Raw genomic sequence first — 57671 nt, forward strand, 5'->3', positions numbered from 1 at the left:
CCGAACTGGTTGCCCTGGGCGTCCTCGCGCGTGACGAGCTTGTCGCCGCGCAGGGTCATCGCGCCGCGGGTCAGGACCACGTTGCCGGTGAAGGTGCTGACCTTGTTGACGTCGTCGTAGTGCAGGGTGTCGGACAGGATCACCGTGTCGGGTTCTTCCGCGGCGGGCGCGGGCGTGTTCTGCGCGCCGGCGGCCTGGGCGGCCAGGAAAAGGGCGCAGGCGGCGACCGATGCGATCAGGGCGGGAGACGGGATTTTCATGGGTGTGCGTTCTTTTTGGGTGCGGCGTTGCGGGCAGCCTGGTCTTCGCCCGAAATCTTGACGTCGCTGGCCGCCGTGACGGTGAGCTGGCGGGTGCGATTATCGTAGCGCATGCCCGTGCCCCGCAACGTGGAATGGCCGTTGACGACCAGCGCCGGCCGGTCGGTGTGGACCAGGTCGCGGCTGGGTTCGATGATGAGCTGGGTGCTGCGCACGTCGAGCAGCTGGTGGTCGGCGTCGGGCAGGCGTTTCACGTGGGCGTTGCCGTTGAGCACGATGCGGTCGCCGTGCTCGTCGACCGTGCCGTGGTCGGCGGTGCCTTCGGTGATGGGCGTGTCGGGCTGGTGGCCGACCGCGCGCGGCGCGGTGATCTCGTAGGCGCCGGTGTCCGGGAAGTGCTCCATGGCCTTGCCTTCGAGGCGGTTGATGGCGCGCCCGGCCGCGTCGGTGCGCACCATCACGAACCGGTCCGACCAGGAATCGCGCTCGTGCGTCACGCGCCGGGGCGGGTCCACCTCGATCGAGCGCAGGGCGTAGTCGGACGCCCACCAGGTGCCCAGCACCAGCAGGCCGAGCAGCAGCACGGCCACGAGGCTGGGCAGGCGGTCCTTCACTGGATGGCTCCGCCCAGCGTGGACAGCGAGGCGGTGAAGCAGGCGCCCAGGCGGCCCTGGGCCGCCAGGATCAGGTCGCAGCATTCGCGCACGGCGCCCGCGCCGCCGCGCAGGGTGCTGGTCCAGTGGGCCGCCTGGCCGACGTAGAAGGGAGCGTTGGGCACGCTGGCGGCGAAGCCCACGCACTGCAGCACGGGCAGATCGATGATGTCGTCGCCCATGTAGCCCACGGCCTGCAGGGACAGGCCGGCCTCGCGCGCGAGTTCCTCGACCGTGGTGATCTTGTCGCGCACGCCCTGGAGCGCGGGGGAGATGCCCAGCTCGGCGGCGCGGCGGGCCGTGATGGCGCTCTTGCGGCCGCTGACCCAGGCGACGCGGATGCCCTGCTCGCGCAGCAGGCGCAGGCCGTGGCCGTCGAGCGCGTTGAAGGGCTTGACGGCCTCGCCGTGCTCGCCGTACCAGAGGCTGCCGTCGGTCAGGATGCCGTCCACGTCGAACACCATCAGGCGCACGGCGCGCGCGCGGTCGCGGACCGTTTCCGGGACGCGGGCCAGGATCTGGGCTTCGGCGGGGTGGGAGAAACCGGGCTGTTCGTTCATCAGATGACCTTTGCGGCGAGGAGGTCGTGCATGTGCAGAGCCCCCAATAATAGCCCGTCGTCGTCCAGCACCAGCATCTGGTTGAGCTTGTGCGCGTCCATGATGGAGGCGGCCTCGATGGCCGGCGCGTCGGCCGGGATCGAGCGCGGGTGGCGGCTCATGCCGGCCGAGACCGGCAGGGCGCGGATGTCGCCGTGCTGGGCGATCATGCGGCGCAGGTCGCCGTCGGTGAACAGGCCCACGGGGCGTTCGCCCTCCAGGACGATGGTCATGCCCATGCCCTTGGCGGACATTTCGGTCAGGGCGTCGGGGATCAGGGTGTCGGGGGCGACGCGCGGCAGGGCCGTGCCGCTGCGCATGACGTCGGCCACGGAGGTCAGCAGCCGCCGGCCCAGGGCGCCGCCGGGGTGCGAACGGGCGAAGTCCTCGCGGTTGAAGCCGCGCGCCTCCAGGCAGGCGACGGCGATGGCGTCGCCCAGCACCAGGGCGGCCGTGGTGCTGGCAGTGGGCGCCAGGTTCAGCGGGCAGGCTTCCTGGCCCACGGCGGCGTCCAGCGTCAGGTCGGCGCTGCGGGCGAGTTCGGAGCCGGCGTGGCCGGTCAGGGCGATGATGCGCGTGCCCATGCGCTTGGCCACGGAAATGATGGTGATCAGTTCCTGCGCCGAGCCGGAATACGAGATGGCCAGCAGGATGTCCTGGCCGGTGAGCATGCCCAGGTCGCCGTGGATGGCCTCGGCCGCGTGCATGAAGAAGGCGGGCGTGCCGGTGGACGCCAGCGTGGCGGCGATCTTGCGGGCGACGTGGCCGGACTTGCCGAGGCCGGTGACGACGACGCGGCCGGGGCAGTCCAGGATCAGGCCGACGGCCTGCGCGAAGCGCGCGTCGATGCGGCTGCGCAGGGCCTGCAGGGCCTGGATTTCGATGCCGAAGGTGCGGTCGGCGCTGGCGCGGATCGCCTCGGGACTGGGTTGGGGATGGGCATGCATCTTGCGATTTTAAGCGTAACGGGCTCCCCGGTGAGGGAGGCGGCTTGTTAAACTGTGCGCGCCTCCATGCCCCCCGCCCCCGCCCAGCCTCACAGGACGCCCGCCATGCAAACCGATCCGGCCCAGTACATCCGCGACACGATCCGCACCGTGCCCGATTGGCCGAAGCCCGGCGTGCAGTTCCGCGACATCACGCCGGTCCTGCAGGACCCGCGCTCGTTCCGCGTGCTGATCGACCTGTTCGTCTACCGCTACATGCGCCAGCGCCTGGACCTGGTGGCGGGCATCGATGCGCGCGGCTTCATCGTGGGCTCGGTGCTGGCCTACGAGCTGAACCTGGGTTTCGTGCCGGTGCGCAAGCAGGGCAAGTTGCCATTCCGCACGGTGGCCGAGGAATACGCCCTGGAATACGGCAACGCGACGGTGGAGATGCACACGGATTCGGTGCGGCCGGGCCAGCGCGTGCTGCTGATCGACGACCTGATCGCCACCGGCGGCACGATGATGGCGGCATCCCGCCTGCTGCAGCGCCTGGGGGCCAACGTGGCCGAGGCCGCCGCCATCATCGACCTGCCCGACCTGGGCGGCTCCAAGGCCGTCCGGGAATCGGGCCTGCCGGTGTATACGGTCTGTGCGTTTGAAACAGGGCCGGAGGCCTGAGCCTGACCGCCGGCTGGCCGGCCTGCGGCTCCAGGCATGCCGCCGCAGGCCCGGCGGGGCGCGCCGCCCGGGGCCGGTCCTCTACACCAGCACCCGCTCGATGCCCCCCGCGTTGGCGGCCTTCACGTAGTCCGGCATCCAGTTCTCGCCCAGCAGGTGCCGGGCCATCTCGACCACGATGTAGTCGGCCGACAGGCCGGTGTCCTGTTCGTAGCGCGCCAGGCCCTGCAGGCAGGACGGACAGGACGTCACCATCTTCACTTCGCCCTGGAAGCCGTCGGCGCGGATGGCGGCGGTGTTCTTCGCCAGTTCTTCCTGCTTGCGGAAGCGGATCTGGGTGGAGACGTCGGGCCGCGAGACCGCCAGCGTGCCGGATTCGCCGCAGCAGCGGTCGGTCTTGATGGCGTTGCCCGCGCCCAGCAGGGATTTCACCGTCTTCATCGGATCCTGCTGCTTCATGGGCGTGTGGCAGGGGTCGTGGTAGATGTAGCGCACGCCCTGCACGCCGGCGATGTCCACGCCCTTTTCCAGCAGGTACTCGTGGATGTCGATCAGCCGGCAGCCGGGGAATATCTTGTCGAACTGGTAGCTTTCGAGCTGGTCGTAGCAGGTGCCGCAGCTCACCACCACCGTCTTGATGTCCAGGTAGTTCAGCGTCGTGGCCATGCGGTGGAACAGCACGCGGTTGTCCGTGACCATCTGCTCGGCCTTGTCGGCCAGGCCGTTGCCGCGCTGCGGGTAGCCGCAGCACAGGTAGCCGGGCGGCAGCACGGTCTGCACGCCCACGTGCCACAGCATGGCCTGGGTCGCCAGGCCCACCTGCGAGAACAGGCGCTCGGAGCCGCAGCCCGGGAAATAGAATACGGCCTCGCTGTCCGGCGCCGTGGCGGCCGGGTTGCGGATGATCGGGATGATGTGCGGGTCCTCGATGTCCAGCAGCTTGCGGGCGGTCTGCTTGGGCAGGCCGCCGGGCATCTTCTTGTTGACGAAGTGGATCACCTGCTCGCGCACCGGGGCCTTGCCCACGGTGGCCGGGGGATGGGCCACCTGGCGCCTGGCCACCGGCGCCAGCAGGTCGTGGGCCAGGCGCTGGGCCTTGTAGCCCATGCCGATCATGGCGGCGCGGGTGGCCTTGATGACGCGCGGGTCCTTCGCGTTGAGGAAGAACATCGACGCGGCCGTGCCCGGATTGAAGGACTTCTTGCCCATGCGGCGCAGCAGGGCGCGCATGTCCATGGACACGTTGCCGAAGTCGATGTCCACCGGACAGGGGTTGAAGCACTTGTGGCACAGCGTGCAGTGGTCGCCGACGTCCTCGAATTCCTCCCAGTGGCGGATGCTGACGCCGCGCCGGGTCTGTTCCTCGTACAGGAAGGCCTCGATCAGCAGCGAGGTCGCCAGGATCTTGTTGCGCGGGGAATAGAGCAGGTTGGCGCGCGGCACGTGGGTGGCGCAGACGGGCTTGCACTTGCCGCAGCGCAGGCAGTCCTTGATGGCGTTGGAGATGGCGCCGATCTCGGTGCGCTGCATGATGAGCGACTCGTAGCCCAGCAGGTTGAAGCTGGGCGTCCAGGCGCGCGTCAGGTCGGCGCCGGGCATCAGCTTGCCGGCGTTGAAGCGGCCTTCCGGGTCGATGCGGCGCTTGTAGTCCTGGAAGGGCGCCAGTTCGGCCTCGCTGAGGAACTCGTATTTCGTCAGGCCGATGCCGTGCTCGCCCGAGATCACGCCGTCCAGGTCGCGGGCGATGCCCATGATGCGGGCGACGGCGTCGTTGGCCTCGCGCAGCATCTCGTAGTCGTCGGAGTTGACGGGGATGTTGGTGTGGACGTTGCCGTCGCCGGCGTGCATGTGCAGGGCGACGAAGACGCGGCTTTTCAGGATGCGGTCGTGGGTGGCCTGCAGGCCGGCCAGGATCGCGGCGCATTCGGCGCCGGCGAAATGGCGCTCCATGGCGGCGCGGATGTCGGTCTTCCAGGAAATGCGCAGGGTGTGGTCCTGCACCAGGTCGACGATGCGCGCGTCCGGCTGGGCGGCCAGGCGCTCTTCCAGTTCGGGCCGGCGCTCGCCCAGGCCGAGGCCGGCCAGGGTGTCCAGGCTGCCGGCCAGCGGGGCGTCCAGGTGATCCAGCAGCCAGGCCCAGCGGCGGCGCACGGCGGCCAGGGTGTCCAGGGCGTCGCGGCGGCGGGCGGACAGGATGGTGTCGCGCGTGTGCTCGGCGTCGTCGGGGTCCTCGGCCTTGCCGGTCGGCAGGTCGCCGTCCAGGTAGTCCTGCAGGGCGTCGGCCAGGCGCAGCTTGTTGCGCGTGGACAGCTCGATGTTGATGCGCTCGATGGCGTCGGTGTATTCGCCCATGCGCGCCAGCGGGATCACCACGTCCTCGTTGATCTTGAAGGCGTTGGTGTGGCGCGCGATGGCGGCGGTGCGGGCGCGGTCCAGCCAGAATTTCTTGCGCGCCTCGGGACTGGCGGCGATGAAGCCTTCGCCGTGGCGCGAGTTGGCGATGCGCACGACCTCGCTGGCGGCCAGGGCCACGGCGTGCTCGTCGTCGCCCACGATGTCGCCGATCAGGACCATCTTGGGCAGGGTGCCGCGCTTGCTCTTGGTGGCGTAGCCGACGGCGCGCAGGTAGCGCTCGTCCAGGTGCTCCAGGCCGGCCAGCAGCACGCCCTGGGCCCGGCCCCGGGTGTCCAGGTAGTCCTTGACCTCGACGATGGACGGCACGGCCTGGCGCGCCTGGCCGAAGAATTCCATGCAGACGGTGCGCGTGTGCGTCGGCATGCGGTGCAGGATCCAGCGCGCGGCCGTGATCAGGCCGTCGCAGCCTTCCTTCTGCACGCCGGGCAGGCCGGCGAGGAATTTGTCGGTGACGTCCTTGCCCAGCCCGGCCTTGCGGAAGCGCCGGCCTTCGATGACGAGGATCTCGGTCTTGAGCAGGGCCTGTCCGGGGCGCCTGGCGCCGTCGAACCATTTCAGCTCGAAGCGGGCCTCGTCCACCTCGTGGATCTTGCCCAGGTTGTGGTCCAGGCGGGTGACTTCCAGCCAGTGGCCCTGGGGGTCCACCATGCGCCACCAGGCGAGGTTGTCCAGCGCCGTGCCCCAGAGCACGGCCTTCTTGCCGCCGGCGTTCATGGCGACGTTGCCGCCCACACAGGAGGCGTCGGCCGAGGTCGGGTCCACGGCGAAGACGCGCCCGGCGGCCTCGGCGGCCTCCGCCACGCGGCGCGTCACCACGCCGGCGCCGGTCAGGACGGTGTGGACGGGGGCCTCGACCCCCGGCAGGGCGACGGCCTCGACCGGCCCGATGGCGTCGAGTTTTTCGGTGTTGATGACCACCGAGCGCCAGGTCAACGGGATGGCGCCGCCGGTGTAGCCGGTGCCGCCGCCGCGCGGGATGATGGTCAGGCCCAGGCGGATACAGGCGCGCACCAGAGCGGCGATCTCGTCCTCGGTGTCGGGCATCAGCACGACGAAGGGGTATTCCACGCGCCAGTCGGTGGCGTCGGTGACGTGCGAGACGCGCGACAGGCCATCGAAGCGGATGTTGTCGCGGCGGGTCAGGCGGGACAGTTTCTTCAGGGCCGCGTGGCGCAGTTCGGCCGTTTCGACGAAGCGGGCCTCGAAGTCGGCGACGGCGGTGCGGGCGGCCGCCAGCAGCTTCTGCACCTGGGCGTCGCGCGGGCCGTGGTCGTCGTCGCGCCGGTGGTCGATCTCGGCCAGGCGATGGTTCAGGGCCTCGATCAGCAGGTGGCGGCGCTTGGGGTCGTCCAGCAGGTCGTCCTGCAGGTAGGGGTTGCGCAGCACCACCCAGATGTCGCCCAGCACCTCGAACAGCATCCGGGCCGAGCGGCCGGTGCGCCGCTGCGAGCGCAGTTCGGACAGCAGCCGCCAGGATTCCTCGCCCAGCAGCCGGCAGACGATTTCGCGGTCCGACCAGGAAGTGTAGTTGTAGGGGATTTCACGCAGGCGCGGCGCCTGGGGGGATGCGAGCAGTTCGCGGGCGACAGGGGCGTTCATGAAGATGTCGAGGAGTCTGTGCCCCTGATGGCCGGAGGGGCAATCGCTTAGTGTAAAGGCAAAACGTCCTCGATTCGGGATGAGCTTATATCGGGAGGTGATGAGGGGGAGGGGGTGGGTGCTCAAAGCCACCCGCTCACCCGCGGCCAGGCGTGCAGCAGGGCGATCGTCATGACGGCGTAGCGCAGGAACTTGCCGATGGCCATGTAGGCGACGCAGGGCCAGAAGGGCAGGCGCAGCCAGCCGGCCACGGCGCACAGCGGGTCGCCGACGACGGGCAGCCAGGACAACAGCAGCGCGGGCGGGCCGAAGCGGTGGAACCAGCGGGTGGTCAGGGCGTGCCAGCGGCCGCCGGGCGAGGGGGGGCTGGCCGGGCGCGTCGCATCCGTGCGGGGCGGGATGCCGGAATTCGTCGCCGCGCCGGCCGGGGCGGTGGCTCCGGCCGGCGATGCCGGCGGGTCATCGTGGCTGGCGGCCTGCCGGGCGCGCCAGCGGTGCCAGGCGGCCTCCGCGCCCGCGCCCATGGCGTAGCTGATCGCGCCGCCCGTCGTGTTCCCGGCGGTGGCGACCAGGACGGCGGGCCAGAACATGGCGGGCGCGATCTGCACGTAGGCGAAGACGGCCGGTTCCGATCCCAGCGGCAGCAGCGTGGCCGACACCAGGCTGATGACGAAGATCGCGGGCAGCCCGATCCTGGGCAGCGCGAACAGGACCAGCAGGGTATGGATCGAGGATTGCAGCCAGGCTTCCATGGTGGGGGAAGTGTAGCCCGGTGTGGAAGGTCGGGAAGTGTGGACCGGCCAGGGAGCCGGGGAGTGTTGCCCGGCGCGGGGACTCGGGAAGGGCCATCTGATGCGGGCTGAAAGTGCCGCCCGGCGCGGACGGTCGGGATGTATCGCCCGGTGCGGGGGACCGGTTACGACCGGGGCGCCGCGGCGCCCCGCTGCACGGGCGCGTTGGGCAGGGGTTCCCAGCGGAACCGGTTCTTGCCGGAATGCTTGGCCGCGTACATGGCGGCGTCGGCGTGGGCCACCAGGGCGTCCGGGTCCTGGCCGTGCCGGGGGTAGATCGCCGCGCCGATGCTGGCCGAAATCCGCACCTGGACGTCGTCGGCGAGGTCGAAGGGGCGGGCCAGCGCCTCCAGGATCGTGCGGGCGACGCGTTCGCAGCCTTCCAGGTCGTCCAGGCCCGCCAGGACGATGCCGAACTCGTCGCCGCCGAAGCGGGACGCGGTGTCCTCGGAGCCGGCGCGCACGCAGTGTTCCAGGCGGCGGGCCACCTGCTGCAGCAGGATGTCGCCCATCGCGTGGCCGTGGCTGTCGTTGACCTCCTTGAAGCCGTCCAGGTCCAGATACAGCACGGCTGCCAGGCCGTTGTGGCGGTTGGCCGCCTCCAGGGCGCGGGCGCAGCGGTCCTGGAACATGACGCGGTTGGGCAGCCCAGTCAGCGCGTCGTGCAGGGCGTCGTGCGACAGGCGGGTCTCCAGGTTCTTGCGGGCCGTGATGTCCTGCACGACGGCCACCAGGAAATCGGGCAGGCCGGCCGCGTCGCGCACGACGCTGAGGGCCTCGCAGACCCAGAGCAGGCTGCCGTCGCGGCGCCGGTAGGGTTTCTCGACTTCGGGCGGGGGGCCCAGGAAATGCGCCGTCAGGCGGCCGTTCAGGAAGGCGCGGGCGCCGTCCCGGTCGCCCGGATCGACCAGGTCGAACAGGGTGCGCTTGAGCAGTTCGTCCGCCTCGTAGCCCAGCATGCGGCAGAACTTTTCGTTGACCTCCAGGAGGCGGCCGTCGGGCGCGACACGGGCGATGCCCATGGCCGCCTGGTGGAAGGTGGCGCGGAACAGCGCCTCGTTGGCCTCCAGGACCTCGGTGGCCGTGCGCTGGCGCAGCGACAGGAAGAGGAACAGGACGGCGAGTCCGGCCAGGGCGGCCGTCGCGCCGCCGGCGAGGAGCAGGTAGGTCTCGCGGCGCTGCCGGGCGGGGGCCAGGACCTCGGCATAGTCCGTGCCGACGGTGATCATCAGCGGGTAGCTGCTCATCGTGCGGTAGCTGATGATGCGGGTGACGCCGTCGATGGAATCGCCGTCGTCCACGAACGAGCCCTCGGGCTGGGTGGCCTGGCGCAGGTTCCAGGGGTGCCTGCCGGAATCCAGGCCGTACGTGGGGCGCGCGCCGATCAGGCGGCTGCGCAGGGCGCCGTCCAGGCCGGCGATCTCCAGCATGTCGGAGGGGCCCGGGCGGATTCCGCCGTAGAGCGTGGCGAAGTTGGCGGGGTCCACCGACAGTACGACCACGCCGCCGAAGCCGCCGTCCGGCCGCTGGATGCGCAGGGACATGGGGATGCGCCATTCGCCGGAGATCCGGCCCAGGACGGGCCGGTCCAGGTAGAGCGTGTCTTCGCGGTTGTCGCGCTGCCGCGTGAAGAAATCGCGGTCGGCGTAGTTGACGCGGCTGGCGCCCTGCGTGCTGGTGACGACGGCGCCGGTTTCGTCGACGATGCTGAGGATGGTGAAGGCCTTGTCCCGGATGGTGCGCTGCTCGGCCCAGCGCGCCAGATCCAGCCTGGGGCCGTCGCGCAGGTACGTCTGGCGGGCGAAGACGGCGATCTGCTCGGCTTCCTTCAGGGTGCGGGCCACCTGCTGCTCCAGGGCGATGGCCAGGTTGGCGTTGGAGCGCATGGCGGCGGCCACGGCCTGGGCGCGCTCGAAGGTGGTGCGCTGCAGGGTGGCGAGCCAGATCACGCCGATGGCCGCGGCGCAGAACAGCAGGACCAGCATCTGCAGGAGGGACAGGCCAGGCAGCCGGAATCCGGTCTTGCCGGAAGCCGGAGAGGTACGGCTGCTGCCCGGCCTGGCGGACAGTGTCATCGAAAGGCTCTCCCGTCTGTGTCCGGCGCGATCCGCGCCTGAATTCGGCCTGTCATGGGTGACAGAACTTTACGGCGCCCCATCCGGTTTGTCGAGCGCGGGCGGAGTACGGACATGATATTCTTTTCGATTCCGTATCCAATTGCTGCCATTCGCGCCATGTCCGTCGATTATCTGAAACGCATCCTGACGTCCAAAGTCTATGACGTCGCCCACGAAACCGCACTGGACCTGGCGCCCCGGATTTCCAAGCGGATCGGCAACACCGTGCTGCTCAAGCGCGAGGACACCCAGCCCGTGTTCAGCTTCAAGCTGCGCGGCGCCTACAACAAGATGGCGCACCTGAGCGAGGACGAGCTGCGGCGCGGCGTCATCGCCGCGTCGGCCGGCAACCACGCCCAGGGGGTGGCCCTGGCCGCTAGCCGCCTGAAGTGCCGGGCGGTGATCGTCATGCCCGTGACCACGCCCCAGGTCAAGATCGACGCCGTGCGCGCCCTGGGCGGCGAGGTCGTGCTGTTCGGCGACAGTTTCACCGATGCCGCCGAGCATGCCGCCGAACTGCAGGCGCGCGACGGGCTGACCTTCGTGCACCCCTTCGACGACCCCGACGTGATCGCGGGCCAGGGCACCGTGGGCATGGAGATCCTGCGCCAGCACCCCGGCCCCATCGACGCGATCTTCGTGGCCATCGGCGGCGGCGGCCTGATTTCCGGCGTGGCGGCCTACGTCAAGCAGCTGCGTCCGGAAATCAAGATCATCGGCGTGCAGATGGTGGATTCCGACGCCATGGTGCGCAGCATCCAGGCCGGGCGCCGGGTGCGGCTCGCCGACGTGGGGCTGTTCTCCGACGGCACGGCGGTCAAGCAGGTGGGCCAGGAGACCTTCCGCCTGGCCCGCGAATACGTCGATGATTACGTCACCGTCGATACCGACGCCGTCTGTGCCGGGATCAAGGACGTGTTCCAGGACACGCGCAGCGTGCTGGAGCCCGCCGGCGCGCTGGCGCTGGCCGGGGCCAAGCGCTACGCCGCGCAGCACAAATGGAAGGGCAAGACCCTGGTGGCCATCACCTGCGGCGCCAACATGAATTTCGACCGCCTGCGCTTCGTGGCCGAGCGCGCCGACGTCGGCGAGGCGCGCGAGGCCCTGTTCGCCATCACCCTGCCGGAAAAGCGCGGCAGCTTCCTGCGCCTGTGCGAGGCCGTGGGCGACCGCGCCGTGACGGAATTCAACTACCGGATTTCCGACGCCGAGCAGGCGCACGTCTACGTCGGCCTGCAGATCCGCTCCGAAGCCGAAATCGAGAAACTGGCGGCGCATTTCCGCAAGCGGGACTTTCCCACCCTGGACCTGACCAGCAACGAGATGGCCAAGACCCACCTGCGCTACATGGTGGGGGGGCGCTCGGCCCTGGCCGAAAACGAAGTGCTGTACCGCTTCGAGTTCCCCGAGCGGCCCGGCGCCCTGATGAAGTTCCTGGGGGCCATGAATCCGAACTGGAACATCAGCCTGTTCCATTACCGCAACCAGGGCGACGACTACGGCCGCATCCTGGTCGGCATCCAGGTGCCGCCTGCCGACAAGAAGGCCTTCAAGGAATTCCTGTCCTCGCTGGGCTATCCGTACTGGAACGAAACCGACAATCCGGCCTACCGCCTGTTCCTGTAGCCTGCGGCTGCGCCCCGCAGCCGGCAACCCGAAGCCCGCCACCCGCAGCCGGCCACCCGCAGCCGGCCACCCGCAGCCCGCCACCCGCAGCCCGCCACCCGAAGCCCGCCACCCGCAGCCGGCCGCGGCGCGCGGCCCGCCGCGGCCGCGGTCAGGCCGCCCGCGCCGCCGGGCCCGCCGCATCCCGCGCTGGCGCGGCGGGGCCCGCGGGCGGGCAGACGCGCGCCGCAGGAAAAAGGATGCTGAAGACGCTGCCTTCGCCCGGCGTGCTGCGGATGTCCAGCGTGGCGTCGTGGCGCATGACGACGTGCTTGGCGATGGCCAGGCCCAGGCCGGTGCCGCCGGTGGCGCGCGAGCGGCCCCGGTCGGCCCGGAAGAAGCGCTCCGTCAGGCGCGGGATGTCGGCGGGATCGATGCCGATGCCGGTGTCCCGCACGCGGCAGGCGGCGCCCCCATCGGGGGCCGGCTCCCACAGGACCGTGATGGACCCGCCCGGCGGGGTGTAGCGCACGGCGTTGGTCAGCAGATTGCCGATCGCCGAGGCCAGCTCGGTGTCCTGGCCGCGGATGCGCAGGGTCTCGTCCAGCCGCGCGTCGAAGGTGTGGCGCCCGCCGGACAGGGCCTGCGCCTGCGCCAGGGCGGTGCGCACCAGGGCCGCGACGGGCACGGGGCCGCCTTCCTGGTTGGGGGTCGATTCCAGCGAGGACAGGGTGAGCAGGTCGGACACCAGGGCCTGCATGTTGCGGGTCTGCTGCGCCATCAGGTCCAGGTAGTGGCGGCGCTGTTCGCCGGTCAGGGCATCGCCGGGCAGGTCCTGCAGGGTCTCGACGAAGCCCGACAGCACGGTGAGCGGCGTGCGCAGTTCGTGGGAGACGTTGGCGACGAAGTCCTTGCGGGTGTTCTCCAGCCGCTCGATCTGGGTGATGTCGCGCGTGACCATCAGGAACTGGCCGACGCCGTAGGGCGCCAGGTGCAGCGACAGGGTGCGGGCCGCGCCGCCGTGCCCCAGGTGCAGGATCAGCGGGCGGTCCCAGGTCTCCTGGCCGGCGTAGCGGGCGAATTCGGGCGCGCGCACGATGTTGAGGATGCTGTGCCCGCGGTCCCGTTCCAGGTCCAGCCCCAGGTGGCTGGCCGCGGTCTGGTTGCACCATTGCAGGGCCTTGTGGGGATCCAGCGTCAGGGCGCCGTCGGGCAGGGCCTCGGCGGCCAGCAGGGCGCGGTGGAAGCTGCGCGTGCGGTCCTGCAGGTCCAGGCGGTTCTGCTTCAGCTTGCGGTAGATGGGCGCCAGGATCTCGTCCCACGGGCCGACCGAGGGCGGCGGCGGCTCGTCGATGGCGCGCACCCAGCGGGCGATGCGCGACAGCTGCAGGCCGCTGACGAGGATCATCAGCAGCAGGCCCAGGGCGAAAAAGGCCCAGCCGGTGGCGGCGCCCAGCCAGGCGCCCAGCAGCCAGCCGCCCAGCGCCCAGAGCGCGATGGAAACGAGAGTCTTGCTCATTGAGGATGCGTGATGCTGAAACGGTAGCCCGCCCCGCGCGAGGTCTGGATGGCGCCTTCCAGGCCGGCGGGCGACAGGGCTTTGCGCAGGCGGCGGATGTGGACGTCCACCGTGCGTTCTTCGACGAAGACGTGGTCGCCCCAGACCTGATCCAGCAGCTGGCTCCGGCTGTACACGCGCTCCGCATGCGTCATGAGGAAGTGTAGCAGGCGGAATTCCGTGGGCCCCATGGGTAGCGGCAGGCCGTTGCCCGACACGCGCCGCGAATCCGGCTCCAGCCGCAGTCCGCCGGCCTCGATGGGGTCGGGGGTGTGCTGCGGCGCGCGGCGGCGTAGCAAGGACTTGATGCGCGCCAGCAGCTCGCGCGGGGAGAAGGGTTTGGTGATGTAGTCGTCGGCGCCGGCCTCCAGGCCGTCCACCTTGTCCTGTTCGGCGCCGCGCGCGGTCAGCATGATGAGCGGGATGTCGCGGGTGCGGGCGTCGCCGCGCAACTGGCGGGCCAGGCGGATGCCGGGCTGGTCGGGCAGCATCCAGTCCAGCAGGATCAGGTCGGGCAGGACCTGCTGGATCTGCTCCTGCGCCTGGCGCGCATCCAGCGCGCTGCGCACGCCGTAGCCGGCGTGTTGCAGGTTGACGGACAGCAGTTCCTGGATGGCGGGTTCGTCTTCGATGAGCAGGATGGTGGCGGGCATGGGGAAGTCTCGCATGGCGGCGGGACCGGAATGCGGGCCCCGCCGTTCCGGGCGCGGGCGGCGCATTCCGGCACGGGTGTCATCATACGGTCGCATTATTTCACTGATGTGACGTCGTCATATAGGTCGCAGCCTGCGCAGCGTGGGGGCCTTTTACGGTGGTACGAGTGGTACGATACGCGGATCATGAGCACACCCGCACCAGACGCCGGCCAGGGGCCGCAGACCCATTTCGGTTTCGAGACCGTCCAGGAATCGGAGAAGGCCCGCCGCGTGGCCGAGGTCTTCCATTCGGTGGCCTCGCGTTACGACGTGATGAACGACCTGATGTCGGCCGGGCTGCACCGCATCTGGAAGGCCTTCACCATCGGCCGCGCCCAGGTGCGCCCGGGCATGCGGGTGCTGGACATCGCCGGGGGCACCGGCGATCTGGCGCGCGCCTTCGCGCGCCGCGCCGGCCCCGAAGGCGAGGTCTGGCTGACCGACATCAACGACTCCATGCTGCGCGTGGGCCGCGACCGCCTGCTGGATCGCGGCGTGGTCGCGCCGGCGGCGGTCTGCGACGCCGAATGCCTGCCGTTCCCGGACCGGTATTTCGACCGCGTGTCGGTGGCGTTCGGCCTGCGCAACATGACGCACAAGGACCGCGCCCTGGCGGAAATGCGCCGCGTGCTGAAGCCGGGCGGCAAGCTGCTGGTGCTGGAATTTTCCCGCGTGGCGCCGGCGCTGGCGCCCGCGTACGACTGGTATTCCTTCAACATTCTGCCGAAAATGGGCCAGCTGGTGGCCGGCGACGAGGCCAGCTACCGCTACCTGGCCGAATCCATCCGCATGCATCCGGACCAGGAGACCCTGGCCGGCATGATGCGCGAGGCCGGCCTGGGCCGGGTGCAGTACTTCAACATGACGGCCGGCGTGGTCGCCCTGCACGAAGGCATCCGGCTCGACTGAGCGCGCGTCCCGGGCGCGGGCTGTCCGCGCCCTTCCTTCCGCACCCGTGCGCATTTTTCGCCGGGCCGCCCGCGGGCGGCCTGTGCAGGCCCGCGTGCGCCCGGCCTGCGTGCGCCCGGCCTGCGTTTGTCCGGCCTGCGTTCGCCCAGCCGCCTCCGTTCTGTTGCAAGCGGATGTTTCTCGGGATATTTCCCCGCTGCGGTCCGGCCTGATCTGTGTTAACTTTCATGTTCATTCAGCTTTCTGTCAGGTTGCCGGAATCCGCAGGATTCTCCGGCCCTGCCATCCCAGGAGACTCCATGAACCTTCGTCTACCCCGCTGGGCCGCCGCCACCCTGTTGCTGATGGCGGCCTTGTCCCTGCTGGCCGTGACCCAGGATGCGCATGCCCGCCGCATGGGCGGCGGCATGAGCTTCGGCCGCCAGTCCACCAACGTCGTCAAGCAGCGCCAGGCCGTGACGCCGCCGGCCGCCCAGACCACGCAGCGCGCCGCCGCGCCGGCCGCCGGGGCCGCTGCGGGCACGGCGGCCGCGGGCGCCGCCGCCAAGTCGGGCATGTCCCGCTGGCTGGGCCCCATCGCCGGCATCGCCGCCGGCCTGGGCATCGCCGCCCTGCTGTCCAGCCTGGGGCTGTCCGGCGCCTTCCTGGAATTCCTCTCCAGCGCCCTGCTGATCGGCCTGGTGGTCTTCGCGGTGATGTTCCTGGTGCGCCGCCTGCGCGGGGCCCAGCGTCCGCTGGCCGGTGCCGCCGCCGGCGCCGCGCAGGGGCCCAACAGCTACCGCCAGTCGGCGTCCTCCGGCCAGGGCTTCGGCATGCCCGGCCGCCCGGCGTCCGAGCCGGCCGCGGGGGCGTCCGCCGCGCCGGTGATCGAGGCCGCGCCGTCCGTCCAGGAGCAGGATCCGTCCTGGTTCATCCCGGCCGGGTTCGACGTGCCGGCCTTCCTGGACCAGGCCAAGCAGCAGTTCACGCGCGTCCAGTCCCTCTGGGATGCGGGCAACCGCGACAGCCTGCGCGAATTCCTCACCGACGACCTGCTGGCGGAGATCACCCCGCGCCTGCCCGGTCCCGAGGAAGGCAACCGCACCGAGGTCGTGCTGCTGAACGCCGAGCTGCTGGGCATCGAGGCGGTGGCCGGCGGCCACCTGGCCAGCGTGCGCTATTCCGGCATGCTGCGCGAATCGGCCGGGGCCGAGGCCTTCCACTTCGAGGAAGTCTGGAACCTGTACAAGGCCGATGGCGCCGGCTGGCTGCTCGCCGGCATCCAGCAGACCAACGCGCGCTGATTCCACGCGCCGGATCGGCCTTCGCGGCCGCCCGACCCCGGATGCCGGGCGGGCGGCCGTTTGCGTTCCGGCTCGCGTGAAAGGCCGTGGGCGAGGCCCGGACGACGGCCCGGAACGCGCGCTCCGGCCCGCGTGCGCGGCGCTCAAAACCGGTAAACTGGGGCCTGCGCCCGCTCCTGCCCGGCGCGCCCGGCCCCGTCGTTCATGATCATGCCTCTTCCCTTTCCCTTCCCGTCCCCCTCCGATGTCCTGCTCCGGGGGCTGAACGCGCTGCTGCGCCGCGAACCCTGGGCGCGCGAGCGGCTGGCGGTCCACGCCGGCAAGTCGCTGCGCCTGACGGCGGGCGAGCCCTGGACGCTGCAGTGCGCGATCGCCTCCGACGGCGCCCTGCAGCACTGCCCACGGGCCGTGGTGCCCAACGTGGTGCTGTCCATCCCGCCCGAGCGCCGCCGCGACCTGCCCGGCGCCTGGCGCGGCGAGGGTCTGGCGGGGATCACGGGCCTGGCCCGCATCCAGGGGGACGCCGGCCTGGCCCACCTGGTGTCCGACCTGGCGCGCGGCCTGCGCTGGGACGTGGAAGACGATCTGGCGCGCGTCGTGGGCGACGTGGCGGCGGTGCGCCTCACCCGGGGCGCGCGCGCGCTGGCCGGCGGCCTGCGCCAGGCCGCAAGCCGGGCGCAGGACAACGTGGCGGAATACCTGGGCGAGGAATCCGGCCTGGGCGTCCCGGCGGCGGACTTCCGCGTCTGGGCGGCGGAGCGCCAGGCGCTCGAATCCCGGCTCGAACGGCTCGATGTCCGCCTGCGCCGGCTGGAGGGCGGGGCATGCTGACCTTCCTGCGCCTGGCCTACATCCTGTGGATCGGCCTGCGCTACCGGCTCGACGAGCTGGTCCTGTCGGGCATCCAGCATCCCTGGGCGCACACGCTGCTGAAGATCGTCTGCCTGGGCCGCCGGCCGCGCCGCCCGCGCGGCGAGCGCTTGCGCCTGGCCCTGGAAACCCTGGGACCGATCTACGTCAAGTTCGGCCAGGTCCTGTCCACGCGCCGCGACCTGGTGCCCCAGGACATCGCCGACGAGCTGGCCCGGCTCCAGGACCGCGTGCCACCGTTCCCGTCCGACCAGGCGGCCGCCATCATCCGCGAATCCCTGGGCGACGCGCCGCAGAACCTGTTCGCCCGGTTCGAGCGCGATCCCGTGGCCTCGGCCTCGATCGCCCAGGTGCACTTCGCCGTGCTGCACGACGGCCGCGAGGTCGCGGTCAAGGTGCTGCGTCCCGGGATGCGCGAGGCCATCGAGCGCGACCTGACGCTGCTGCGCGCGCTGGCCGGGCTGGTCGAACGGCTGGCGCCCGACGGGCGGCGGCTCAAACCGCGCGAAGTCGTGGCCGAATTCGACAAATACCTGCACGACGAGCTGGACCTGATCCGCGAGGCCGCGAACTGCAGCCAGCTGCGGCGCAATTTCGGCCCCGACACCGGCCGCGCCCATCTGCTGCGGGTGCCCGAGGTCGTCTGGGAATACTGCGCCAGCCAGGTCTTCACCATGGAACGCATGCGCGGCGTGCCGGTCAGCCAGGTCGAACGCCTGCGCGCGCTGGGCGTGGACATCCCGCTGCTGGCCCGCCAGGGGGTCGAGATCTTCTTCATGCAGGTGTTCACGGACGGCTTCTTCCACGCCGACATGCACCCGGGCAACATCTACGTGTCCGACGATCCGGACACCCTGGGGCGCTACATCGCCCTGGATTTCGGCATCGTCGGTTCCCTGTCGGAATTCGACAAGAACTACCTGGCGCAGAATTTCCTCGCCTTCTTCCGGCGCGACTACCGCCGGGTGGCCCAGCTGCACATCGAGTCCGGCTGGGTGCCGCCCTCCACCCGCGAAGAAGAGCTGGAGGGCGCCGTGCGCGCCGTCTGCGAGCCCTATTTCGACCGGCCATTGGCGGAAATCTCCCTGGGGCAGGTGCTGCTGCGCCTGTTCCAGACCTCGCGCCGCTTCAACGTCGAGATCCAGCCCCAGCTGGTGCTACTGCAGAAGACGCTGCTCAACGTGGAAGGCATGGGGCGCGAGCTGGATCCGAACCTGGACCTCTGGCAGACCGCCAAGCCCTTCCTGGAAAAATGGATGCACCAGCGCGTCGGCCTGCGCGGCCTGCGCCAGCGCCTGGACCAGGAAGCCAGCCAGTGGGCGCAGATCCTGCCGCAGATTCCCCGCCTGGTCTACGCCCGCCTGAACCATCCCGATGCGGGGCCGGCGATGCGGGCCGAACTCGAACGGCTGCGCCAGGCCCAGGACCGCTCCAACCGCCTGCTGGCGGTGCTGTGCGGCATCCTGGCGGCCGGGCTGGGCGTGGCGATCTGGGCGCTGACGCGCGGCGGCGGCTTCTGATGGCGGCGCCTCCCGCCTTCGAGTCCAAGATCCTCGACCGCGCGGCCTGCGTGCGGGCGGTGCGCGAGGGACGCCTGGCGCGCCCGCTGATCTTCACCAACGGCGTGTTCGACATCCTGCACCGCGGGCACGTCACCTACCTGGACCGGGCCGCCCGCCTGGGCGCCTCGCTGATCGTGGGGGTGAACACGGACGAGTCCGTGCGCCGCCTGGGCAAGGGCGAGGACCGTCCCCTGAACGGCCAGGACGATCGCGCCGCGCTGCTGGCCGCGCTGGCCTGCGTGGACGGGGTGGTGCTGTTTCCCGAGGACACGCCGCTGGAACTGATCCAGGCCCTGCGGCCCGACGTGATCGTCAAGGGCGGCGACTACGACATGGACGCGCTACCCGAGACCGCCGTGGTGCGCGGCTGGGGCGGGCGGGCCGTGGCCATCCCGTTCGAGCACCAGCGCTCGACCACGGCGCTGCTGCGCAAGATCCGGACCTGAAACGCACGAGCCCCGCATGCGGGGCTCGCTGGAAACGGAACGCGGCGCGCGTCAGAATTTGAAGCGCGACCGCGCCGTGCCGCGCAGGGGCTTCACGTAGGTGTCGAAGATCGAGTCGGTCTCGAAGTTGGCGGCGCTGGTGCGCGTGATGCGGCACACCGTCATGATCGGGCTGTGGCCGACGATGGCCACCATGCGGCCGCCCACGGCCAGCTGGTATTTCAGCGCGTCGGGCACCGAGGGGACCGAGCCGGTGATCAGGATGGCGTCGTATTCGGCCGTGCCCCAGCCGGCATGCGCGTCGCCCGTTTCCACGGTGACGTTGGCGACCTGGCTGCGTGCGAGGTTCGCCTGCGCGAAGGCCGACAGGCGGCTTTCGAGCTCGATGCTGGTGACCTGCTGGCACAGCCGCGACAGCAGGGCGGCCTGGTAGCCCGAGCCCGTGCCGATTTCCAGCACGCAGTCCGTGGGCTGGAGCCGCAGTTCCTCGGCCAGCCTGGCCTCGACCTTGGGGGACAGCATGGTCTCGCGGGTGTCGACGCCGTCGATCACCAGCGGCAGTTCCGTGTCCGTGAAGGCCAGGGCGCGCATCTGCGGCGGGACGAAGCGTTCGCGGGGCATGTCGAAGACGGCCTGCAGCACCCGTTCGTCCTGGACGTTCCAGGGACGGATCTGCTGTTCGACCATGTTGAAGCGGGCACGATCGGCGTCGGCGATGTCGTTGACGTTCATGTCGCGGGAGTACCTGAGGTTGATTCGACTGAGGTTGATTCGAGTCCGATTATAGGCCAGCGACCCGGCCGATGGCTTTGAGGCGGGTCAGTCTTGCAGCTTGGGCCACAGGGCGTGGAAGTGATGCACCGGCCCGTGGCCCGAGCCGACCTGGAGCTGGCCGGAGGCGGCGATGGCGCGTTCCAGCCAGGCCTTGGCATGCCGCGCGGCCTCGGGCACGCCCGGGGCGCGCGGCAGCAGGGCGGCCATCGCCGCCGACAGCGTGCAGCCGGTGCCGTGGGTGTTGGGTGTGTCGATGCGCCGGCCCGGCAGCTCGATCAGCCGGTCGCCGTCGTGCAGCAGGTCGATGGTGTCGTCGCCCGGCAGGTGTCCGCCTTTCAGGAAGACCCAGCGCTCGCCGTCGTCGGCCAGCAGCCGGCGCAGGCGCTCGGCGACGCGGCGCATGTCCTTGAGGTTGTCGGCGGGGCTCTGGCCCAGCAGCACGCCGGCTTCGGGCAGGTTGGGGGTGATGACGGTGGCCAGCGGGATCAGGCCTTCGCGCAGGGCGTCCACGGCCTGGCGTTCCAGCAGGTGGTCGCCGCTCTTGGCGACCATCACCGGGTCCAGCACCAGGTGCGCCGGCTTCCAGTGCGCCAGCCGGTCGGCCACGACGCGGGTGACGCCGGCCTGGCCCAGCATGCCGATCTTCACGGCGTCCACGCGCACGTCGGCGAACAGCGTGTCGATCTGGGTTGCGACGAATTCCGGCGGCACCGGGAAAATGCCGGTGACCGCCTGCGTGTTCTGCGCGGTCAGCGCGGCGATCACGGCCATGCCGTAGGCGCCCAGGGCGCTCATGGTCTTGACGTCGGCCAGGACGCCGGCCCCGCCCGAGGGGTCCACGCCGGCAATCGACAGGGTATTGGGGATCATCGCAGGCTCCGTGCGGATGGGGCCGGGGCTGGCGCTGGCGCGCCCCGGCGTGCGCGGCCGAGGGCTCAGGCGGCCCGGGTCGAGGGCAGCAGGCCTTCGGTGGGCGAACTGGGATCGGCGTCGTAGTACTTGCGCTTGATGCGGCCTGCCAGGTAGGCCTCGCGTCCGGCCTCCACGCCCAGGCGCATGGCGCGCGCCATGCGGATCGGGTCGCGCGCGCCGGCGATGGCGGTGTTCATCAGGATCGCGTCGCAGCCCAGTTCCATGGCGATGGCGGCATCCGAGGCCGTGCCCACGCCGGCGTCCACCAGCACCGGGACGCGGGCCTGGTCGATGATCAGGCGCAGGTTCCAGGGGTTGACGATGCCCATGCCCGAGCCGATCAGCGAGGCCAGCGGCATCACCGCCGCCACGCCGATGTCTTCCAGCATGCGGCACTGGATCGGGTCGTCGCTGCAATACACCATGACCTGGAAGCCGTCGGCCACCAGCGTGCGCGCGGCGGCCAGGGTTTCGGGCATGTTGGGGAACAGGTTGCCGGAGTCGCCCAGGACTTCGAGCTTGACCAGGTTGTGGCCGTCCAGTAGCTCGCGCGCCAGGCGCAGCGTGCGCACGGCGTCCTCGGCGGTGTAGCAGCCAGCCGTGTTCGGCAGGATGGTGTAGCGGTCCGGCGACAGGAAATCCAGCAGGTTGGGCTCGCCCGGGTTCTGGCCGATGTTGGTGCGGCGGATGGCGACGGTGACGATCTCGGCGCCGCTGGCCTCGATGGCCTCGCGGGTCTGGCTGAAGTCGCGGTATTTGCCGGTGCCGACCAGCAGGCGGGAATGGAAGACGCGGTCGGCGATGGTGAGGGTGTCTGGGGAGGTCATGGGTGTGCGAAAACGGAAGCGCGGACTGCCGCCCAAGGTGGCGGTCTCGTACAAGGATAATCCATTTGCGGACCCCCTGTTTTGTAAAACCCGTCGCTGCGCAGGCCTATGTAAAAAAATATTCCCTTATCGTATAAACTGCGTCAAACGTAATAAAAAATATCTTACAGGAGGGGCATTCGATGATCCTTACGCTCTGGATGCGGCGGGCTTTGCTGGGCCTGTGCGCAACGGCCCTGGCGGGCTGCGCGGGCACGCGCACGGTCGGTCAGCAGGACGCGCCGGCCTTGCTGGCCGGATCTGATTACCGGGCCTACGCAGCCCTGTACCTGGATGACAGGGGACAGCCCAAATACGATCCCGAAAGCCTGCTCGACTCCCTGGAGGCTGGCAAGGCCTTCAATGACGCGGGCATGTGGGCGCTCAGCCGCGACGCCTTTGACGCGGCCGCGCGCAAGCTCAACTGGAAGGAAGACACGGTCGATACTCCCGAGGAAGTCGCCAACCTGCTCGGCACGACTCTCACCAGCGACGCTTTCGGCGCTTATCAGGGCAAGATCCACCAAGGGGCCCTGATCGATTATTACCAGGCCATCAACCATTTGATGCTGGGCAACGAGGCCAATGCGCGGGTCGACTTCAACCGCCTGCAGGTGCGCCAGGACAATTCGGTCACACAGTTGAAGGCCTTCGTCTCGACCGTGAACAAGTCGGTCAAGGAAGGCCTCGCCGACGAGAAAAGCGAGGGCGCGAAGCAGAGTCTGGGCGAAGTGGGCCCGAAGATCGCCGACGGGGTCAAGGACCTGCCCGGCGGGTTGGCCCAGTCCAAGATCCGGATGGCCGTCGGCGATGCGATGGGTGCCGTGTTCCGGGCGACTTCGTCGGTTGAGTCCGACAAGCGTCCGAACCTGTCGCGCGACATGCTCAAGCGTGCGGGTGCCGCCAGCGCGACGCGCGGGGGCGATGCCGTGATTGCCTACCTGGGCCGTGAAATTCGCCGTGGCAATGGAAGGCTCCGGAACAAGGCCATCATCCTGTACGAAGATGGCGTGGGGCCCAGCCTGAAGGAGTTCCGCATCGACCTGCCGCTGTTCATCGTCACGGGCAAGGTGACCTATGCCGGAATCGCTCTGCCGCAGTTCCAGCCGGGACAGGCCGCCTTTGGCGGGCTGAAGGTCGGTGCGGGCAAGACGCAGCAGGAAACCGCCGTCCTGACCGACGTCAACGAACTGGCGGCGCTGGAATTCGACGCCGCTTACAAGGGTGTCGTCGCCAAGGCCGTGATCTCGACCGTCATCAAGACCGCCGCCCAGGCCGTGATCAACCATCAGATCGATCAGCAGAAGCCCGATCCGCTGGTGGGCGCTTTGCTGAAGCTGGGCACGGGCGCGGCGCAGTACGCCCTGACCAAGGCCGACGTGCGAGCCTGGGCGAACCTGCCCAATACCATCCAGATGGTGGTGGTCGACCGCCCCGAGAGTGGCACGCTGGCCCTGGCCGGATCGCTCGGCCAGCCGATCGCGGAAGTTCCATTGCAGGAGGACGCGAATACCCTGGTCCTGGTCAAGGCATCCGGCACTTCGGGCAAGCCCGCCGTTTATGTCCAGGCGCTGCCCGCCGAAGCGCCGGTCGCGGCTTTGGGCGGGGCGGCATCCGGGCCCCCGGGCGAGTCCGCCGCTTCGGACGCGCCGCCCGCCGCGTCCACGAAGGCAGGCTGACATGAGCATCGGACGATGGCTCTTCGTTGCTCTCCTGCCGCTGGGCCTGGCAATGGCGGCGGTGTCCGCACAGACCGGGACGCCGCGGATCGTCACCTGCGACACCACGGTGGCGCCCCGGTCGGCTCTGCGCGTCCAGGACGAGGCCGGTGACAAGGGCGCCCGGGTCGAGGATGTGGCACTGATCACCTTGCCCAACGGCATGCGGTCGGTGCAGTTCTCCGTGCGCAACGTCCGGCAAGCCGCTCCTTTCGGCGCGATCCTGCGGATCCGCTATGCCGTCCAATGGACGGACGATTGCGGACGCCGCGTCGCCCTGGGGACCGAGGTTGTCGATGGCCTGGCGCTGGACCCGCAACGGCAGCAACTGGTCCAGTCGACCGCGATGGATCCGCACGCCACCCATGCCTTCCTGCGTATTTATGTCGAGAACTGATTCCTACGGAGATTCCATGAAGAAAATCGTTTTCGCCGCGACCGTGGCCCTGGCGCTGGCCGGTTGCCAGAACATGGCGGTCGTATCCAGCAACCCCAACGCCGAACTCAGCCGCACCGGCAAGCCGGGCCTGGTGTCTTTCGGCCTGCAAAGCACAGACTTTGAATATGCCGCCAAGAAGGCGGTGCAGGAATTCCTGGAGTCGCCGTATGCCAGGAAGCCGGGCGGTGGCCGCTGGGTGGTGCAGATGGGCGAAGTCGTCAACGACACGACGTTCCGGATCGATACGGCCAGCATGACTTCGCGCATGAAGATCGCCATGACCAAGACCGGGCAATTCATCTTCACCGGAGCAACGGGCGCCGAGCGCACCCGTTTCGTCCAGGATTCCCGCCAGCTGAGCAAGTCGAAGATGTTCGATCAGAAGACCGTCGCCCGCAATGGCACGGTGGTCGCCCCCGACCTGGAGATGTTGGGCGGGATCCGCCAGCGCACCGTGGTCGATGGCGCGCAGAAACAGCAGCAGCTGGAATACGAATTCGATTTCCGCGTGGTGGAGCGCGACACCGGCCTGGAAATCTTCCAGTCCTTCATCCCCATCGAGAAGCTGGGATCCAATCAGAACTTTGCGTGGTAGGGGGTGGGTGTCATGTTGAAACTCACCCCCATCGTGGCCGCTGTCGCCTTGCTGGCCGCGAGCGGCGCGTATGCGCAACAGGCCCCCGATCCGCAGGCGGCCCAGGCCGTGCAGGTGGCACAGGCTTCCGAAGCCCTTGTCGAGGCTGCCACGCCGGCCGATGCCATGCCGGCCGATTCCGTTCAGAGCTACGAGGACTGGCTCGCGGACTTCGAGCAGCGCTTCGGCCAGACCATCGGTTCGGCGGCTGATGGCCGCGTCTTTTATGCCGGCATGGCCGTGATTTCGGGTGACAATGCCGCCGATCCGCATTACGGCACCCAATTGGCGCTGGCCTACGAGCGCGCCATGTTCGATATGCAGGCCGACTTCATCCTGCAGAACTACGGCCGCCTGAAGGCCCGGACCGTGCGCAGCCTGTTTGACGACCTGTCCAGCGACAAGGACGCCTTTGATCCCGTCGAACTCCAGAAAGCGGCCGCCGACGGCGGCAGCCGCCTCGAGGCGCTGTTCGACAAGGCCTTGGTGCTGGTCGACAAGAAGCTCGACAGCGCGCTTGCCGAAGAAGGCGTGCCGCCCGACGAGATCCAGAAGATGTCGGTGGAACAGAAGAAGAATCTGTACAAGGACACTCTCAACAAGGAAATGATCAAGTCCGCGTACCAGAGCATGCAGGGCCTGGTGCCGGTGCAGACGCGCATTTTCCCGATCCAGGAAAACAACAAGTCCACGATGGCGGTGGCCGTCATCGCCGTGCAATCCGAAAAGACTCGTCAGTTCGCCAAGGACATCGCTCGCAAGCGCCCCTCGCTGGTCAAAGGCACGCCCAGAGCCATCCAGGACCTTCTGCCCGCCGACAAGAAAGGCTACCTGGACGAGATCGGCCTGCGTTTCGCCTATGACGCGGCAGGGCGGCCGATGCTGCTGGCCTACGGCCGCACCTCGGTGCCCATGGAGCCCGGCTGGAGCGCGTCGCGCGCCGTCCGGGCAAAGCAGAACGCCCAGAGCATCGCGCAGTCTCTGGCCGAAGCCAACATCGTCGAGTTCATGAACACCAATATCCAGGTGTCCGAAACGACGAACGTGGGCGACATCAATGAGGAGTGGGCCAAGCAGATCACCCAGATCGACAACGGCAAGCCTGGCGAGGTCCAGCAGATCAAGGAACGGATCAGCGAAACGACCCAGAAGATCGTCAAGTCGGGCAAGGCGCAGGCCGTGGGCGAATTGCGTGGATCTTCCGTCCTCAAGCGCTGGGATGTCAAGGATGGCAATGGCGTCACGCACGTGGGTGTGGTCGTTGGCTGGACCTACGACCAACTGGACAACGCCAATGCCATCGAGGCCCAGGCGCGCGGCAAGACCGGTGCGCAACTGTCCGGCGCCCAGGGCGCCGCCAGTGACCAATCGCGCGCGTCGAAGGTGATCAACAACAAGAACGACTTCTAGCGGCCGCGAGGCTCCGGATGCGTCGTGCCGAATTCGGCCGTGCCCGCCGGATGCCTCCCGCCCCGGGTCTGAATGACACAGGATCTTTCATGAAAGCGTTTCTTTCGTTTCTGGCCCTGGCCCTGGCGATCGGCCTGGGCCTGCCGTCCACCGCGGCTTCGCAGGTGGTCGAGGCCACCGTCACCGCCGATGGCAATGGTCTGAGTCGCGACGAGGCCATCCAGTCTGCATTGGTCAACGCGGCCGGCCAGGCGTTCGGCGTGCGGCTGTCGTCGCAGTCGATGGTGCAGGGAATGTCTGTCGATGCGTCGGTTGACAACGAGAATCACTCGGCGGTGTTGAGCATCCTGAACAAGAACATCCGGCAGATCCTCAATACTCCGCAGAATGCGCCCATTCTGGGATATGACGTCAACAATGTGTCCGAGGCGCCGGACAATGGCTGGGAAGCCACCGTCACCCTGCACTATGCCAAATTCGAGCGTCTCGGCGCCGACAGCAACCGCCGCAGCGTCGTGGTGGTGAGCAACAGCAAGCAATACCGTCCCCTGCTGATCCAGATGGTGGGCGAATCGCTGGTGGGTTCCCGGCGTTTCGACGTGCTCAATCGCGAAAACGACGCACTGTTCCAGGACGAGAAGGAATTCATCCTGGGCGGCGACGCGGCAAACGCTGAAATGGCCCGCCTGTCACAGGCGAGCGGCGCGGATTACCTGGTCGTGGCCCAGTTGCAAAGCCTGGGGGTCAGCAACAACCAGCGTGAAACGATCGCCATGACCGGCGAGGTCCTGGTCAAGAGCGCGGCCAGCGGTGCGCTGCAGTTGCAGGTGATCGAATTCGCGTCGCGCAAGATCAAATGGTCCGGATCGCAGAAATTCGGCGGCACCTATCCCGGCGCCACCAGCGTCGGCGCCGCAACCCTGGGCAAGCTGATCGGCGGCGCGGCCGACCGGCTGATCGAGCGCATGGTCGCGGCCATCTATCCGATCCAGGTCGTCAAGGTCGTGGGTGACACCGCCATCATCAACCGGGGCGAGGGCGGCGTTTTGACGGGCGAGACCTACGCCGTCTTCCAGGTGGGCGAGGAATTGACCGATCCGCAGAGCGGCGAATCCCTGGGTTCGATGGAGACCGAAGTCGGCTTGGGCACGGTGACAGAGGTCAAGCCCAAGTTCGCCTTCCTGAAGATGGCCTCCGGCACGCTCGCGGCGGGGACGGACTACATCGTGCGCAAGACCGACAAGAAGCCGGCCGGCAAGGCCGCGCCGAAGAAGGCGCGCACGGGTCCCGCCAAACCCAAGGCTCCGGACCGCGCGGATGTGTTCCTGGGGAATTGAGCGGGATGATCTCGGACACAGGATAGGTTTTGAGGCCCCTCAAGCCTTGGCGTTCCTTCTCGGATCAATTGCGCCTGTTGGCGCTGGATGCCTTGGAACGCATCGAGATGGCGGTGCGCGTGGATGTGGCGCATCTGCTCGGGCGGCTTGATGCGCGAGCGCACGAGAACGCCGGCTGCCTGCATGGCAACTTTGCCAAGAAGTTGATGATTCAGGGACCGGACAAGGGCAAGACGCGGCACCAGGTATGGCTTTCCAAGTATGAGTCCCTGTTGCACCGCGCCCGTAACGAACCATTTGTCGCCCACCACATGCGGCAATACGGCGCCTTGCCGATCTGGGTAGCCATCGAGGTATGGGATTTCGGTTTGTTGTCGCGACTCTTTGCCGGGATGCGGTATGCCGATCAACAAGTGATTGCAGCGTTATACGGCGCGCCGGATGGGCGGGCCTTCGCTCAGTGGCTGCGCAGCCTGAATTTCATCCGCAACGTGTCGGCCCATCACGGCCGCTTGTGGAACATCAATGTGCTGGAACTGTCGCCCATTCCTCGAGGTTGGCCGGCGGCGCTGAACGGGGCGAGGCCATTTTTCTACTTTTGCCTGATGCAGCAATTGCTGAGGGTGATCTGTCCGAACTCCAGTTGGGGACGGCGCTTCAAGGACTTGCTGGAGAACGAGTTTCCTGTAGCCTTTTCCTTGGCGGAATTCGGTAGCTTTCCCGAGTGGGAGGAGTGGGCGTTGTGGCCGCAGTGAACAGTGATGAGGGGCGAACAAATGAAAACCGACGCGTACACAGAGTGCAGAGGCGCCGGTCGTATTGCTTGATATTTTAAACTCGACGTTTGCCTAGAGCAAGTAACAAGGGAGATGAGCAAAACTGTGCGATTCCTGTTGATCTGGTCTGAGTTGCCGTGACATCTGCCAGAGAGGCTTTGCCCTGCAGCGATTTCTTCAAGGCCGGGTGCGGCTGTCCCGCAAATCCGCACAGATCGCCTCGGCCGCGTCCACCAGGCGCGGCCCCGGCCGGTGCAGCTGGTCGGGATCGACGGCGTAGATGCGGTCCGCGAGGGCGGCGGGCAGGCCGTGCTGGGCCCACCAGGCGCGCCGGGCCGCCAGGGTTTCGCGGCCGTAGGGCGAGACGATCAGCACCTGCGGGTTCAGGTGCAGCACCGACTCCACGCTGACCTGCGGCGCGGCGATCGCGTGCGTGGCGTAGGGGTTGACGCCGCCGCAGCGCGCCAGCAGGTCGTTGGTCAGGGGGTCGCGGCCCAGGGTGTATAGCGGGTCGGCGCTGATCTCGATGAAGACGGTCTGCGGCGGGGGCGGCGCCGGCCGCAGGGCGCGGATGCGGCGCTCCAGGCCGCGCGCGGCGGCGTCGGCGGCGGCGCGGGTGCCCAGACGGTCGCCCAGGTCGCGGATCAGGGCCGGGATGTCGTCCAGCGATTTCGGATTGGCGTAGACCAGGGGCACGCCCAGAGGCGCCAGGCGCCGTTCCAGAGACCGCGTGCCGTCGGACGGCAGCCAGCCGACCACCAGGGTCGGGCGCAAGGTCAGGATGGTTTCCTCGCTGAACTGGATGCCGTCGCCGATGCGCGGGATGGTGCGCGCCTCGGGCGGGTAGTCGCTGCGCAGGACGGTGCCGACGATATCGGCACCGGCGCCGGCGGCGTAGACCAGCTCGGTGGCGTTGGGCGCCAGGGTGACGATGCGGGGCGGCGTGCCGTGCCGGGCCGGACCGGTCGCAAGGGGCGCCGCGGCGGCAACGGGCACGGCAGCGGCCCCTGCGTAGGCGGCCCGGCATAGGCAACTCCGGCATCGGCAGCCCCGGCATCGGCGATCCCGGCATCGACGGTCCCGGCATCCGCGGCCCCGGCCCGCGCAAGGTCCGGGCCGGCAACGGCCGCCCAGGCGGCGCACAGGCCCAGGCAGGCGGCGGCCGCCAGGCGCGGCAGGCGCCGCCGCGCTCCGGCCAAGCCGCCCGCCGTCCGCCGCCGCATGGCTACATCCGCCAGGACAGGTTCACGAACACGTTGGAGCCCGGCGTGTTGTAGCCGTCCACCCGCACGTAGTCCTTGTCCAGCACGTTGTTCCAGCGCACCTGCACGCCCAGCGACTTGCTGAAGTCGTAGGCGGCGGTCAGGTTGACCAGGGCATAGCCGCCCAGGCGGGTGCGGTTGGCGATGTCGGCGTAGCGGTTGCCGGTGTACTGGTATTCCGCGCCCAGCCGCAGGGCCTGGATGCGGTGCTCGACGCCCAGGTGGAAGACCTGGCGGGCGCGGTAGGGCAGCGCCGAGCCTTCGGCGGGCGTGAAGCCCTGGGCGGGCCGCGGGTCGTCGTTGCGCGGATCGAGGAAGTCGGCGCTGGCGCGCAGGGTGGTATCGCCGAAGTCGTGCTCCCCGGCCAGAGTCAGGCCGCGCAGGGTGGCCTGGGCGACGTTCTGCGGGGTCGTCCACCAGGTCACGGGGTCGGAGACGTTGACGATCAGGTCGCGCACCTTGTTCTGGTAGGCGGTCAGCCGCAGCAGGGTGCCGCCGCCCTGGTACTGGACGTGCGCCTCGATGTTGCGGGATTTTTCCGGCTTCAGGTCGGGATTCCCCTTGTAGAAGGCCGCGGGGTAGTCCTGGTACAGGTCGGCGAAGGTCGGGACGCGAAAGCCGGTGCTGCCGGCGATGCCGACCTGCCACGCCTCGCTCAGGTCCAGGTCCAGGCCCAGGCTGCCCGTGGTCTGGTTGCCGTGATCCGTGTAGTTGTCGTTGCGCACGCTGGCCTGCGTGTGCAGCCGGTCGAAGCCGCCCTTGTAGATCAGCGCCGCGCTGTTGACGTTGCGGTCCGTCCGGTCGTAGGAGAAGTCGCTGTTGACGCGTTCTTCCAGGCGTTCGGCCAGGATCGAGACGCGCTGGCCGGGCAGGACCTGCAGGTTGTTCTGCCACGACAGGGTGCGCTTCAGGCTCGAATGCACGAACGAGCCGTCGGTGGGACGGCGGTAGTCCAGGGAATCCCGCGTCCAGCCGAATCGCAGCACGCTTTCCCACCGGTCGGTGATCCGGTCCGTGCTGGTGAGGCGGTAGGCCTGCTGGCGCACGAGGTTGCGCACGTTGTCCTCGGTGGCGTAGGGGTAGTCGTCCTGCGTGCCGTCGGAATCGGCATGCAGGGTGCTGTCGTAGGCGGCCAGGCCGATGTGGTGGCCCGCGGCCCACTGGTAGCCCAGGGTGCCGGCCCAGCCGCGGCTGGCATAGCCGTCCTCGTCGGCGTAGTGTCCCCAGCTGTCGGTGGAACTGTTGTTGGCGAAATGCCGGCGCATGACGTCGAAGCCCTTGCTGCCCGCGGCGCTGGCGGAAAGGCTGTAGTCCCAGCCCGCGCTGGCGCCCGACAGTCCGAGGCTGGACTTGACCGTCTCGTAGGTGCCGTATCCCAGGTTGGCCCAGGCCGACAGCGGACGGTCCTGCGCGCCCTTTTTCGTGATGATGTTGACCACGCCGCCGATGGCGTCCGAGCCGTACAGGCTGCTGGCGGCGCCGCGCAGGATCTCGACGCGTTCGACCAGGGCCGGGTCGATGGATTCCAGCCGGGTCCCGCCCGACAGCAGTTCCGTGGCCCGCATGCCGTCGATCAGCACGAGCGTCTGGCTGGGATTGGCGCCGCGCAGGTAGAGGCCGCTGACGGTCTGCGGCCCGCCGGTGGTCGTGAACTGCACGCCCGGGGCGCGGCCGATGATTTCGGCGAGGCCGTCGCCGCGTGCGCGGGCGAGCGTGTCCTGGCCGATGACGGTGACGTCGCCCACCGCGTCGGCCAGCGGCTCGGGGCTGCGGCTGGCGGTGACGACGATGTCCCGCAGCGTCGGCACGGCGGCGTCGGTGGCGGTGGCGGTGGATTGGGCCGTGGCGGCCAGGGGAAGCAGACAGCAGGCGGCCGCGAGGCGGCGCGGGATGGAAGCAGACATGACGAGGCCCTGTTTGGCGCGCGTCCCCGCACGCCGGCATTGAAAAACGCCCGTGGGCCGCGTTCCGCCATGGAGGGCGGGATGCCGGGGCCGCGCCGGGCGGGATCAGGTATCGAAGCAGGCCGGTATCGGGCTGGCATGGAGGCATGCGCACCGTTGCGGGGGCAGCACAGCTGGGCTCGCGGGCGAGCCGTCTGTTTCCCGTTTGAATACGCCGCGCGGGTGGCGCGGCGCATACCTGTTTCGCCGCGAACTATAGCATGCGGCTTCCGTAGGCAAGGGCGATGACCTTGCCGGGAACGCGGTCCGTCAGGCGCTCGTCGCCGCCGGGCGGCGCGCGCCGGACAGGATGTCCAGGACGCGGGCGATCAGGCTCTTGCGGGGCCGGCCCGCGCGGGCGGCGAGTTCCTGCGCCAGCATGCGCTCGAAGGTTTCGTTCACGGGGTAGTTGGAAAAGGGAACCAACATGCTGCGCTCCTTGCGTGTGTCTGCGTGCTTGCCTGTCTGCCTTTCGCAAGCCCGCAAGCAACTGGTGAAAACCCTTTATAGGGTTAACCCTAGTATAGCGAAAGAAGCGGGTCGGCGCCTGCTTTCTGGTTTATAACCTTGCGTTACACCATCATCATTCTGTTGCGCTCATGTCCCTCAAATCGCTCACCGGCCTGTTTTCCCTCATGTTGGCCGGTTTATCCTGCGCACAGGCGTACGAAGTCCACACGATCACCACACCCGCCGGGCAGCCGGCGTTCGAGCTGCGGTACTTCGATCCGGCCGACGGGCCCTTCGTGTCCGACAACGAGGGCACCCAGGTATCGACATGGGCCTGGTCGCCGCATCTGATCCAGCAGATCAATCAGGGGGTGCGCTACTGGGCCAGCCTGATCCAGCCCCAGGGTGCCTTGGCGCCGGCCGTCATCCATATCGGCACCTATGATGCATGGGCCAATGCCTTCGGCCTGTCTATCCTGGGCGATGGCGGGCGGAACCCGAAAACCGTGCTGCAGATGCGGCTGCAGGGCCTGCCGAGCAGCCCCGCCAGCATGGAGGACGGCTCGCACGCGGCCTTCGGCCTGGGGCCGTCCGTTTACCCCACCGTCACGCATTTCAGCCAGATCCCCTTGACGGGCAAGGACGATATCGTTTCGACCGCCATTCACGAACTGGGTCATGGCTTCGGCATCATCAGCTCGATCCGGAACACCGCGGGCACGCTGACGCCGGCCTTCGGCGACGTGCTGGGCGGGTGGGCGTCCCTGATGGTGGACGACAACGGCAACCCCGCGCGGCCGGGGCAGGTCATCCTGTGCCGGGGATGCCCCAACCCCGCAGCGTCCGATGTCTTCGACGTGCGCCAGGACAAGGGCATGCTGGTGGGCCCCCATATCGATGAAGTGCTGGCCGGCGGCCTGCCCGGCGTGCCGGTGGCCATGCTGAAGCACAAGGTCGACGGGACCGTCAGTGTGGATGACAACTACATGAGCCACATCGAGCTGAAGAACAGCATGATGAGCCACCAGAGCTACCGCAACTACACCGGCTTCATGGAAGCGGAGCTGGCGGTGCTGCAGGACCTGGGCTACACCATAGACCGGCGTAATTTCTTCGGGCGCTCGATCTACGGCAGCGGCCTGGATGTCGTCAACACGCAGGGCTATTCCGCCCGCAACGCCGAGGGCACCGCGTATCTGCCGGGCAGCTACAGCACGGCGCTGCTGGGCCTGGGCCTGCACGTCTATGGCAGCGGCAACCGGATCCGTCAGGCGGCCGACCTGCTGACGGCGGGAGAGGGCGGCGCCGGCATCCGGGTCGATGGCGAAGGCAATGCGCTGACGATCGATCAGGGCGTGCGCGTGCATGCCGACGGTTCGTCGGGGCAGGGGATTATGTTCGCCTACGGCAGGAACCATACCCTGGTCCAGCGCGGCGACGTCGAAGCCCTGGGCGAGCGCGGTGTCGGCCTGCGCTTCGATTTCGGTACCAACGTTTTTACCGCGGCGTTCGAGGACCGGGGCTCGTATATCCATGCCTCCGCCGAGGGCCCCTTGCCCCCGCTGCCGGAACTTGACGGCCCCCTGGTGACCCAGGCCGACATCTCCGGCCGGGTGGCGGGGCGAGAAGCCGCCATTTACATGTCGGCCAATGCTTACGTGGCACGCCTGAATCTGATGCAGGGCGCGCGCATCGAAGGCGATATCGTGTCTTTGTACGATCAGCAGGATGATCTGGGCGCCCAACGCCTGACGACCGTGTCCTTCGGCCAGCGCGCCGATGCGGCGGGCCGGGCCACGGGGCAGGCGGATGCGGATTTTCGCTTTGCCTATACGGGCAATATCCTGGGCGGGAAGAACCTGACGCTGACGTTTGACGGCGGCGATACCCGCCTGAACGGCCGCAACGAGGCATATGGTGCGGTGATCCGGCCGGGCGCCCGGCTCGGCGGCAATGCCACCTACACAATGACCGGGAGCGGCGCCTTGACCAATCAGGGGACGCTCGCGCCGGGCAACTCGCTGGGCCGGATCGACGTGATCGGCAATTATGCGCAGACGGCCAGCGGCACCTTGCAGGCCGAATTCGACGCCTCGGGCGCCTCGGACGTGCTGGCCGTCAGCGGGACGGCGACGCTGGGGGGCGGACTGGATCTGATGCCGATGGCCGGCTGGTATGCCGACGGCTGGTCCGCCACGGCGAGCCCCCTGCGGGCGGGCACCGTGGCCGGGGATTTCGACACGGTCGCGTTGTCGCCGGTTTCGCCCACCCTGCGGTTCGAGGCCGCCGGCCTGGGCGGCGGCCAGTATGACCTGAGCATGACGCGGCCGGCCGACGCCTATGGCCGCTACGGCGCCAGCGCCAACGATCTGCGCGCAGGGCGGGCCCTGTCGCAGCTGGCTGCGTTGGGGACGCCGGTGGTGCAGCCGCTGTTCCGCGGCCTGGATTTCTCCGCTCCGGATGGTCACGAAGTCGCGCAGGCGCTGGTGCAGGTGTCGCCCGCCCCCTACAGCGCGGGGCTGGCGGCGTCGCTGCGGCGTGATCGCGCGGCGGCGGATGCGGCCCTGCGCAGCCTGGCGCCGGACGGTGCTCCGGCCGGTTCGGGATGGGCCGGCCATGCCGCCCTGTTCGGCGGCACGGGCAGGCAGGATGCCCGGGGCACGCTGGTGGGCGGCCGCGAGACCCTGTACGGGGTGGTGGCGGGCAGCAGCCGGCGGCTGGAGGCGGCCCCCGACGTCACGGTGGGCTTCAGCCTGGACCTGTCCGAGCAGAAGGTCAGCCTGCGGACTCCGTATCGGGGCGAGGCCAAGGCCACGGCCGTGGGGCTGGGCGCGCAGTGGCGCTACCGGCCCGATGCCGGGCGGGGCTGGACCGCGCAGGGCGCCGCGCGCCTGGGGGTGGAGCGCGGAACCATGGATCGCCAGGTGGCCTTTGCGGATTATTCCGCCCGCCACAAGGCGGACTGGACGGGCTACGGGGTGTCGGCCCAGGCCGAGGGCGGCTATCGGTTTGCCTTGACGGAATCGCTGTCGGCGGGGCCTTTCGTGTCGCTGGACTATGCGCGTCTGATGCGCCCCGGGGTGGATGAGTCCGGCGCCCAGGCGACGCGGCTGATGCTGGATCGCCTGCACGCCGATGCCTTGCGCTCGCGCCTGGGGATCGACGCCCGTACGGCGTGGGATCTGGGCGGCGAGCGGGCGGTCTCGGCCCGGCTGCAGCTCAGCTGGGACCGGGAATGGCTGGACCGGGACGTCAGCCAGACGGCGCGCTTCGACGCGCAGCCGGCCGTGTCGTTTGCCAGCGTCAACACCTGGGTGCCGCGCGACACGCTGGGACTGCGCGCGGGCCTGGACTGGCGGCGTGGCGAGCGGGTCTCCGTGGGCCTGGAGCTGGGCGGCCAGACGGGAGGCGGCTACCGGGCCATCGACGGGCAGCTCAAGCTGCGCTGGGCGTTCCGCTAGCGCGCGTCGCCGCGCATCCGCGGCGAGGCCTGGTGTCGGCGATACAATGAAAGTTTGTCCATTGCCGCCCTGATCCCGCCGTGTCCTATCCCGCCTTGCCCTATCCCATCGAATCCTACACGCGCGGGGCCGAGTTCGTGCGCCTGCTGGGCCGGCGCATCGTGGTGCTGGACGGGGCCATGGGCACCATGATCCAGCGCTACAAGCTGACCGAGGCCGATTTCCGCGGCGAGCGCTTCGCCGGTCATGACCGCGACCTGAAGGGCGACAACGAACTCCTGTCGCTTGTGCGGCCCGACGTCATCCGGGAAATCCACCGGGCCTACCTGGACGCCGGGGCCGACGTGGTGGAAACCAACACCTTCGGCGCCACGCGGGTGGCCCAGGGCGACTACGGCCTGCCGGAGCTGGCCTACGAACTGAACGTGGCCTCGGCGCGGCTGGCGCGGGAAGCCTGCGACGCCGTGGCCACGCCCGACCATCCCCGCTTCGTGGCCGGCGCCGTCGGGCCGCAGCCCAAGACGGCGTCGCTGTCGCCGGACGTGAACGATCCGGGCGCGCGCAACGTCACCTTCGAGGAACTGCGCGCGGCCTACACCGAGCAGGTCAACGGCCTGATCGACGGCGGCGCGGACCTGCTGCTGATCGAGACCATCTTCGACACGCTGAACGCCAAGGCGGCCATCTTCGCCATCGAGACGATCTTCGAGGAACGCGGCATCCGCCTGCCGGTGATGATCTCGGGCACGGTGACCGACGCCTCCGGGCGCATCCTGTCGGGCCAGACGGTCGAGGCCTTCTGGAATTCCGTGCGCCATGCGCGCCCCGTCACCATCGGCCTGAACTGTGCGCTGGGCGCCGCGCTGATGCGCCCCTACGTGGCCGAGCTGTCCAAGCTCTGCGACACCTACGTCTGCGTCTATCCCAACGCCGGCCTGCCCAATCCGATGGCCGAAACCGGCTTCGACGAGACGCCTTCCGACACCTCCGGCCTGCTGGAGGAATTCGCCCGGGCGGGGCTGGTGAACGTGGTGGGCGGCTGTTGCGGCACCACGCCCGAGCACATCCGCGCCATCGCCGAAAAGGTCCGCAGGCTGCCGCACCGCCAGCCGCCCGTCATCCCGGTCAAGACCCGCCTGTCCGGCCTGGAGCCGCTGAACTTCGACCGCGACACGCTGTTCGTCAACGTGGGCGAACGCACCAACGTCACCGGCAGCAAGATGTTCCTGCGCCTGATCCGCGAGGAAAAGTTCGACGAGGCGCTGTCCGTGGCGCGCCAGCAGGTGGAGAACGGCGCCCAGATCATCGACGTCAACATGGACGAGGGCATGCTCGACGCCCTGGCCATCATGCCGCGCTTCCTCAACCTGCTGGCGTCCGAGCCGGACATCTCGCGCGTGCCGGTGATGATCGACAGTTCCAAGTGGCCGGTGATCGAGGCCGGCCTGCGCTGCGTGCAGGGCAAGTGCGTGGTCAATTCGATTTCCATGAAGGAAGGCGAGGGCCCCTTCATCGAGCAGGCGAAGCTGTGCCGCAAGTACGGCGCGGCGGTGGTGGTCATGGCCTTCGACACCGACGGCCAGGCCGACACCCTGCAGCGGCGCATCGACATCTGTTCCAGGGCCTACGACATCCTGGTGAACCAGGTGGGCTTCCCGCCCGAGGACATCATCTTCGATCCCAACGTCTTCGCCATCGCCACCGGCATCGACGAGCACAACCACTACGCCGTGGACTTCATCGAAGCCACCGGCTGGATCACGGAAAACCTGCCGCACGCGCGCGTGTCGGGCGGGATCTCCAACGTCAGCTTCTCCTTCCGCGGCAACGAGGCCATGCGCGAGGCCATCCACGCGGTCTTCCTGTATTACGCGGTGCAGCGCGGCCTGACCATGGGCATCGTCAACGCCGGCCAGCTGGGCGTGTATTCCGACCTGGACCCGCAGGTGCGCGACCTGGTCGAGGACGTGGTGCTCGACCGCCCCGACCCCGTCGGCAGGACCGACCCGGCCGACGAGCGCACGTCCACCGAGCGCCTGGTGGAACTGGCCGAGACCATCAAGGGCTCGGGCGCGAAGAAGGAAGAGGACCTGGCGTGGCGCGAAGGCCCGGTGCGCGAGCGCCTGACGCATTCGCTGGTGCACGGCATCACCACCTTCATCGTCGAGGACACCGAGGAAGTCCGCCAGGAAATCATGGCGGCGGGCGGGCGGCCCATCGAAGTCATCGAGGGTCCGCTGATGGACGGCATGAACGTGGTGGGCGACCTGTTCGGCTCGGGCAAGATGTTCCTGCCCCAGGTGGTGAAGTCCGCGCGCGTGATGAAGCAGGCCGTGGCGCACCTGCTGCCCTTCATCGAAGAGGAAAAGCGCCAGCTGGCCGATGCCGGCGGCGACGTGCGCTCCAAGGGCAAGCTGGTCATCGCCACGGTCAAGGGCGACGTGCACGACATCGGCAAGAACATCGTCACCGTCGTCCTGCAATGCAACAACTTCGAGGTCGAGAACATGGGCGTGATGGTGCCCTGCGCCAAGATCCTCGAAAAGGCCAAGGAAATCGGCGCCGACATGGTGGGCCTGTCGGGCCTGATCACGCCCAGCCTGGAGGAAATGGCCTACGTCGCCGCGGAAATGCAGCGCGACCCGTACTTCCGCGAGCGCAACGTCCCGCTGCTGGTGGGCGGAGCCACCACCAGCAAGGTCCACACGGCCGTGAAGATCGCGCCCAACTACGAAGGCCCGGTGATCTACGTGCCCGACGCCAGCCGTTCCGTGGGGGTGGCCACCAGCCTGATGTCCGACCAGGCCGGGACCTATCTCCAGAGCGTGGCCGACGAATACGAGCTGGTGCGCACGCGCCATGCCAACCGCCAGGCCGCGCCGATGCTGACGATCGAAGAAGCGCGCGCGCACAAGCCGGCGATCGACTGGTCGGACTACACGCCGCCCCGGCCCAAGTTCATCGGCCGGCGCACCTTCAAGCACTACGACCTGCACGAGATCCTGAACTTCCTGGACTGGACGCCGTTCTTCCAGTCCTGGGGCCTGATGGCGCAGTTCCCGGCCATCCTGACCGACGCGGTCGTGGGCGAGGAGGCCCGCAAGCTCTACGAGGACGGCCAGGCCATGATGAAGCGCATCGTCGAGGGCCGCTGGCTGACGGCCAACGGCATCGTCGCCTTCTACCCGGCCAACAGCGTCAACGACGACGACATCGAGATCTACCGCGACGAGACCCGCAGCGAGGTCCTGCTGACCTGGCGCGGCGTGCGCCAGCAGACGGCCAAGCGCGACGGGGTGGACAACAAGTGCCTGGCCGACTTCATCGCGCCCAGGGACTCGGGCGTGACCGACTACATCGGCCTGTTCGCGGTCACGGGGGGCATCGGCATCGAAAAATACGAAAAGCAGTTCCAGGACGCCGGCGACGACTATTCGGTGATCATGCTCAAGGCCCTGGCCGACCGCCTGGCCGAGGGCTTCGCCGAGACCCTGCACGCGCGGGTGCGCCGCGACCTGTGGGGCTACGTGCCCGACGAATCCCTGTCCAACGAGGCCATCATCGCCGAAAAGTACCAGGGCATCCGCCCGGCGCCCGGCTATCCGGCCTGTCCGGAACACATCGTCAAGCGCGAGATGTTCGACCTGCTGGACTGCGGCGAGATCGGCATGCAACTGACGGAGGGCTTCGCCATGATGCCGGCCTCCAGCGTCTGCGGCTTCTATCTCAGCCATCCGCGGTCGCAGTATTTCAACGTGGGCAACATCGGCGCCGACCAGGTGGCCGATTACGTGCGCCGCACCGGCCGCGACGAGGAAGACGTGCGCCGTACCCTGGCCAGCACGCTGCGCTGATGCGGACCGGGGCGTTTGCGGGCGAGTCCCCGCGCCGGGCGCATCCGGGGATCCGGACGGCCCGCGGCCTTGCCCGCCGTGCGGGCCGCGCCGCGCCGGCGGGCCGCCCGCTCGCCGCCGATCCGGAGCAAGGCCGTGCCGCGCGATGACGCGGCCCGGCGCCGGGAACTGGGCGCCTTCCTGCGCAGCGCCCGGGCGCGCGTCGCCCCGGCCGACCACGGTCTGCCGCCTGGTGTCCGGCGCCGCACGCCGGGCCTGCGGCGCGAGGAGATCGCCCAGCTGTGCGGCATCAGCACCACCTGGTACACCTGGATCGAGCAGGGGCGCGAGGTGTCCGTGTCCGTGGACGTCTGGTGCCGCCTGGCCGAGGCCCTGCGGCTGGCGCGTGCCGAGCGGCACTACCTGTTCAGCCTGGCCGAATGCGCCGACCCCGAGGCCGGCCGCCTGGATGCGATCGCCCTGCCCGAGGGCCTGCAGGATTGCGTCGACAGCATCCGCTGCCCGGCCTATGTGCTGGACCGGTGCTGGAACGTGCTGGCCTGCAACGCCGCCCTGCTGCGGCTGTTCGACGGCTGGCCGGCGCGCGGCCAGCCCAATCTGCTGCGCTACATCTTCCTCGACCCGGCGGCGCGCACGCTGGTGGTGGACTGGGAGGAGCGCGCCAGCCGGGTGGTGGCCGAGTTCCGCGCCGACGTGGCGGCGCTGGCGGGCGAATCCGACATCGCGGCGCTGGTGGCCGAGCTGCAGGCCGGCAGCCCGCTGTTCGCCCGGGCCTGGACGCGCCAGGTGGTGGTGGACCGGGAAGGCGGCCTGCGCGAATTCCAGCATCCGGCCGACGGCCGGATGCGCCTGCGGCAGTTCACCTTCCGGCTGGCGATCCGGCCCGACTGCAAGCTGGTGATGCTGCTTGATGAGCCCGGACATTGAACAGTCCCTGCGGACTGTTCAATGCCTGGCGAATCCGAGCCGCTTGCAAGCGGCGAGGTGGAGAGAAGCCCCGGCTTGAGAACAGTCCCCGCGGGCCGCTCCGTGCCGGACGGACTAGCTGCGTGCCCGCAGCTGGCTGCCCGCGCGCGCCGGCAGGCGCCGGAAGGACAGGGCGGAGGCCGCCACGATCAGGGCGATGACCGCGAAGCCCCACATCACGTCGATGCGGTCGGCCTCGACGCCGCCGCGCAGCGTCATGCTGAGGTTCAGCGTCATCGCCGCGCAGGCCACTCCCAGGCTGATGCCCAGCTGCTGGGCCGTGGCGGCGAAGCTGCTGGCGCGGCTCATCTGCGCGGAATCCAGGTCGGCGTAGGTCAGGGCGTTGATGGCGGTGAACTGCAGCGAACGGAAGAAGCCCCCGACCAGCAGCACCGCCACCATGGCCCAGATCGGCGTGTCGGCCTGGAACAGGGCGCAGGCGGCGATGAAGGCCGCCGCGATCAGGGCGTTGGCGACCAGCACGCGGCGGAAGCCGAAGCGGCGCACGATGGGCGTGGCCACCAGCTTCATGAGCATCGCGCCGGCGGCCGAGGTGAAGGTGATCATGCCGGCCGAGAAGGCCGACAGGCCGAAGCCCACCTGCAGCAGGATGGCCAGCAGGAAGGGCGAGGCGCCGACGGAGAAGCGGCACAGATTGCCGCCCAGCACCGACACGGCGAAGGTCTGGATGCGCAGCAGGCTCAGGTCGATGATGGGGTAGGTGACGTGGCGGGCGTGGCGGATGTACAGGATCCCGCAGACCAGGCCCAGGCCCAGCAGCCCCAGGGTCGGCCAGAGGCCCAGGCTGCCGTGGCCGGCGGCCTCCAGGCAGCTCATGAGGGCCGCCATGGCGGCGCTGCTGAGCAGGAAGCCCACCGTGTCCAGCCGCGGACGGCTGTCGGGCACGTCGGCGGCGATCCAGCGCCGCACCATATAGATGCCCAGGATGCCCACCGGGATGTTGATCAGGAAGATCCAGTGCCAGGAGGCGTAGGTGACCAGAAAGCCGCCGACCGGCGGGCCGATGACCGGCCCCAGCAGGGCGGGGATGGTCAGGAAGGCCATGGCCTTGAGCAGCTCGGCCTTGGGGATGCGGCGCAGCAGGATGATGCGCCCCACCGGCACCATCATGGCGCCCGCGGCGCCCTGCACGAGCCGGGCGGCGACCAGCTGGGCCAGCGTGACGCTGGCCGCGCAGGCGACCGAGCTCAGGGTGAACAGCGCAATGGCCGCCAGGAACACGGCGCGCGCGCCGAACCGGTCCGCCGCCCAGCCGCTGATGGGCACGAACACCGCCGTGGCCAGCAGGTAGGAGGTGATGGTGACGTTCATGTGCACCACCCTGGTGCCGAAATTCAACGCCATGGCGGGCAGCGCGGTGGCGACCACGGTGGCGTCCAGCATCTGCATGAACAGCGCGCAGCCCACGATGAAGGGAATCATCCGGATTTCCCGGGACGAGGCGGCGGACGGGGCGGAGGCGCGGCGGGGCGGGGATTCGGACATGAAAGGGGCCCGACGGGGCCGAGTGCAGTAAACTTGGGGCCCATCGGTCATGGAGATCGGCTACGGCACTATTATGGCAAACAACTACACCTCTGAACTGACCCAGTTCCTGAACCAATACAAATCGGATCATCCCGATACCGAAGCGCGCCAGTTCGCCGGCCGCGCCCGCCTGTGGGACAAGGAACTGGATCCGGAGCTGCAGGAAGGCTTCCGGGCCGCCCGCGTGCCCCAGGACCCCTACGTCTACTACCAGAAGGCCTGACCGGGCCCCATGCCGCCCCGGCCGCCCGATCCCGGGCTGGACGCCCTGATGGCGCCCCTGGAGGACAGCACGCCCGACGTGGTGGACCACGTCGCCCTGGCGCGCCTGTACGGCGAGCCGCTGTTCGCCATCCCCCAGGATCTCTACATCCCGCCCGACGCGCTCGAAGTCTTCCTGGAGGCATTCGAGGGGCCGCTGGATCTGCTGCTCTACCTGATCCGGAAACAGAACTTCAACGTGCTCGACATCCCCATGGCCGAGGTCACCGCCCAGTACCTCGCCTATGTGGAGCAGGTGCGGCAGTCGAACCTGGAGCTGGCGGGCGAATACCTGCTGATGGCGGCGATGCTCATCGAGATCAAGTCGCGCATGCTGCTGCCGGTGCGCCGCTCCGACAGCGGCGAGGAGCCCGAGGATCCGCGCGCCGAGCTGGTGCGCCGCCTGCTGGAATACGAACGCATGAAGCTGGCGGCCCGGCGGCTGGACGAGATGCCGCGCGTGGGCCGCGACTTCCTAGTGGCCCATGCCGTGGCCGACTTCGAGGTCGCGCGGCCGCTGCCCGAGGTCTCGCCGGACGACCTGCGCGAGGCCTGGGCCGCGATCATGCACCGGGCGCGCCTGAACGCCAGCCACCGCATCACCCGCGAGCAGCTGTCCGTGCGCGACCACATGAGCCACATCCTGCGCCGCCTGTCGGACGTGCGCTTCATGGAATTCACCGAGCTGTTCCTGGAGCGCGTGCGCATGGGAGAGCCGGCCGCCGTCATCGTGGTCCATTTCCTTGCGCTGCTGGAACTGGCCCGCGAATCCCTGCTGGAAATCACCCAGGCGGCGCCCTACGCGCCGCTGTACGTCAGACTGTCCTATACGCGTTCGGCCTGAGCCGCGCACCGGAGAATCCCCTGTGAAAGTCGTCCATACCATCGAGGCGTTGCGCGATCAGCTGCGCGGGCAGCTGCGCGTGGCCTTCGTGCCCACCATGGGCAATCTGCATGCCGCGCACCTGTCGCTGATGCGGCTGGCGCGCCAGCACGGCGATCCCGTGGTGGCCAGCATCTTCGTCAACCGGCTGCAGTTCGGCCCCAACGAGGATTTCGACCGCTATCCCCGCACCCTGGCCGAGGACATCGAGAAGCTGGAGGCTGAGCGCGACGTCTACGTGCTGTTCGCGCCCGACGAGCGCGAACTGTACCCCGAGCCGCAGAATTTCCGCATCCAGCCGGGCGAGGCCCTGGGCAAGATCCTGGAGGGCGAGTTCCGGCCCGGCTTCTTCATGGGCGTGAGCACCGTGGTGCTGAAGCTGTTTTCCTGTGTGCAGCCGCGCGTGGCCGTGTTCGGCAAGAAGGACTACCAGCAGCTGATGGTGGTGCGCGCCATGTGCCGCCAGTTCCAGCTGCCGGTGGAAATCCTCGCCCACGAGACCGTGCGCGACGCCGACGGCCTGGCGCTGTCCTCGCGCAACCGCTTCCTCAGCGCGCAGGAGCGGGCCGAGGCCCCCAACCTGTATGGCCTGCTGCAGCGGGTGCGCGACCAGATCCGGAGCGGCCGGGTGGACGCCGCCACGGCGGAAGGCCAGGCGATGCAGACCCTGCGCGAGCGCGGCTGGGATCCCGACTACGTCGCCGTGCGCCGCCAGCGCGACCTGCTGCCTCCCACCGCCCAGGAAATCCACGGCGGCGAACCCCTGGTCGTGCTGACGGCCGCCCGCCTGGGCACGACGCGGCTGATCGACAATCTGGAGTTCTAGCCCGAAGATTTCTTCAGCAAACCTGCTGAAGCGATTTTTGGGTGCGCAGGCTGCCCCGGCGATGAAGCAGTAGGGATCAGCGGTGTGTGGAGCAATTTTTCAGTGCCGCGGACGCAATTCCCCCTACCCCCGTTGCGTTATAACGTGCCGGGGACAGCACTTTTTCAGCGTTACGGAGCCATGGCGCGGGCGGCGTGCGCGTAGACATGGCGCAGCGGATGATGCGAGGCCAGCAGGATGCGAACGCGCCGGGTATTGCGCACGATGGCCGCACCGATTTTCAGTAGACGTACCCGGATCGTCGCGGCGCTGGCGCGCTCCAGTTCAGTGCCTCGTAGCGCCGTCTCGCGCAGGCGCTGCATGAGCGTATAGGCCAGGGCAGCCAGCAGCAGTCGGAACTGGTTGGCGGCGAAGCGATGGCAGCTGGCTCGTGTGCCGAACAGATCGAGCTGGGCTTCCTTGATGCGGTTCTGCGCTTCGCCCCGGGCGCAGTACAAGCGTTCGTACAGTTGCATGGCATCCGAATCAGCAAGGTTGGTGACCACGAAGCGCGGGTTGACGCCCTGGGCGCCATATTCCAGGCGGGTCAGCACCCGCCGGGGGCGGTTCCACGAGCCGGCCGCGTAGGAGAACTCACTGACCATGCGCTGCTTGCGCCCGGTGCGCTCGTAGTCGCGCCTGAGGACTTCCTCAGCCTGCGCAACGCGCGCCTGAAGGCGCTTGTTGCGAGCCAAGCCGATGATGTATTGCACATCACTGCGTTCACACCAGCGTATCAATCGCTGACGGCAGAATCCCGAGTCCCCGCGAATGATGATCCTGACTTTTGGCCATGCCTGGCGCAGCCGGTTCACCAGCAGGCGCAGCACCGCCGCCGCATGCCTGGCCCCGTCAATACGACTGGGCCGCAGCAGGCAGGCCAGCATCGACTGGCCGCAGAACACGTACAGCGGTAGATAACAGTGGTGGTCGTAGTAAGCGTGGAACTGCTTGTGCTCCTGCTCGCCGTGCAGCGGGATATCCGAGGCATCCGCGTCCAGAATCAGTTCCTTGGGGGCCGTGGCGAAGCTGGCGATGAAGTGTTCAACCAGCACCCCATGCAGTGCCCACGCATCGGCGCGGGTCGCACCCGTTTCCAGACGACTGAGCGTGGGCGAGCTGGCCAGGGGACGATCCCGCCCGATCGCCGTTTGCATCAGAGAATCGGCGCGCAGGGTATCGTGATCGTTCAGGTCTTCGTAGCCGCAACACAGGCCGTACAGGCGCTGGGCCAGCAAATCGCGCAGGCGGTGGTGGATGCGACCAGCGGCTCGGCGCTCGGTCAGCGCCTTGGCCGCCATGCGCGACAGGCCGGTACGCGCATCAATTCTTCGCAGCAGCATCAGCCCGCCGTCGGAACTGAGATCGCCACCCTGGAAATTCGCTTGCAAATGGCGCCGTCCAAGCCGCCCAAAGTCCAGTTGTTCGGTGGTACGATCTGGTATCGGCACATCTTTCCCCAAAATCTTGTTCGCACCTTGATTTTATGCGGGTTTCAGGGATGTGCCGATTCCTTTTGGTGAAAAATCCAGGCTAGCCCCGGGATTCCGGCCTTCTTGCCCCCTGGAACGCCCGGGGGAGCGGCAAGCTGTCAGAATTGACAGGTGCGCCACCCCTGCCCGTCATGCAGAATCCCCCGCATACGACAATGAAGGGGGAGACTCCATGCTGGAAAGCGATTCGATACGAAAATGCCCCGACGGCCCGGAGGCGTCGTTCGGCCGCCTGACGATGCGCGAGCGCGAAGTCACGGACTACCTCACGCGGGGTAGGTCCAACAAGTATATCGCGGTCGAACTCGGGGTCACGCAGCGCACGATCGAAGCCCATCGCGCGCGGATATTCCAGAAACTGCGCGTGCGCAACGTGGTCGAGCTGACCCGGTATTGCCTGTCCCGGCGCGCGGGCGCGCCGGATGCCGGCACGGGCGATCCCGGGTCGTCGGCCGGCGGGGGCGCCGCCGCGGCGCCGGGGATCAGCGCGCGGCGCAGGCTTCGGCCGGTTTCGCGGCCAGTTCCTGGATGGGGTCGATATCCGCCTGGCGGGTCAGCCGCGATTCCAGCAAGGGGGCCTGGCCGTCCAGGCGGGTCAGGCGCAAGACGTTCGGCTGGATGAATTCCAGCGTGGCATGGGGCTGGTCGCCGGCTTGCAGCACGATGCGGACCGGCTCGGTGGACACCAGGTGCCAGCAGCCCATCGCGGCGGTGGCGGCCGTGCCGTCCAGCGGCGCGCTGCGGGCGCGCCATTGGCCGTCGGGCGCCAGGGTGAGCGTCATGCGGCGCGCCGGGCAGGCCTGCTGTCCGGCGGGGCAGGCGATGGTGCCCAGGTAGGATCGGGTCTCGGCCAGTTCGCGGGGCATGTGGCCGGGGCCGGCCGGCCGGGCGGCGGCCTGCCCGGCGGCGGGAGCCGTATCGGTCCCGGCGGGCTGGGCGGCCGCGGCGCCGCTTTCCGGCGCCGGCTTTTTCTGGCTGTCGGCACCGAAGCCGAATTGCAGCTGCGCGGGGGCGACCGTGTCCGCGTCGCCCTGGGCGCGGTGGCGCGCGTCGGAAACCGTGCCGCCGCGCGAAACGTCATAGAAGCCGGGTTCGCGCTGCTGGGCGCAGGCGGCCAGCAGGGCCAGCAGCCCCAGGCTGAGCAGGCGGGGGATCGTGGGGGAAAGGGCGCGCGGCATGATCATGACGGACTGGATCGAGAAGCCGCCATTCTACGCATTTGCGGGAGGCTTGGCGATGGGATGCGGGGCGATGGCCGGATGGGCGGGGGGCCTGCTCCAGGGGCTGGCGCCCTGGGCCGACGCGGCATGGGACGCGGTGGGCGGGGAGGCTTGGCGATGGGATGCCGCGGGTTGGGGCGCGGCCGGCCCAGGCGTGCCGGGCCTGGCCGCGGCGGCGGGCGCGTGCGTGGGCGTCCTGCTGGGGCGCTGGGCCCGGGCCTATGCGGATCGCCTGGATGCCGATGCGCCGGCCACGGCGGGCACGCTGTGGGCCGCGGCGGCGGATGCCCCCTCGCGCCCCTGGCGGCCGCTGCGCGACGGCCCGATGGCGGCGCTGCTGGGCCTTGCGGCCGGGCTGCTGGCGGCCGGCGGCGGCCTGGCGCTCGTGCCGCTGCTCCTGGTCCTGGCCGCGCTCGCCTGGATCGATGCGCGCAGCGGCCTCCTGCCCGATGCGCTCACCTTGCCGCTGATGGCGGCCGGCTGGCTGCTGGGCCCCCAGGGCTTCGGAACCGCGGCCGGCGCGTCCGCCCTGGTCTGGGCGGGCCTGGCCGGCATGGCGGGGCTGTACCGCCGCCTGCGCGGGCGCGACGGCTTCGGCGGCGGCGACGTCAAATGCCTGGCGGCGCTGGCGGGCTGGTTCGGGCCGCAGGCCGCCCTCGGCATCCTCTGGCTGGCCTGCGTGCTCGGGCTGGCCGCCTGCCTGGCCCGGCGCGGCGGCTGGCGCCGGCCGTATGCCTTCGGCCCCTGCATCGCCGCGGCGGCGGGCGCATGGATGCTGGCGCCGCTCGGCGCGGTCCTCCTGGCGCCGCCCTGGGTCTCCCCGCCGGCGCCGCCCTGCGCACTTCCGCCGGCCGCCTTTCTTGCGCCCCTCGGCGCACCCCTCGCGGCACCCGGCACGGCCCTTGCGGTACATTCATGTCTTTGAATCGACATGCGGGGATGCCATGTTTTCCATCGGCCTGACCGGGGGCATCGGCTCGGGCAAGTCCATGGTGGCCGACTGGCTGGCCGAATGGGGCGCGGCGGTCATCGACACCGACCGGATCGCCCATGAGCTGACGGCTCCGGGCGGCGCCGCGATCGGCCCCTTGCGGGAGGCGTTCGGCGCGGCGGCGATCGGCCCGGACGGCGCCCTGGACCGGGGCTGGATGCGCACGCACGCCTTCGCCGACCCGACGGTGCGGCGGCGGCTCGAAGCCGTGCTCCATCCCCTGATCGACCAGGCCGTGCGCGATCAGGCACAACGGGCCCGGGGGCCCTACCGGGTGTTCGTCGTGCCGCTGCTGGTCGAGTCCGGCCGCTGGCGCGACCGGGTGGACCGCATCTGCGTGGTGGACTGCGACCCCGAGACCCAGGTGCGCCGGGTGCAGGCGCGCAGCGGGCTGACGCGCGACACCATTGAGCGTATCATGTCCGCTCAGGCATCCAGGACGGAGCGCCTCGCTGCGGCCGACGACGTCATCTCCAACGACGACTCGACCGATCTGGACGTGCTGCGCCGGCGCGCATTCCAGCTTCACCAGGCCTGGTGCGACCGCGCCTCGCGGTCGGCGGATGGGCGCACCACTCATGGATAGGGTCTTTTGCGCGTGATTTTGTACGAGTATCCCTGCAATGAACGTGTCCGCACCCTGCTGAGGGTCGAATACCTGTTCGACCGCCTGTTCTTCTTCGCCCGGGGCGAAGACGCCCACTGCCACCAGATCGCAATGACCACGCTGTTCGATCTGCTGGACATCTGCGAGCGCGCCGACGTCCGCACGGCGATCCTCCAGGACATGGACCGCCACCGGTCCGCCCTGTCCGCCCTGCGCGAGCATCCGGGCGTGGACGGCGTCACGCTGGATCGGCTGCTGGCGGAAATGCAGTCGGTGTCCGCGGCGCTCGCCGGCCAGGGCCGCATCGGCCAGTGCCTGCGCGACAACGAGTGGCTCGCCAGCCTGCGCGGGCGGATCACGGTGCCGGGCGGCTCCTCGCCCGTGGACATGCCTTCCTATTATTCCTGGCAGCTCAAGCCGGCCGAGGCGCGCGCGGCCGACCTGCGCGGCTGGATCGAGCCGATGATGCCGCTGCACCGCGCGATGGCGCTGATCCTGCAATTGCTGCGCGACGCCGGCGACGCCCGCGACCAGCTGGCCACCCAGGGCGCCTACCAGGAGATGCTGGGCGGCAAGTCCTTCCAGCTGCTGCGCGTCTGGGTCGATCCGGCCCTGGGCGTCTTCCCGGAAGTCAGTGCCAACAAATACGTCATCTGGGTGCGGTTTTCCACCCAGGACAATGAACTCAAGCCCCAGCCGGTCAGCCGCGACGTGGCTTTCCGCCTGGCGCGCTGCAATCTGTAGGACCCCATCATGACCTCTATCACGACGCGGCCCCGCGGGACGCGCCGCAGGATCCTGGCGTGGGCGGCAGCCTGCGGGCTGGCGGCGTTCGCCCTGTGGCATTTCTGGCCGGGCGGCGCCGGCGGACCGGGCGGCCCCGGAGGCCCGGGCGGCCCCGGCGGGCGCGGCTTCCGCATGGGCGCGCAGGCCACGCCGGTGGCCGTCGCGCGGGCCGAGCCGGGCCGCATCGACCGCACCCTGCGGGCGCTGGGCACCGTCACGCCGCTGGCGACCGTCGTCATCCGCGCGCGCGTGGACGGCCCGCTGCAATCGGTGAATTTCGACGACGGCCAGGCCGTGCGGGCCGGCGAGGTGCTGGCGGTGATCGATCCCCAGCCCTTCCGCGTCCAGCTGGACCAGGCCCTGGGCCAGCAGATGCAGCATGCCGCCCAGTTCGAACAGGCGCGCCGCGACCTGGCCCGCTACGAGCAGCTGTACAAGCAGGATTCGGTGGCGCGTCAGCAGCTGGATTCCGCCCGCGCCCAGGTGCGCGAGCTCCAGGGGCAGGCGAAATCGGACCAGGCGGCGGTGGACGACGCCCGCCTGCAGCTCGGCTACACGGAAATCCGCGCTCCCGTGGACGGCCGCCTGGGCCTGCGCAAGGTCGATGCGGGCAACATGATCCGCACCTCCGACGCCGACGGCCTGGTGGTGCTGACGCAGAGCCGGCCGATCGATGTGGTGTTCTCCATTCCCCAGACCCGCCTGCCGGCCCTGCTGGAGGCGCGCCGCGCCGAGCCGGCCCTGCAGACGCGCCTGTTCAGCGATGCCGCCGGGACGGCGCTGGCCACCGGGACCCTGGTGGCGGTGGACAACCAGATCGATGTGGCCACCGGCACCGTCCAGCTCAAGGCCCGCTTCGACAACGCCGACGAGTCCCTCTTTCCCAACCAGTTCGTCCAGGTCCGCTTGCGCCTGGGGACGCAGGACGGCGTGACGCTGCCCCTGCGCGCGGTGCAGCGCGGCTCGCAGGGCGAGTACGTCTATCGGCTCGACGCCGAGCGCAAGGCCCGGGTCGTGCCGGTCACCACGGGGGTGGACGACGGCGAGCGGGTGGTGATCGAATCCGGCCTGCAGGCGGGCGACACGGTGGTGGTCGAGGGCACGGACCGGCTGCGCGACGGCAGCGAGGTGGAGATCGTCGCGCCGGAGGCCACGGGTGCCGCGGCCGGAGCCGGGACCGGCGCCGCGGCCCAGGCGGAAGCCGGCCCCATCAAGGCCGAAGGCGCCGCCCGCCCGGAAGGGGCGGGGTCCGCTGAGGGCGCCCGCCAGGCGCCGCCCGGAACGGCGGGCGGGCGCCGCGGCGCCGGCCGGGGTCCGGCCTCGTGAACCTGTCGCGCCTGTTCATCCTGCGGCCGGTCGCCACGACCCTGGCGATGGTCGCGCTGGCGCTGGCGGGCCTGCTGGCCTACCGCGAACTGCCGGTGTCGGCGCTGCCCCAGGTCGATTTCCCCACCATCCAGGTCACCACCCTGTACCCGGGCGCCGGCCCGGACGTCATGACCGCGCTGGTGACTTCGCCGCTGGAGCGCCAGTTCGGCCAGATGCCGGGCCTGTCGCAGATGCTGTCCACCAGTTCGGGAGGCTCGTCGCGCATCACGCTGCGCTTCGACCTGGGCCTGCCGCTGGACGTGGCCGAACAGGAAGTGCAGGCGGCCATCAACGCGGCCTCGAACCTGCTGCCCGCGGACATGCCCTCGCCGCCGATCTACAGCAAGATCAACCCGGCCGACGCCCCGGTGATGACCCTGGCGGTGACGTCCCCCACGCTGCCGCTGCCCCAGGTGCGCGACCTGATCGAGGTGCGCGTGGCGCAGAAGCTGTCCCAGATCAGCGGCGTCGGGCTGGTCAGCGTGGCCGGCGGCCAGCGGCCGGCCGTGCGCATCCAGGTCGATCCGCAGGCGCTGGCCGCGCACAAGCTGACGCTGGCCGACGTGCGCAAGGCCGTGACCCAGTCCAACGTCAACCAGCCCAAGGGCAATCTGGACGGGCCGCAGCGCTCGATCACGATCAGCGTCAACGACCAGCTCAAGGACCCGGCCGAATACGAGCGCCTGATCCTGGCCTACGAGAACGGCGCGCCGCTGCGCCTGGGCGACGTGGCGCAGGTGCGCCGCGCGGCGGAAAACCTCGACCAGGCCGCCTGGTTCGGCCGCACGCCCGCCATCCTGCTGAACATCCAGCGCCAGCCGGGCGCCAACGTGATCGAGGTGGTGGACCGCGTCCAGGCCCTGCTGCCCGGCCTGCGCGCCACCCTGCCCACCGGCGTGGACCTGCAGGTGGCCTCCGACCGCACGCACACGATCCGCGATTCGGTGGCCCACGTGCAGATCGAGATGCTGCTGGCCATCGCCCTGGTGGTGGCGGTGACCTTCGTGTTCCTGCGCACCTGGCGGGCCACCCTGATCCCGGGCGTGGTCGTGCCGCTGTCCCTGGTCGGCACCTTCGCCCTGATGGCGCTGCTGGGCTTCAGCATCAACAACCTGACCCTGATGGCCCTGACCATCGCCACCGGCTTCGTGGTGGACGACGCCATCGTCATGATCGAGAACATCGCCCGCCACATCGAGGAAGGCGAGACCGCGATGGCGGCCGCGCTGCGCGGGGCCAAGCAGATCGGCTTCACCCTGGTGTCGCTGACCCTGTCGCTGATCGCGGTGCTGATCCCGCTGCTGTTCATGGCCGACGTGGTCGGGCGGCTGTTCCGCGAGTTCGCCGTCACCCTGGCCGTGGCCATCCTGCTGTCGCTGCTGATCTCCCTGACGCTCACGCCCATGATGTGCGCGCGCATGCTGCGGCCGGAATCGGAAGAAAAGCACGGGCGCTTCCTGCAAGGGGCCGGGGCGCTGATGGATCGGCTGATCGCCGCCTACGACCGCGGGCTGCAATGGGTCCTGGCGCACCAACGCGCCACGCTGTGGGCCGCGGCGGCGACGCTGCTCGTCACCGCGGGGCTGTATGTCGCCATCCCCAAGGGTTTCTTCCCGCAGCAGGACACGGGGGCGCTGCAGGCCGTCACCCAGGGGCCGCAGTCGGCCTCGTTCCAGGTCATGAGCCGCCTGCAGCAGCAGGCCGTCGAGCGGCTGCTGGACGACCCGGCGGTGGCCTCGGTGGCGTCCTTCATCGGCATCGACGGCGACAACGCCACGCTGAACACCGGGCGCCTGCAGATCACGCTCAAGCCGCTGGCCGAGCGCAGCGACCGGGCGGACGCCGTGATCGAACGCCTGCAGGCGGCCCTGCAGCCGGTGGTGGGCCTGGAGGCCTGGCTGCAGCCGGTGCAGGAGCTGTCCGTCGAGGACCAGGTCAGCCGCGCCCAGTTCCAGATGACGCTGTCCAGCCCCGACGAGGCCGCGCTGGCGGACTGGACTCCCCGGCTGGTGGACGCCCTGCGCGCGCTGCCGGAACTGCGCGACGTGGCCGGGGACCTGCAGGACCGGGGCCTGGCGCTGGCCGTGTCGGTGGACCGCGACGCGGCGGCGCGGCTGGGCGTCACCCAGGCCTCGATCGACGACGCGCTCTACGACGCCTTCGGCCAGCGGCTGATCTCCACGATCTACACGCAGTCGGCCCAGTACCGGGTGGTGCTGGAGGCCGACGCCGACCTGCTCGACGGCGGTCCCGCGGCGCTGGAGCACCTGCACGTGCCGACGGCCTCGGGCGGGGTCACGCCGCTGTCCAGCGTGGCGCGCTTCGAGCCCGGGCTGGCGCGCCTGGCCGTGCAGCGCCTGGACCAGTTCCCGGCGGCCACCGTGTCGTTCAGCCTGGCGCCGGGCACCGCCCTGTCCGACGCCGTGGACGCCATCGAGTCGGCGCGCGTCGCGCTGGGCGTGCCCGATTCCGTCGATGTCCGCTTCCAGGGCGCGGCCCAGGCCTTCCAGGCCTCGCTCTCCAGCACGCTGTGGCTGCTGCTGGCGGCGGTGGTGACCATGTACATCGTGCTCGGGGTGCTGTACGAGAGCCTGATCCATCCGGTCACCATCCTGTCCACGCTGCCCTCGGCGGCCATCGGCGCGCTGCTGGCGCTGTGGCTGGGCGGGGCGGAACTGGACATGATCGGCGTGATCGGCATCATCCTGCTGATCGGGATCGTCAAGAAGAACGCCATCCTGATGATCGATTTCGCGCTCGATGCGCAGCGCGAGCGCGGCCTGGGGCCGCAGGCGGCGATCCACGAGGCCGCCCTGCTGCGCTTCCGGCCCATCCTGATGACGACCCTGGCGGCCTTCTTCAGCGCCATCCCGCTGATGCTGGCCTCCGGGTCGGGGGCGGAACTGCGCCAGCCGCTGGGCCTGGCGATGGTGGGCGGGCTGCTGTGCAGCCAGGTGCTGACGCTGTTCACCACGCCCGTGATCTACCTGCTGTTCGAGCGCCTGGGCCACCGGCGGGCGGCGGGCGGCTGACATGCGGTTCTTCGCCCTGTTCCTGCGCCGGCCGGTGGGCACGTCCCTGCTGTGCCTGGCGCTGGTCCTGGCCGGGGCGCTGGCGCTGCGCTTCCTGCCGGTGGCGCCGCTGCCGCAGGTGGATTTCCCCATGATCTCGGTCTCGGCCTCGCTGCCGGGGGCCAGCCCCGAGACCATGGCCTCCAGCGTGGCCATGCCGCTGGAGCAGTCGCTGGGCGCGATCGCCGGGGTGGAAAGCATGAGCTCGCGCAGCAGCGAGGGCCAGACCGAGATCTCCCTGATGTTCGAGCTGGACCGCGACATCAACAGCGCCGCGCGCGACGTCCAGGCCGCCATCAACGCCGCGCGGCCCATGCTGCCCTCGGGCATGCGCAACAATCCCGTCTACCGCAAGGTGAATTCCTCGTCCTCGCCCATCATGACGCTGGCGCTGACTTCGGACACCGCCACGCGCGGCGAGCTCTACGACCTGGCGTCCACCGTGCTGGCGCAGAAACTGGCGCAGGTCAAGGGCGTGGGGCAGGTGACGCTGGGAGGCAGCTCGCTGCCGGCGGTGCGCGTGCTGGTGAATCCGCGCGCGCTGGAATCCATGGAGATCCCGCTGGACCGCGTGCGCGAGGTGCTGCAGGACGTGAATTCGCTGCGTCCCGGCGGGCTGGCGCGGCGCGGCGAAACCCAATGGCAGATCCACTCCAGCGGGCAGCTGCGCAAGGCCGCCGACTACGCCCCGCTGGTGGTGGAATGGCGCGACGGCCGCCCGGTGCGGCTGAGCGACGTGGCGCGCGTCGAGGACTCGGTCGAGGACACCAACCAGGTGGGCTATTTCAACGACCGCCCCGCCGTGCTGCTCATCATCCGCCGCCAGGCCGACGCCAACATCATCGAGACCGTGGACGCCATCCGCACGCTGCTGCCCGAGTTCCAGTCGCTGCTGCCCGAGCGGGTGCGCCTGACCGTGGCGCAGGACCGCACGCCCAGCATCCGGGCCTCGTTGTTCGAGGCCGAGCTGACCCTGGTGCTGTCGGTCGTGCTGGTGGTGGCCGTGGTGCTGGCCTTCCTCGGCAACTGGCGCGCCGCCCTGATCCCGGCGATCGCCGTGCCGGCCTCGCTGATCAGCACCTTCAGCCTGATGTGGTGGTTCGGCTTCACCCTGAACACGATTTCCCTGATGGCCCTGATCGTGGCCACCGGCTTCGTCGTGGACGATGCCATCGTGGTGCTGGAGAACATCATGCGCCACGTCGAGCGCGGCATGCGCCCGGCGCGCGCCGCCCTGCGCGGCGTGACCGAGGTCGGCTTCACCGTGCTGGCCATGAGCCTGTCGCTGATCGCCGTGTTCATCCCCCTGTGGCTGGTGGGCGGCCTGGTGGGGCGGCTGTTCAAGGAATTCGCGGTCACGCTGTCGGTGGCCATCGGCGTGTCGCTGCTGGTGTCGGTGACGCTGACGCCGGTCATGGCGGCGCGCCTGCTGCGCGCGCCGGCCGCGCACGAACCGCCGTCCGGGGGCCTGCTGCGGCGCTGGCTGCGGCGCTGGGGCCAGGCGGGCGATGCCGCCTACCGGCGCTCCCTGCGCTGGTCGCTGGACCACGGGCGCGTCGTGCTGCTGCTGCTCCTGGCCACGGTGGGCCTGAACGTATACCTGTACGCCAGCATCCCCAAGGGCTTCTTCCCGCAGCAGGACACGGGCCAGCTGATGGGCTTCTTCCGGGTGGACACCGGGACCTCCTTCGCCGAGACCCAGGTCCGGCTGGACGCGTTCCGCCGCGTGCTGCTGGCCGACCCGGCGGTGGACACCGTCACCGCCTTCGCCGGCGGGCGCGGCGGCAGCAATTCCAGCTTCATCCAGGTGCAGCTCAAGCCCCTGGGCGAGCGCACGGCCAGCGCCACCGACGTCGTCAACCGCCTGCGGCCCCGCTTCGAGCACACGCCGGGGGCGCGCATGTTCCTGGTGCCGCAGCAGGACATCTTCGTGGGCCATTCCTCGCGCTCGGGCTCCTATTCCTACGTGCTGATGGGCAGCGACCTGGGCCTGCTGGCCCAGTGGCTGCCGCGCGTGCGCAACGTCCTGGCCGGACTGCCCGAGCTGGTGGACGTGGACGACGACGTCGAGGACAAGGGCCGGCGGGTGGAGCTGGTCGTCGACCGGGACGCCGCGCGGCGCCTGGGCGTACAGATGGCGGACCTTGCGGGCGTGCTGAACAATGCCTTCAGCCAGCGGCAGGCGGCCGTGCTGTACGGCGCGCTGAACCAGTACCACGTCGTCATGGCGGTGCAGCCGCAGTACGCCCAGGACCTGCATTCGCTGCAGGCCCTGCAGGTGCTCAACGCCGCCGGCGAGCGCGTCCCCCTGACCGCCTTCACCCGCATCACCGAGGGCACCGCGCCGCGCGCGGTCAACCACGAGGGTCTGCTGGCGGCCGATTCGGTGTCCTTCGGCCTGGCGCCGGGCGTGTCCCTGGACCAGGCGCTGACGGCCATCGACCAGGCCGTGGCGCGCATCGGCCTGCCGACGCAGGAGCTGCAGGCGGGGCTGGACCAGAGCGCCGGCATGATGCGCGACGCGGTGGCGCAGCAGCCCTGGATGCTGGCGGCCGCGCTGGTGGCCATGTACCTGGTGCTGGGCATGCTCTACGAGAGCACCATCCATCCGATCACCATCCTGTCCACGCTGCCCTCGGCCGGCGTGGGCGCTCTGCTGGCCCTGCGGCTGGTGGGCATGGAATTCACCCTGATCGCGCTGATCGGCGTGTTCCTGCTGATCGGCATCGTCAAGAAGAACGCCATCATGATGGTGGACTTCGCCCTGCAGGCGCAGCGGCGCGAGGGCCTGGACCCGCGCGAGGCCATCTACCGCGCCTGCCTGGCGCGCCTGCGCCCGATCCTGATGACCACCCTGTCGGCCATGCTGGGCGCGCTGCCGCTGCTGCTGGCCACGGGCGCCGGGGTGGAGATGCGCCGCCCCCTGGGGCTGACGATCTTCGGCGGCCTGTTGGTCAGCCAGGTGCTGACGCTCTACACTACGCCCGTCGTCTACCTCAGCCTGGATCGCCTGCGTGGATCCCGCCGCCGCATCCCCCCATCGCCGCAACAGGAGCCTGCCCCCCATGGCTGATCGCGTGTCCCCGCCTTCCGCCGCGGACTCCGCCGCGCGGCCCGCGAGCCCGCGCCGCCCGCCGCGCCGCGCCGCGCGGGCGCTGCTGATCGCCGCGGCGGCGCTGGCCCTGTCGGCCTGCGCCGTCGGCCCCGACTACCGGCGCCCCGCCCAGGATCTCGGCGCGGCCTATGCCCACGCGCCCGAGGGCCGCTGGATCCGGGCCGACGCGGCGCCGCGCGAGCTGCCCGCCGACTGGTGGACCCTGTTCGGCGACGCGGTGCTGGACGATCTGATGGACCGCATGCCGCGGGGGAACCTGGACCTGGCCAAGGCCGAGGCCGAGTTCCGCGAGGCCCGCGCCGCGCTGGATTCGGCGCGCGCCGGCCTGTTCCCGACGCTGGACGCGTCGGGCGCCATGAGCCGGGCGGGGCAGGGCGCGGCCGGGTCGGGCAGTGCCGGCAACACCTACAACCTGTCGGCCACCGCCAGCTGGGAAGTCGATCTGTGGGGCCGCGTGCGGCGCGGGGTCGAGGCCGCCCGCGCCGGCGAGCAGGCCAGCGCCGCGGACCTGGATGCCATGCGCCTGAGCCTGCGGTTCGCCCTGGCGCAGGCCTATTTCGGCGTGCGCGCCAGCCAGCTGCAGGATGCCCTGCTGGCCCGCACGCTGGACGAATACGCCCGTGCGCTGGAGATGACGCGCAACCGCCTGGCGGCGGGCGTGGTGTCGCCGGCCGACGTGGCGGCGGCCTCCGCGCAGCTGGACCAGGCCCGCGCCCAGCGCATCCGCCTGGGCTGGCAGCGCGAGCAGCAGATCCACGCCATCGCGGTGCTGCTGGGCCAGGCGCCGGCGAGCTTCCGCCTGGCCGGGGGCGCCGTGCTGCCGACGGTGCCCGAGGTGCCGGTGGGCGTGCCTTCGGCCCTGCTGCTGCGCCGCCCCGACGTGGCCGGCGCCGAGCGGCGCGTGGCGCAGGCCAATGCGCGCATCGGCGTGGCGCAGGCCGCCTGGTTTCCCGACCTGACCCTGAGCGCCCAGGGCGGCTACCGGGCGGCGGAGTTCGCCTCGTGGATCACGGCGCCCGCCCGTTTCTGGACCCTGGGACCCAGCCTGGCGCTGAGCCTGTTCGACGGCGGCGCGCGCGCCGCCGCCGTGGAGTCCGCCCGCGCGGCCTACGACATCCAGGCGGCCACCTATCGCAAGACCGTGCTGGACGCCCTGCGCGAGGTCGAGGACCTCCTGGTGCAGTCGCAGGCGCTGGCCGAGGAGCAGGCCGCGCGGGACCGCGCGCTGGCCGCGGCGCGCGAGACCCTGCGCCAGGTCACCAACCAGTACCAGGCCGGCCTGGTGGACTACCTGAGCGTGGTCCAGGCGCAGGCCAGCGCGCTGAGCGCCGAGCAGACCGCGCTGGATGTGCGCTCCGAGCGCCTGACGGCCTCGGCGCAGCTGATCGCCGCCCTGGGCGGGGGGTATTCGGTGGATGCGGCGGCCGGTCCGGCCGCTGCGGCGGGCCCGGCCGCTCCGATCGATCCGGCGCCTTCGGCCACGCCGGCGGGCCCGGCGGATTCGGCGGATTCGGCGGTTTCGCGCGGTCCGGCGGGCCCGGCCGCCGCGGTCAACTGACCAGCCGGCCGCGGATCGCCGCGATCCCGTGCGCGCCGTGCAGGCGCGCCGTCTCCAGCGTGTCCAGCGACTGGCCGCCGATGGCGAAGACCGGCCGGCCGGCGGCGTCCGCCAGGGCGCGGAAGCGGTCCCAG

The 57671-nt window shown here is 69.8% G+C and carries 45 protein-coding genes and 1 pseudogene (2 of these 46 only partly in view); 27 read left to right on the forward strand and 19 right to left on the reverse strand.

Annotated features, from left to right (window positions below; all coding sequences use genetic code 11):
* The 4 genes in view from lptA to BN940_RS03290 are tightly spaced (each overlapping or abutting the next) and all read right to left on the reverse strand, a layout consistent with a single transcriptional unit that may run on beyond the window.
* On the reverse strand, positions 1 to 260 hold the start of the coding sequence (gene lptA / locus BN940_RS03275; RefSeq protein WP_043680116.1) for a lipopolysaccharide transport periplasmic protein LptA. It extends 343 nt beyond the left edge of the window; 260 of the gene's 603 nt are visible here — the first part of the coding sequence; it begins with the start codon at positions 258 to 260; the stop codon falls past the left edge of the window.
* Positions 257 to 874: an LPS export ABC transporter periplasmic protein LptC gene (lptC, locus tag BN940_RS03280; RefSeq protein WP_043680119.1), complete on the reverse strand. Its 618-nt coding sequence runs from the start codon at positions 872 to 874 to the stop codon at positions 257 to 259. Before lptC ends, lptA begins: the two co-directional genes overlap by 4 nt.
* Positions 871 to 1473: a KdsC family phosphatase gene (locus BN940_RS03285; protein ID WP_043680122.1), complete on the reverse strand. Its 603-nt coding sequence runs from the start codon at positions 1471 to 1473 to the stop codon at positions 871 to 873. The genes lptC and BN940_RS03285 overlap by 4 nt, the downstream gene beginning before the upstream one ends.
* The gene (locus BN940_RS03290; protein WP_043680125.1) at positions 1473 to 2459 is read right to left on the reverse strand and encodes a KpsF/GutQ family sugar-phosphate isomerase; all 987 of its coding nucleotides are present in this window, start codon (positions 2457 to 2459) and stop codon (positions 1473 to 1475) included. The genes BN940_RS03285 and BN940_RS03290 overlap by 1 nt, the downstream gene beginning before the upstream one ends.
* Before the next feature lie 105 nt (positions 2460 to 2564).
* On the opposite strand from BN940_RS03290, the gene BN940_RS03295 reads away from it, so the two are divergent.
* On the forward strand, positions 2565 to 3119 hold the full coding sequence (locus BN940_RS03295) for an adenine phosphoribosyltransferase (protein WP_043680129.1): 555 nt from the start codon (positions 2565 to 2567) through the stop codon (positions 3117 to 3119).
* Positions 3120 to 3200: 81 nt separating this feature from the next.
* Here the strand turns inward: BN940_RS03295 and BN940_RS03300 are convergent, their stop codons facing one another.
* The 3 genes from BN940_RS03300 to BN940_RS03310 form a co-directional block, all read right to left on the reverse strand.
* Complete coding sequence (locus tag BN940_RS03300; protein ID WP_043680133.1) at positions 3201 to 7133, reverse strand: DUF3683 domain-containing protein; 3933 nt, start codon at positions 7131 to 7133, stop codon at positions 3201 to 3203.
* 122 nt (positions 7134 to 7255) lie between these two features.
* A complete protein-coding gene (locus BN940_RS03305) occupies positions 7256 to 7885 on the reverse strand; it encodes a YqaA family protein (RefSeq protein ID WP_043680136.1) in 630 nt (209 codons plus the stop codon).
* 164 nt (positions 7886 to 8049) lie between these two features.
* Positions 8050 to 9999 carry a bifunctional diguanylate cyclase/phosphodiesterase gene (locus BN940_RS03310; protein WP_052355568.1) on the reverse strand — a complete coding sequence of 650 codons (1950 nt, stop codon included), beginning with the start codon at positions 9997 to 9999 and terminating at the stop codon, positions 8050 to 8052.
* A 159-nt stretch (positions 10000 to 10158) separates the two neighbouring features.
* Here BN940_RS03310 and ilvA point away from each other — a divergent pair, with 159 nt between their 5' ends.
* Positions 10159 to 11667, forward strand: a complete 1509-nt coding sequence (ilvA, locus tag BN940_RS03315) for a threonine ammonia-lyase, biosynthetic (RefSeq protein WP_043680139.1) — start codon at positions 10159 to 10161, stop codon at positions 11665 to 11667.
* 151 nt (positions 11668 to 11818) lie between these two features.
* Here the strand turns inward: ilvA and phoR are convergent, their stop codons facing one another.
* Together phoR and phoB are read right to left on the reverse strand one after the other, a co-directional pair.
* Positions 11819 to 13165, reverse strand: a complete 1347-nt coding sequence (phoR, locus tag BN940_RS03320; RefSeq protein ID WP_043680142.1) for a phosphate regulon sensor histidine kinase PhoR — start codon at positions 13163 to 13165, stop codon at positions 11819 to 11821.
* Positions 13162 to 13857, reverse strand: coding sequence for a phosphate regulon transcriptional regulator PhoB (gene phoB, locus BN940_RS03325; RefSeq protein ID WP_043685687.1), 696 nt, complete (start codon positions 13855 to 13857; stop codon positions 13162 to 13164). The genes phoR and phoB overlap by 4 nt, the downstream gene beginning before the upstream one ends.
* Before the next feature lie 186 nt (positions 13858 to 14043).
* Between phoB and ubiE the strand changes: the two genes are divergently transcribed.
* The 5 genes from ubiE to rfaE2 all read left to right on the forward strand — a co-directional run bounded on the left by ubiE (position 14044) and on the right by rfaE2 (position 18969).
* Positions 14044 to 14808: a bifunctional demethylmenaquinone methyltransferase/2-methoxy-6-polyprenyl-1,4-benzoquinol methylase UbiE gene (ubiE, locus tag BN940_RS03330; RefSeq protein WP_043680144.1), complete on the forward strand. Its 765-nt coding sequence runs from the start codon at positions 14044 to 14046 to the stop codon at positions 14806 to 14808.
* A 299-nt stretch (positions 14809 to 15107) separates the two neighbouring features.
* Positions 15108 to 16091, forward strand: coding sequence for a Tim44 domain-containing protein (locus tag BN940_RS03335; RefSeq protein ID WP_043680147.1), 984 nt, complete (start codon positions 15108 to 15110; stop codon positions 16089 to 16091).
* Between the two features lie 204 nt (positions 16092 to 16295).
* Positions 16296 to 16922 (forward strand): ubiquinone biosynthesis accessory factor UbiJ, encoded by a 627-nt coding sequence (locus BN940_RS20070; RefSeq protein ID WP_043680149.1) that lies wholly within the window; start codon positions 16296 to 16298, stop codon positions 16920 to 16922.
* A complete protein-coding gene (ubiB, locus tag BN940_RS03345; RefSeq protein ID WP_043680152.1) occupies positions 16916 to 18481 on the forward strand; it encodes a ubiquinone biosynthesis regulatory protein kinase UbiB in 1566 nt (521 codons plus the stop codon). Before BN940_RS20070 ends, ubiB begins: the two co-directional genes overlap by 7 nt.
* Positions 18481 to 18969 (forward strand): D-glycero-beta-D-manno-heptose 1-phosphate adenylyltransferase, encoded by a 489-nt coding sequence (gene rfaE2 / locus BN940_RS03350; RefSeq protein WP_043680154.1) that lies wholly within the window; start codon positions 18481 to 18483, stop codon positions 18967 to 18969. Before ubiB ends, rfaE2 begins: the two co-directional genes overlap by 1 nt.
* Before the next feature lie 51 nt (positions 18970 to 19020).
* On the opposite strand, the gene BN940_RS03355 is transcribed toward rfaE2, so the two are convergent.
* The 3 genes from BN940_RS03355 to BN940_RS03365 all read right to left on the reverse strand — a co-directional run bounded on the left by BN940_RS03355 (position 19021) and on the right by BN940_RS03365 (position 21482).
* The gene (locus tag BN940_RS03355; RefSeq protein ID WP_043680156.1) at positions 19021 to 19701 is read right to left on the reverse strand and encodes a protein-L-isoaspartate O-methyltransferase family protein; all 681 of its coding nucleotides are present in this window, start codon (positions 19699 to 19701) and stop codon (positions 19021 to 19023) included.
* Between the two features lie 87 nt (positions 19702 to 19788).
* The gene (gene thiD, locus BN940_RS03360) at positions 19789 to 20613 is read right to left on the reverse strand and encodes a bifunctional hydroxymethylpyrimidine kinase/phosphomethylpyrimidine kinase (RefSeq protein ID WP_043680158.1); all 825 of its coding nucleotides are present in this window, start codon (positions 20611 to 20613) and stop codon (positions 19789 to 19791) included.
* Between the two features lie 65 nt (positions 20614 to 20678).
* On the reverse strand, positions 20679 to 21482 hold the full coding sequence (locus BN940_RS03365) for a thiazole synthase (RefSeq protein WP_043685690.1): 804 nt from the start codon (positions 21480 to 21482) through the stop codon (positions 20679 to 20681).
* Between the two features lie 182 nt (positions 21483 to 21664).
* Here BN940_RS03365 and BN940_RS03370 point away from each other — a divergent pair, with 182 nt between their 5' ends.
* The 6 genes from BN940_RS03370 to BN940_RS03395 all read left to right on the forward strand — a co-directional run bounded on the left by BN940_RS03370 (position 21665) and on the right by BN940_RS03395 (position 27814).
* On the forward strand, positions 21665 to 23200 hold the full coding sequence (locus BN940_RS03370; RefSeq protein ID WP_148304871.1) for a COG3014 family protein: 1536 nt from the start codon (positions 21665 to 21667) through the stop codon (positions 23198 to 23200).
* A gap of 1 nt (position 23201) precedes the next feature.
* Positions 23202 to 23636 (forward strand): hypothetical protein, encoded by a 435-nt coding sequence (locus tag BN940_RS19195; RefSeq protein ID WP_043680163.1) that lies wholly within the window; start codon positions 23202 to 23204, stop codon positions 23634 to 23636.
* A 16-nt stretch (positions 23637 to 23652) separates the two neighbouring features.
* Positions 23653 to 24273, forward strand: coding sequence for a penicillin-binding protein activator LpoB (locus tag BN940_RS03380; RefSeq protein ID WP_043680166.1), 621 nt, complete (start codon positions 23653 to 23655; stop codon positions 24271 to 24273).
* Positions 24274 to 24285: 12 nt separating this feature from the next.
* Positions 24286 to 25722 carry a DUF6844 domain-containing protein gene (locus tag BN940_RS03385; RefSeq protein ID WP_148304872.1) on the forward strand — a complete coding sequence of 479 codons (1437 nt, stop codon included), beginning with the start codon at positions 24286 to 24288 and terminating at the stop codon, positions 25720 to 25722.
* 89 nt (positions 25723 to 25811) lie between these two features.
* Positions 25812 to 27059 (forward strand): hypothetical protein, encoded by a 1248-nt coding sequence (locus tag BN940_RS03390; RefSeq protein WP_043680172.1) that lies wholly within the window; start codon positions 25812 to 25814, stop codon positions 27057 to 27059.
* Between the two features lie 29 nt (positions 27060 to 27088).
* Positions 27089 to 27814 (forward strand): Abi family protein, encoded by a 726-nt coding sequence (locus BN940_RS03395; protein WP_052355569.1) that lies wholly within the window; start codon positions 27089 to 27091, stop codon positions 27812 to 27814.
* Positions 27815 to 28012: 198 nt separating this feature from the next.
* Here the strand turns inward: BN940_RS03395 and BN940_RS03400 are convergent, their stop codons facing one another.
* From BN940_RS03400 to BN940_RS19200, 3 genes are all read right to left on the reverse strand, one after another.
* Positions 28013 to 28831 (reverse strand): cobalamin-binding protein, encoded by an 819-nt coding sequence (locus BN940_RS03400; RefSeq protein ID WP_052355570.1) that lies wholly within the window; start codon positions 28829 to 28831, stop codon positions 28013 to 28015.
* 229 nt (positions 28832 to 29060) lie between these two features.
* On the reverse strand, positions 29061 to 31001 hold the full coding sequence (locus BN940_RS03405; RefSeq protein WP_052355571.1) for a TonB-dependent receptor plug domain-containing protein: 1941 nt from the start codon (positions 30999 to 31001) through the stop codon (positions 29061 to 29063).
* Between the two features lie 309 nt (positions 31002 to 31310).
* On the reverse strand, positions 31311 to 31469 hold the full coding sequence (locus tag BN940_RS19200; protein WP_158386227.1) for a hypothetical protein: 159 nt from the start codon (positions 31467 to 31469) through the stop codon (positions 31311 to 31313).
* A 170-nt stretch (positions 31470 to 31639) separates the two neighbouring features.
* Between BN940_RS19200 and BN940_RS03410 the strand changes: the two genes are divergently transcribed.
* The 3 genes from BN940_RS03410 (at position 31640) to BN940_RS03420 (ending at position 39732) form a co-directional block, all read left to right on the forward strand.
* A complete protein-coding gene (locus BN940_RS03410) occupies positions 31640 to 34951 on the forward strand; it encodes an autotransporter outer membrane beta-barrel domain-containing protein (protein WP_043680176.1) in 3312 nt (1103 codons plus the stop codon).
* Positions 34952 to 35031: 80 nt separating this feature from the next.
* Positions 35032 to 38805: a methionine synthase gene (gene metH / locus BN940_RS03415; RefSeq protein ID WP_043680179.1), complete on the forward strand. Its 3774-nt coding sequence runs from the start codon at positions 35032 to 35034 to the stop codon at positions 38803 to 38805.
* A gap of 135 nt (positions 38806 to 38940) precedes the next feature.
* On the forward strand, positions 38941 to 39732 hold the full coding sequence (locus tag BN940_RS03420) for a helix-turn-helix transcriptional regulator (protein ID WP_043685701.1): 792 nt from the start codon (positions 38941 to 38943) through the stop codon (positions 39730 to 39732).
* Positions 39733 to 39846: 114 nt separating this feature from the next.
* Here the strand turns inward: BN940_RS03420 and BN940_RS03425 are convergent, their stop codons facing one another.
* Positions 39847 to 41277: a DHA2 family efflux MFS transporter permease subunit gene (locus BN940_RS03425; protein ID WP_043680181.1), complete on the reverse strand. Its 1431-nt coding sequence runs from the start codon at positions 41275 to 41277 to the stop codon at positions 39847 to 39849.
* A gap of 73 nt (positions 41278 to 41350) precedes the next feature.
* Here BN940_RS03425 and BN940_RS03430 point away from each other — a divergent pair, with 73 nt between their 5' ends.
* From BN940_RS03430 to panC, 3 genes are read left to right on the forward strand one after another with little or no spacing between them, the layout of a single operon-like run.
* The gene (locus BN940_RS03430; protein WP_043680184.1) at positions 41351 to 41542 is read left to right on the forward strand and encodes a DUF3460 family protein; all 192 of its coding nucleotides are present in this window, start codon (positions 41351 to 41353) and stop codon (positions 41540 to 41542) included.
* Between the two features lie 9 nt (positions 41543 to 41551).
* Entirely contained in the window at positions 41552 to 42424 is an 873-nt protein-coding gene (locus BN940_RS03435; RefSeq protein ID WP_043680187.1) for a segregation and condensation protein A, read from the forward strand.
* A 22-nt stretch (positions 42425 to 42446) separates the two neighbouring features.
* A complete protein-coding gene (gene panC, locus BN940_RS03440) occupies positions 42447 to 43289 on the forward strand; it encodes a pantoate--beta-alanine ligase (protein WP_043680189.1) in 843 nt (280 codons plus the stop codon).
* A gap of 170 nt (positions 43290 to 43459) precedes the next feature.
* On the opposite strand, the gene BN940_RS03445 is transcribed toward panC, so the two are convergent.
* On the reverse strand, positions 43460 to 44773 hold the full coding sequence (locus tag BN940_RS03445) for an IS1380 family transposase (RefSeq protein WP_043685705.1): 1314 nt from the start codon (positions 44771 to 44773) through the stop codon (positions 43460 to 43462).
* A 286-nt stretch (positions 44774 to 45059) separates the two neighbouring features.
* Between BN940_RS03445 and BN940_RS19665 the strand changes: the two are divergent.
* A pseudogene (locus BN940_RS19665) lies at positions 45060 to 45203 on the forward strand (LuxR C-terminal-related transcriptional regulator); the annotation flags it as partial.
* Positions 45204 to 45303: 100 nt separating this feature from the next.
* Here the strand turns inward: BN940_RS19665 and BN940_RS19670 are convergent.
* Positions 45304 to 46005, reverse strand: a complete 702-nt coding sequence (locus BN940_RS19670; protein WP_052355573.1) for a hypothetical protein — start codon at positions 46003 to 46005, stop codon at positions 45304 to 45306.
* A 67-nt stretch (positions 46006 to 46072) separates the two neighbouring features.
* Between BN940_RS19670 and BN940_RS17810 the strand changes: the two genes are divergently transcribed.
* The 7 genes from BN940_RS17810 to BN940_RS03485 are packed head-to-tail and all read left to right on the forward strand — an operon-like array spanning position 46073 to position 57537.
* Positions 46073 to 46966, forward strand: a complete 894-nt coding sequence (locus BN940_RS17810) for a prepilin peptidase (protein WP_052355574.1) — start codon at positions 46073 to 46075, stop codon at positions 46964 to 46966.
* A gap of 19 nt (positions 46967 to 46985) precedes the next feature.
* A complete protein-coding gene (coaE, locus tag BN940_RS03460; RefSeq protein WP_043680192.1) occupies positions 46986 to 47618 on the forward strand; it encodes a dephospho-CoA kinase in 633 nt (210 codons plus the stop codon).
* Positions 47619 to 47630: 12 nt separating this feature from the next.
* Positions 47631 to 48383, forward strand: a complete 753-nt coding sequence (gene zapD, locus BN940_RS03465; RefSeq protein WP_043685714.1) for a cell division protein ZapD — start codon at positions 47631 to 47633, stop codon at positions 48381 to 48383.
* Between the two features lie 9 nt (positions 48384 to 48392).
* Positions 48393 to 49751 carry an efflux RND transporter periplasmic adaptor subunit gene (locus BN940_RS03470; protein ID WP_084330490.1) on the forward strand — a complete coding sequence of 453 codons (1359 nt, stop codon included), beginning with the start codon at positions 48393 to 48395 and terminating at the stop codon, positions 49749 to 49751.
* Positions 49748 to 52825: a multidrug efflux RND transporter permease subunit gene (locus BN940_RS03475; RefSeq protein ID WP_043680195.1), complete on the forward strand. Its 3078-nt coding sequence runs from the start codon at positions 49748 to 49750 to the stop codon at positions 52823 to 52825. Before BN940_RS03470 ends, BN940_RS03475 begins: the two co-directional genes overlap by 4 nt.
* Before the next feature lies 1 nt (position 52826).
* On the forward strand, positions 52827 to 55937 hold the full coding sequence (locus BN940_RS03480; protein WP_043680196.1) for an efflux RND transporter permease subunit: 3111 nt from the start codon (positions 52827 to 52829) through the stop codon (positions 55935 to 55937).
* Complete coding sequence (locus BN940_RS03485) at positions 55930 to 57537, forward strand: efflux transporter outer membrane subunit (protein WP_084330491.1); 1608 nt, start codon at positions 55930 to 55932, stop codon at positions 57535 to 57537. The genes BN940_RS03480 and BN940_RS03485 overlap by 8 nt, the downstream gene beginning before the upstream one ends.
* Here the strand turns inward: BN940_RS03485 and BN940_RS03490 are convergent.
* Positions 57530 to 57671, reverse strand: partial view of a Nudix family hydrolase gene (locus tag BN940_RS03490; protein WP_043680199.1) — the 3' portion only. It continues 854 nt past the right edge of the window; only the last 142 of its 996 coding nucleotides appear in the window; the start codon falls outside the window, past its right edge; its stop codon occupies positions 57530 to 57532. The genes BN940_RS03485 and BN940_RS03490 overlap by 8 nt on opposite strands.

Source organism: Castellaniella defragrans 65Phen (assembly GCF_000612685.1).
In the GTDB taxonomy this organism is placed as follows: Bacteria; Pseudomonadota; Gammaproteobacteria; order Burkholderiales; family Burkholderiaceae_B; genus Castellaniella; species Castellaniella defragrans.

Coding starts and splice junctions, on each gene's coding strand:
- BN940_RS03285 (WP_043680122.1), bottom strand. CDS start 1,473: ATGAACGAACAGCCCGGTTTCTCCCACCCCGCCGAAGCCCAGATCCTG.
- BN940_RS03290 (WP_043680125.1), bottom strand. CDS start 2,459: ATGCATGCCCATCCCCAACCCAGTCCCGAGGCGATCCGCGCCAGCGCC.
- BN940_RS03295 (WP_043680129.1), top strand. CDS start 2,565: ATGCAAACCGATCCGGCCCAGTACATCCGCGACACGATCCGCACCGTG.
- BN940_RS03300 (WP_043680133.1), bottom strand. CDS start 7,133: ATGAACGCCCCTGTCGCCCGCGAACTGCTCGCATCCCCCCAGGCGCCG.
- BN940_RS03305 (WP_043680136.1), bottom strand. CDS start 7,885: ATGGAAGCCTGGCTGCAATCCTCGATCCATACCCTGCTGGTCCTGTTC.
- BN940_RS03310 (WP_052355568.1), bottom strand. CDS start 9,999: ATGACACTGTCCGCCAGGCCGGGCAGCAGCCGTACCTCTCCGGCTTCC.
- ilvA (WP_043680139.1), top strand. CDS start 10,159: ATGTCCGTCGATTATCTGAAACGCATCCTGACGTCCAAAGTCTATGAC.
- phoR (WP_043680142.1), bottom strand. CDS start 13,165: ATGAGCAAGACTCTCGTTTCCATCGCGCTCTGGGCGCTGGGCGGCTGG.
- phoB (WP_043685687.1), bottom strand. CDS start 13,857: ATGCCCGCCACCATCCTGCTCATCGAAGACGAACCCGCCATCCAGGAA.
- ubiE (WP_043680144.1), top strand. CDS start 14,044: ATGAGCACACCCGCACCAGACGCCGGCCAGGGGCCGCAGACCCATTTC.
- BN940_RS03335 (WP_043680147.1), top strand. CDS start 15,108: ATGAACCTTCGTCTACCCCGCTGGGCCGCCGCCACCCTGTTGCTGATG.
- BN940_RS20070 (WP_043680149.1), top strand. CDS start 16,296: ATGATCATGCCTCTTCCCTTTCCCTTCCCGTCCCCCTCCGATGTCCTG.
- ubiB (WP_043680152.1), top strand. CDS start 16,916: ATGCTGACCTTCCTGCGCCTGGCCTACATCCTGTGGATCGGCCTGCGC.
- rfaE2 (WP_043680154.1), top strand. CDS start 18,481: ATGGCGGCGCCTCCCGCCTTCGAGTCCAAGATCCTCGACCGCGCGGCC.
- BN940_RS03355 (WP_043680156.1), bottom strand. CDS start 19,701: ATGAACGTCAACGACATCGCCGACGCCGATCGTGCCCGCTTCAACATG.
- thiD (WP_043680158.1), bottom strand. CDS start 20,613: ATGATCCCCAATACCCTGTCGATTGCCGGCGTGGACCCCTCGGGCGGG.
- BN940_RS03365 (WP_043685690.1), bottom strand. CDS start 21,482: ATGACCTCCCCAGACACCCTCACCATCGCCGACCGCGTCTTCCATTCC.
- BN940_RS03370 (WP_148304871.1), top strand. CDS start 21,665: ATGATCCTTACGCTCTGGATGCGGCGGGCTTTGCTGGGCCTGTGCGCA.
- BN940_RS19195 (WP_043680163.1), top strand. CDS start 23,202: ATGAGCATCGGACGATGGCTCTTCGTTGCTCTCCTGCCGCTGGGCCTG.
- BN940_RS03380 (WP_043680166.1), top strand. CDS start 23,653: ATGAAGAAAATCGTTTTCGCCGCGACCGTGGCCCTGGCGCTGGCCGGT.
- BN940_RS03385 (WP_148304872.1), top strand. CDS start 24,286: ATGTTGAAACTCACCCCCATCGTGGCCGCTGTCGCCTTGCTGGCCGCG.
- BN940_RS03390 (WP_043680172.1), top strand. CDS start 25,812: ATGAAAGCGTTTCTTTCGTTTCTGGCCCTGGCCCTGGCGATCGGCCTG.
- BN940_RS03405 (WP_052355571.1), bottom strand. CDS start 31,001: ATGTCTGCTTCCATCCCGCGCCGCCTCGCGGCCGCCTGCTGTCTGCTT.
- BN940_RS19200 (WP_158386227.1), bottom strand. CDS start 31,469: ATGTTGGTTCCCTTTTCCAACTACCCCGTGAACGAAACCTTCGAGCGC.
- BN940_RS03410 (WP_043680176.1), top strand. CDS start 31,640: ATGTCCCTCAAATCGCTCACCGGCCTGTTTTCCCTCATGTTGGCCGGT.
- BN940_RS03425 (WP_043680181.1), bottom strand. CDS start 41,277: ATGTCCGAATCCCCGCCCCGCCGCGCCTCCGCCCCGTCCGCCGCCTCG.
- BN940_RS03430 (WP_043680184.1), top strand. CDS start 41,351: ATGGCAAACAACTACACCTCTGAACTGACCCAGTTCCTGAACCAATAC.
- BN940_RS03435 (WP_043680187.1), top strand. CDS start 41,552: ATGCCGCCCCGGCCGCCCGATCCCGGGCTGGACGCCCTGATGGCGCCC.
- BN940_RS19670 (WP_052355573.1), bottom strand. CDS start 46,005: ATGATCATGCCGCGCGCCCTTTCCCCCACGATCCCCCGCCTGCTCAGC.
- BN940_RS17810 (WP_052355574.1), top strand. CDS start 46,073: ATGGCCGGATGGGCGGGGGGCCTGCTCCAGGGGCTGGCGCCCTGGGCC.
- coaE (WP_043680192.1), top strand. CDS start 46,986: ATGTTTTCCATCGGCCTGACCGGGGGCATCGGCTCGGGCAAGTCCATG.
- BN940_RS03470 (WP_084330490.1), top strand. CDS start 48,393: ATGACCTCTATCACGACGCGGCCCCGCGGGACGCGCCGCAGGATCCTG.
- BN940_RS03480 (WP_043680196.1), top strand. CDS start 52,827: ATGCGGTTCTTCGCCCTGTTCCTGCGCCGGCCGGTGGGCACGTCCCTG.
- BN940_RS03485 (WP_084330491.1), top strand. CDS start 55,930: ATGGCTGATCGCGTGTCCCCGCCTTCCGCCGCGGACTCCGCCGCGCGG.